Annotated in this window: 49 protein-coding genes and 1 pseudogene (2 of these 50 only partly in view); 32 read left to right on the top strand and 18 right to left on the bottom strand. The window is 72.2% G+C overall.

The features are described from left to right. The 6 genes in view from ACFFXY_RS24840 to ACFFXY_RS24815 are tightly spaced (at most 25 nt apart) and all read left to right on the top strand, a layout consistent with a single transcriptional unit that may run on beyond the window. Nucleotides 1–558: the 3' portion of a branched-chain amino acid ABC transporter permease gene (locus tag ACFFXY_RS24840; protein WP_382356934.1), read on the top strand. It extends 321 nt beyond the left edge of the window; the window shows 558 of its 879 coding nt (coding positions 322–879); its start codon lies beyond the left edge, outside the window; the stop codon is at nt 556–558. Continuing rightward, complete coding sequence (locus ACFFXY_RS24835) at nt 555–1,559, top strand: branched-chain amino acid ABC transporter permease (RefSeq protein WP_382356932.1); 1,005 nt, start codon at nt 555–557, stop codon at nt 1,557–1,559. The genes ACFFXY_RS24840 and ACFFXY_RS24835 overlap by 4 nt, the downstream gene beginning before the upstream one ends. A gap of 5 nt (nt 1,560–1,564) precedes the next feature. Then, nucleotides 1,565–2,827, top strand: a complete 1,263-nt coding sequence (locus ACFFXY_RS24830) for an ABC transporter substrate-binding protein (RefSeq protein WP_382356930.1) — start codon at nt 1,565–1,567, stop codon at nt 2,825–2,827. 25 nt (nt 2,828–2,852) lie between these two features. Further along, nucleotides 2,853–3,911 (top strand): phosphotransferase family protein, encoded by a 1,059-nt coding sequence (locus ACFFXY_RS24825; RefSeq protein ID WP_382356928.1) that lies wholly within the window; start codon nt 2,853–2,855, stop codon nt 3,909–3,911. Then, entirely contained in the window at nt 3,887–5,128 is a 1,242-nt protein-coding gene (locus ACFFXY_RS24820; protein WP_382356926.1) for an acyl-CoA dehydrogenase family protein, read from the top strand. The genes ACFFXY_RS24825 and ACFFXY_RS24820 overlap by 25 nt, the downstream gene beginning before the upstream one ends. Then, the gene (locus ACFFXY_RS24815) at nt 5,125–6,708 is read left to right on the top strand and encodes an AMP-binding protein (protein WP_382356924.1); all 1,584 of its coding nucleotides are present in this window, start codon (nt 5,125–5,127) and stop codon (nt 6,706–6,708) included. Before ACFFXY_RS24820 ends, ACFFXY_RS24815 begins: the two co-directional genes overlap by 4 nt. Here ACFFXY_RS24815 and ACFFXY_RS24810 read toward each other — a convergent pair. Further along, the gene (locus tag ACFFXY_RS24810; protein WP_382356922.1) at nt 6,705–7,130 is read right to left on the bottom strand and encodes an acyl-CoA thioesterase; all 426 of its coding nucleotides are present in this window, start codon (nt 7,128–7,130) and stop codon (nt 6,705–6,707) included. The two genes, ACFFXY_RS24815 and ACFFXY_RS24810, sit on opposite strands and share 4 nt — an antisense overlap. Before the next feature lie 93 nt (nt 7,131–7,223). Between ACFFXY_RS24810 and ACFFXY_RS24805 the strand changes: the two genes are divergently transcribed. Beyond that, nucleotides 7,224–8,408: an acyl-CoA dehydrogenase family protein gene (locus tag ACFFXY_RS24805; protein ID WP_382356920.1), complete on the top strand. Its 1,185-nt coding sequence runs from the start codon at nt 7,224–7,226 to the stop codon at nt 8,406–8,408. A gap of 64 nt (nt 8,409–8,472) precedes the next feature. Here ACFFXY_RS24805 and ACFFXY_RS24800 read toward each other — a convergent pair whose 3' ends face one another. The 3 genes from ACFFXY_RS24800 to ACFFXY_RS24790 are packed head-to-tail and all read right to left on the bottom strand — an operon-like array spanning nt 8,473 to nt 10,780. Further along, a complete protein-coding gene (locus ACFFXY_RS24800; protein ID WP_382356918.1) occupies nt 8,473–8,928 on the bottom strand; it encodes a MaoC family dehydratase in 456 nt (151 codons plus the stop codon). Further along, the gene (fabG, locus tag ACFFXY_RS24795) at nt 8,925–9,677 is read right to left on the bottom strand and encodes a 3-oxoacyl-ACP reductase FabG (protein WP_382356916.1); all 753 of its coding nucleotides are present in this window, start codon (nt 9,675–9,677) and stop codon (nt 8,925–8,927) included. Before fabG ends, ACFFXY_RS24800 begins: the two co-directional genes overlap by 4 nt. Before the next feature lie 14 nt (nt 9,678–9,691). Continuing rightward, nucleotides 9,692–10,780, bottom strand: a complete 1,089-nt coding sequence (locus tag ACFFXY_RS24790) for an alcohol dehydrogenase catalytic domain-containing protein (protein WP_382356914.1) — start codon at nt 10,778–10,780, stop codon at nt 9,692–9,694. A 142-nt stretch (nt 10,781–10,922) separates the two neighbouring features. Between ACFFXY_RS24790 and ACFFXY_RS24785 the strand changes: the two genes are divergently transcribed. Then, nucleotides 10,923–11,579 (top strand): TetR/AcrR family transcriptional regulator, encoded by a 657-nt coding sequence (locus ACFFXY_RS24785; RefSeq protein WP_382356912.1) that lies wholly within the window; start codon nt 10,923–10,925, stop codon nt 11,577–11,579. 38 nt (nt 11,580–11,617) lie between these two features. Further along, complete coding sequence (locus tag ACFFXY_RS24780) at nt 11,618–14,104, top strand: MMPL family transporter (RefSeq protein ID WP_382356910.1); 2,487 nt, start codon at nt 11,618–11,620, stop codon at nt 14,102–14,104. Here ACFFXY_RS24780 and ACFFXY_RS24775 read toward each other — a convergent pair. Beyond that, nucleotides 14,101–14,724 (bottom strand): TIGR03086 family metal-binding protein, encoded by a 624-nt coding sequence (locus tag ACFFXY_RS24775; RefSeq protein ID WP_382356908.1) that lies wholly within the window; start codon nt 14,722–14,724, stop codon nt 14,101–14,103. The genes ACFFXY_RS24780 and ACFFXY_RS24775 overlap by 4 nt on opposite strands. Between ACFFXY_RS24775 and ACFFXY_RS24770 the strand changes: the two genes are divergently transcribed. Beyond that, entirely contained in the window at nt 14,701–15,288 is a 588-nt protein-coding gene (locus ACFFXY_RS24770; protein ID WP_382356906.1) for a hemerythrin domain-containing protein, read from the top strand. The genes ACFFXY_RS24775 and ACFFXY_RS24770 overlap by 24 nt on opposite strands. Here the strand turns inward: ACFFXY_RS24770 and ACFFXY_RS24765 are convergent. Genes ACFFXY_RS24765 through ACFFXY_RS24750 form a run of 4 tightly spaced genes read right to left on the bottom strand, consistent with a single transcriptional unit; the run spans nt 15,285 to nt 20,342 of the window. After that, a complete protein-coding gene (locus ACFFXY_RS24765; protein ID WP_382356904.1) occupies nt 15,285–16,445 on the bottom strand; it encodes a CHAT domain-containing protein in 1,161 nt (386 codons plus the stop codon). The two genes, ACFFXY_RS24770 and ACFFXY_RS24765, sit on opposite strands and share 4 nt — an antisense overlap. Continuing rightward, a complete protein-coding gene (locus ACFFXY_RS24760; protein ID WP_382356902.1) occupies nt 16,439–18,058 on the bottom strand; it encodes a tetratricopeptide repeat protein in 1,620 nt (539 codons plus the stop codon). The genes ACFFXY_RS24765 and ACFFXY_RS24760 overlap by 7 nt, the downstream gene beginning before the upstream one ends. Further along, entirely contained in the window at nt 18,055–19,083 is a 1,029-nt protein-coding gene (locus ACFFXY_RS24755; protein ID WP_382356900.1) for a hypothetical protein, read from the bottom strand. Before ACFFXY_RS24755 ends, ACFFXY_RS24760 begins: the two co-directional genes overlap by 4 nt. Next, a complete protein-coding gene (locus ACFFXY_RS24750; protein WP_382356898.1) occupies nt 19,080–20,342 on the bottom strand; it encodes a hypothetical protein in 1,263 nt (420 codons plus the stop codon). The genes ACFFXY_RS24755 and ACFFXY_RS24750 overlap by 4 nt, the downstream gene beginning before the upstream one ends. 115 nt (nt 20,343–20,457) lie before the next feature. Here ACFFXY_RS24750 and ACFFXY_RS24745 point away from each other — a divergent pair, with 115 nt between their 5' ends. The 3 genes from ACFFXY_RS24745 (at nt 20,458) to ACFFXY_RS24735 (ending at nt 25,647) form a co-directional block, all read left to right on the top strand. Beyond that, the gene (locus ACFFXY_RS24745) at nt 20,458–21,747 is read left to right on the top strand and encodes a PA2928 family protein (RefSeq protein ID WP_382356896.1); all 1,290 of its coding nucleotides are present in this window, start codon (nt 20,458–20,460) and stop codon (nt 21,745–21,747) included. An 80-nt stretch (nt 21,748–21,827) separates the two neighbouring features. Continuing rightward, the gene (locus ACFFXY_RS24740) at nt 21,828–22,619 is read left to right on the top strand and encodes a hypothetical protein (protein ID WP_382356894.1); all 792 of its coding nucleotides are present in this window, start codon (nt 21,828–21,830) and stop codon (nt 22,617–22,619) included. A 211-nt stretch (nt 22,620–22,830) separates the two neighbouring features. Then, complete coding sequence (locus tag ACFFXY_RS24735) at nt 22,831–25,647, top strand: Hsp70 family protein (protein ID WP_382356892.1); 2,817 nt, start codon at nt 22,831–22,833, stop codon at nt 25,645–25,647. Here ACFFXY_RS24735 and ACFFXY_RS24730 read toward each other — a convergent pair. Beyond that, nucleotides 25,644–26,447 (bottom strand): DeoR/GlpR family DNA-binding transcription regulator, encoded by an 804-nt coding sequence (locus ACFFXY_RS24730; protein ID WP_382356890.1) that lies wholly within the window; start codon nt 26,445–26,447, stop codon nt 25,644–25,646. The two genes, ACFFXY_RS24735 and ACFFXY_RS24730, sit on opposite strands and share 4 nt — an antisense overlap. Before the next feature lie 276 nt (nt 26,448–26,723). On the opposite strand from ACFFXY_RS24730, the gene ACFFXY_RS24725 reads away from it, so the two are divergent. The 9 genes and pseudogenes from ACFFXY_RS24725 to ACFFXY_RS24685 form a co-directional block, all read left to right on the top strand. Then, nucleotides 26,724–27,785, top strand: coding sequence for a substrate-binding domain-containing protein (locus ACFFXY_RS24725; protein ID WP_382356888.1), 1,062 nt, complete (start codon nt 26,724–26,726; stop codon nt 27,783–27,785). 30 nt (nt 27,786–27,815) lie between these two features. After that, nucleotides 27,816–28,628, top strand: a complete 813-nt coding sequence (locus ACFFXY_RS24720) for an ATP-binding cassette domain-containing protein (RefSeq protein WP_382356886.1) — start codon at nt 27,816–27,818, stop codon at nt 28,626–28,628. Further along, nucleotides 28,625–29,863, top strand: a complete 1,239-nt coding sequence (locus ACFFXY_RS24715; protein WP_382356884.1) for a sugar ABC transporter permease — start codon at nt 28,625–28,627, stop codon at nt 29,861–29,863. The genes ACFFXY_RS24720 and ACFFXY_RS24715 overlap by 4 nt, the downstream gene beginning before the upstream one ends. Before the next feature lie 4 nt (nt 29,864–29,867). Beyond that, nucleotides 29,868–31,346 carry an FGGY family carbohydrate kinase gene (locus ACFFXY_RS24710; RefSeq protein ID WP_382356882.1) on the top strand — a complete coding sequence of 493 codons (1,479 nt, stop codon included), beginning with the start codon at nt 29,868–29,870 and terminating at the stop codon, nt 31,344–31,346. Next, on the top strand, nt 31,339–32,805 hold the full coding sequence (locus ACFFXY_RS24705; RefSeq protein ID WP_382356880.1) for an FGGY-family carbohydrate kinase: 1,467 nt from the start codon (nt 31,339–31,341) through the stop codon (nt 32,803–32,805). The genes ACFFXY_RS24710 and ACFFXY_RS24705 overlap by 8 nt, the downstream gene beginning before the upstream one ends. An 11-nt stretch (nt 32,806–32,816) precedes the next feature. Beyond that, nucleotides 32,817–33,428 (top strand): histidine phosphatase family protein, encoded by a 612-nt coding sequence (locus ACFFXY_RS24700; protein ID WP_382356878.1) that lies wholly within the window; start codon nt 32,817–32,819, stop codon nt 33,426–33,428. Beyond that, nucleotides 33,425–34,453, top strand: coding sequence for a 2-hydroxyacid dehydrogenase (locus ACFFXY_RS24695; RefSeq protein WP_382356876.1), 1,029 nt, complete (start codon nt 33,425–33,427; stop codon nt 34,451–34,453). The genes ACFFXY_RS24700 and ACFFXY_RS24695 overlap by 4 nt, the downstream gene beginning before the upstream one ends. 1,019 nt (nt 34,454–35,472) lie before the next feature. Then, nucleotides 35,473–36,057 (top strand): cysteine hydrolase family protein, encoded by a 585-nt coding sequence (locus tag ACFFXY_RS24690; protein ID WP_382356874.1) that lies wholly within the window; start codon nt 35,473–35,475, stop codon nt 36,055–36,057. A 19-nt stretch (nt 36,058–36,076) separates the two neighbouring features. Continuing rightward, nucleotides 36,077–36,979: pseudogene (locus ACFFXY_RS24685) on the top strand (GlxA family transcriptional regulator); the annotation flags it as partial. Nucleotides 36,980–37,033: 54 nt separating this feature from the next. Here ACFFXY_RS24685 and ACFFXY_RS24680 read toward each other — a convergent pair. Both ACFFXY_RS24680 and ACFFXY_RS24675 read right to left on the bottom strand, forming a co-directional pair. Further along, entirely contained in the window at nt 37,034–37,966 is a 933-nt protein-coding gene (locus ACFFXY_RS24680; protein ID WP_382356872.1) for an aldo/keto reductase, read from the bottom strand. A gap of 17 nt (nt 37,967–37,983) precedes the next feature. Then, nucleotides 37,984–38,844 (bottom strand): aldo/keto reductase, encoded by an 861-nt coding sequence (locus tag ACFFXY_RS24675; protein WP_382356871.1) that lies wholly within the window; start codon nt 38,842–38,844, stop codon nt 37,984–37,986. A gap of 133 nt (nt 38,845–38,977) precedes the next feature. Between ACFFXY_RS24675 and ACFFXY_RS24670 the strand changes: the two genes are divergently transcribed. The 5 genes from ACFFXY_RS24670 to ACFFXY_RS24650 all read left to right on the top strand — a co-directional run bounded on the left by ACFFXY_RS24670 (nt 38,978) and on the right by ACFFXY_RS24650 (nt 44,111). Further along, complete coding sequence (locus tag ACFFXY_RS24670) at nt 38,978–39,886, top strand: LysR family transcriptional regulator (RefSeq protein ID WP_382356869.1); 909 nt, start codon at nt 38,978–38,980, stop codon at nt 39,884–39,886. 99 nt (nt 39,887–39,985) lie between these two features. Continuing rightward, nucleotides 39,986–40,378: a YciI family protein gene (locus ACFFXY_RS24665; RefSeq protein ID WP_382356867.1), complete on the top strand. Its 393-nt coding sequence runs from the start codon at nt 39,986–39,988 to the stop codon at nt 40,376–40,378. Beyond that, on the top strand, nt 40,378–41,577 hold the full coding sequence (locus tag ACFFXY_RS24660) for an RNA polymerase sigma factor (RefSeq protein WP_382356865.1): 1,200 nt from the start codon (nt 40,378–40,380) through the stop codon (nt 41,575–41,577). Before ACFFXY_RS24665 ends, ACFFXY_RS24660 begins: the two co-directional genes overlap by 1 nt. Nucleotides 41,578–41,756: 179 nt before the next feature. Next, the gene (locus tag ACFFXY_RS24655; RefSeq protein ID WP_382356863.1) at nt 41,757–42,854 is read left to right on the top strand and encodes a polysaccharide deacetylase family protein; all 1,098 of its coding nucleotides are present in this window, start codon (nt 41,757–41,759) and stop codon (nt 42,852–42,854) included. 114 nt (nt 42,855–42,968) lie between these two features. After that, nucleotides 42,969–44,111: a DUF418 domain-containing protein gene (locus ACFFXY_RS24650; protein WP_382356861.1), complete on the top strand. Its 1,143-nt coding sequence runs from the start codon at nt 42,969–42,971 to the stop codon at nt 44,109–44,111. Nucleotides 44,112–44,143: 32 nt separating this feature from the next. Here the strand turns inward: ACFFXY_RS24650 and ACFFXY_RS24645 are convergent, their stop codons facing one another. Beyond that, complete coding sequence (locus tag ACFFXY_RS24645) at nt 44,144–45,535, bottom strand: MFS transporter (protein ID WP_382356859.1); 1,392 nt, start codon at nt 45,533–45,535, stop codon at nt 44,144–44,146. Nucleotides 45,536–45,650: 115 nt separating this feature from the next. Between ACFFXY_RS24645 and ACFFXY_RS24640 the strand changes: the two genes are divergently transcribed. Further along, a complete protein-coding gene (locus ACFFXY_RS24640) occupies nt 45,651–46,562 on the top strand; it encodes a LysR family transcriptional regulator (RefSeq protein ID WP_382356857.1) in 912 nt (303 codons plus the stop codon). On the opposite strand, the gene ACFFXY_RS24635 is transcribed toward ACFFXY_RS24640, so the two are convergent. Then, nucleotides 46,559–46,987 (bottom strand): MarR family winged helix-turn-helix transcriptional regulator, encoded by a 429-nt coding sequence (locus ACFFXY_RS24635; protein ID WP_382356855.1) that lies wholly within the window; start codon nt 46,985–46,987, stop codon nt 46,559–46,561. The genes ACFFXY_RS24640 and ACFFXY_RS24635 overlap by 4 nt on opposite strands. 67 nt (nt 46,988–47,054) lie before the next feature. Here ACFFXY_RS24635 and ACFFXY_RS24630 point away from each other — a divergent pair, with 67 nt between their 5' ends. The 4 genes from ACFFXY_RS24630 (at nt 47,055) to ACFFXY_RS24615 (ending at nt 53,781) form a co-directional block, all read left to right on the top strand. Continuing rightward, nucleotides 47,055–47,633 (top strand): class I SAM-dependent methyltransferase, encoded by a 579-nt coding sequence (locus ACFFXY_RS24630; RefSeq protein ID WP_382356853.1) that lies wholly within the window; start codon nt 47,055–47,057, stop codon nt 47,631–47,633. A gap of 34 nt (nt 47,634–47,667) precedes the next feature. Beyond that, on the top strand, nt 47,668–48,501 hold the full coding sequence (locus tag ACFFXY_RS24625) for a DUF6585 family protein (protein WP_382356851.1): 834 nt from the start codon (nt 47,668–47,670) through the stop codon (nt 48,499–48,501). 55 nt (nt 48,502–48,556) lie between these two features. Further along, complete coding sequence (locus ACFFXY_RS24620; protein WP_382356849.1) at nt 48,557–53,125, top strand: hypothetical protein; 4,569 nt, start codon at nt 48,557–48,559, stop codon at nt 53,123–53,125. A 413-nt stretch (nt 53,126–53,538) separates the two neighbouring features. Continuing rightward, nucleotides 53,539–53,781, top strand: a complete 243-nt coding sequence (locus ACFFXY_RS24615; protein WP_382356847.1) for a hypothetical protein — start codon at nt 53,539–53,541, stop codon at nt 53,779–53,781. On the opposite strand, the gene ACFFXY_RS24610 is transcribed toward ACFFXY_RS24615, so the two are convergent. The 4 genes in view from ACFFXY_RS24610 to ACFFXY_RS24595 are tightly spaced (at most 10 nt apart) and all read right to left on the bottom strand, a layout consistent with a single transcriptional unit that may run on beyond the window. Then, nucleotides 53,778–54,575, bottom strand: a complete 798-nt coding sequence (locus tag ACFFXY_RS24610) for a hypothetical protein (RefSeq protein ID WP_382356845.1) — start codon at nt 54,573–54,575, stop codon at nt 53,778–53,780. The two genes, ACFFXY_RS24615 and ACFFXY_RS24610, sit on opposite strands and share 4 nt — an antisense overlap. A 10-nt stretch (nt 54,576–54,585) precedes the next feature. Then, complete coding sequence (locus tag ACFFXY_RS24605; protein ID WP_382356843.1) at nt 54,586–55,518, bottom strand: NAD(P)-dependent oxidoreductase; 933 nt, start codon at nt 55,516–55,518, stop codon at nt 54,586–54,588. Next, nucleotides 55,515–56,564, bottom strand: a complete 1,050-nt coding sequence (locus ACFFXY_RS24600; RefSeq protein WP_382356841.1) for a hypothetical protein — start codon at nt 56,562–56,564, stop codon at nt 55,515–55,517. The genes ACFFXY_RS24605 and ACFFXY_RS24600 overlap by 4 nt, the downstream gene beginning before the upstream one ends. Then, nucleotides 56,561–56,800, bottom strand: partial view of a hypothetical protein gene (locus tag ACFFXY_RS24595; protein WP_382356839.1) — the 3' portion only. The gene runs 219 nt beyond the window's last position; only the last 240 of its 459 coding nucleotides appear in the window; the start codon falls outside the window, past its right edge; its stop codon occupies nt 56,561–56,563. Before ACFFXY_RS24595 ends, ACFFXY_RS24600 begins: the two co-directional genes overlap by 4 nt.

Here is a 56,800-nt window from a genome sequence, read left to right as displayed (position 1 = left end):
GGGCTCGCCATCGCGTTCGGGCCCGAGCACCGGCCGATGCACCCGCCGTTCTCGCAGCGGCCCTTCGTGATCGGCGGCGTGCCCGTGCTCTCCCCGTACGACCTGTTCACGCTCGGGGCCGCCGCGGCCGTCATGGCCGGGCTCGCGCTCCTGTTCAACCGCACCTCGCTGGGCCTGCGGCTGCGGGCCGCGGCGTTCGCGCCCGAGACCGCGCGGCTCGCCGGGGTGCGGGTGCCGCGCATGGTCGCGCTCGGGTGGGCCCTGTCGGTCGCCGCCGCGTCCCTCGCCGCACTCCTCCTGGTGCCCACCGAACTCGGGCTCAACCCGCACGCCGCGGACCTCCTGTTCGTGAACGCGTTCGCCGTCGCGGTCATCGGCGGCCTCGACTCCCCGGCCGGGGCGCTGGTCGCCGGGATCGGCACGGGCCTGCTCGTCAGCCTCGTCACCGGGTACGCCTCGGCGTCCGCGGCCCCGCTCGCGGTCCTCGCGCTCATGACCCTCGTGCTCCTGGTCCGCCCCGGCGGCCTGCTCGCCGCGAAGGAGGCCCGCACCGCATGAGGACCCCGCTGCGCGCACTGCTCATCACCGCCCTCGCGATCGGCGGCACGTTCGGGCTCGACCCGTTCCGCAACTACCAGCTCGCCACCGCCGCCGCGTGCTTCGCCGCCGTCGCCGGACTCACGGTCCTCGTCGGCCTCACCGGGCAGCTCTCCCTCGGCCACGCCGTGCTCATGGCCGCGGGCGGGTACGGGTTCGCCTGCGCCGCTTCGGCAGTGGACGGCCCGGCACCGGTGGCCCTGCTCGCCGGGCTGCTCGCGGCGGCCGCCGTCTCAGGCCTGCTCGGACTGCTCCTCGGCGCGGCCGCCGCACGCCTGCGCGGCCCCTACCTCGCCGGGCTCACGCTCGCGCTCGTCATCGCCCTCCCGGCCGCGGCGAGCACCCTGCCGCTCGGCGGCGACCAGGGCGTCCGCGCCCCGTTCTTCCCCGTCCCCGAAGCGCTCGCCTCGCTCATCGCCGTCGAGCAGTGGCACGCGTGGCTCGCGATCGTCATCGCCGCCGTCGCCGTGACGCCCCTGATGATCCTGCGCTCGGGCCGCGCCGGACTGCGCATGCGGGCCGTCCTGGACGACGAGACCGCCTCCCGTCTGTCCGGAGTGGACCCCGGCCGGGTGAAGACCGGCGCGTTCGTCGCGAGCGCGGTCCCCGCCGGGCTCGGCGGCGCGGTCCTCGCCGTCGCCACGCAGCAGGTCACGCCCGGCGGGTACGGCCTGGCGTTCTCGCTGTCGCTCGTCGTCGCGGCCGTCGCCGGGGGCCTCGGCAGCATCGGCGGCGCCGCCATCGGGTCGGTCCTGGTGACCGTCCTCCCTTGGGCCATCGACGAACTCGTGGGCCTCGCGCCCTCGGAGTTCGGGCAGCGGCTCGACGGGAACCTCGCGGTGCTCCTCTTCGGCGCGGGCCTGGTCGCCCTCACGCTCGCGTGGCCCGGCGGCCTCGCCCGCCTGCCGCGACCGGCCCGCCTCCTCCGCTTCGCAACCCCTTCCACGACCACAGAGAGGTGATCGTCATGCGAACCTTCCGACCCTACAGAGGCGCGGCGGCACTGGCCGCGGCCGCGCTCGCGGTGACCGCCTGCTCCACCCCCGGCGGCGACGAGTCCGTCCCCGGCGTCACCGACGACACCGTCACCATCGGCACCCACCAGCCCCTCACCGGCCCGGCCGCCGCCGGGTACTCCGCGATCTCGGCGGCCACCGCCGCCTACTTCGAGTACGTGAACGCGAACGGCGGCATCAACGGCCGCGACATCGAGTACCTCGTCAAGGACGACGCCTACGACCCCGCCGCGACCCAGACCGCCGTGCGCGAGCTCGTCACCGAGGACGAGGTCTTCGCGATCGTCAACGGCCTCGGCACCCCCACCCACACCTCCGTCCTCGACTACCTCGACCAGCAGGGCGTCCCCGACCTGTTCGTGTCCTCCGGCTCCCTCACCTGGAACCAGCCGCGCGTGTACGAGCGCACCTTCGCGTTCAACGCCGACTACGTGACCGAGGGCGCCGCGCTCGCCCAGTACGCGACCGAGCAGGACCCCGACGCCGTGATCTGCGTCCTCGGCCAGGACGACGACTACGGCGCCGGGATCACCGAGGGCGTCGAGGCCGTCGTGGGCTCCAACGAGGTCGCCGAGGTCCAGGACTACTCCGTGTCCAGTGAGGACCTCACCGCGCAGATCGGCGCCATGATGGGCGCCGGATGCGAGGTCAACGTCCTCGGGACCATCAACGGGTTCACCGCGATGGCCGTCGGCACCGCCGCCCAGATGGAGTGGTTCCCCCGCTGGTACGTGTCCTCCTCGGGCGCCGACTACCCGACCCTCGCGGGCTACCTCGGCGAGGACCTCGCCCCGGCCCTGCTCCAGGGCATGGTGAGCGTCAACTACCTGCCCTCCAGCGCGGGCGGCGAATGGGACGCGCTGTTCCGGCAGATCAACGACGAGTACAACGACGGCGCCCCCTACACCGGGAACACGATCTTCGGCATGAGCGTCGGCCACCTCTTCGCCGAGGCCCTCGCCGCCGCCGGGGACGACCCCACCCGCGAGTCCCTCGTGGCCGCCGTCGAATCGGGCGACCTGCTCGGCAACGGCATCGTGCCCCTCTCCTACTCCGCCGACGACCACGCCGCGTACCGGGCCGTGGGCGTCACCGTCGTCGACGAAGGCGTCCAGGACTATGCCGGGCCCGTCTACGAGGTCGCCGCGGGCGGCCAGGTGACCGCGATCGAAGCCTCCCCCGTTCCACTGGAGAACGAGGGCATCCCGGGCTGAGACGCCCGCTGACGGAAGGAGACCGATGACCGACCTACCGGGGCTCGACACGGGCGGGCTCGCCCGCTGGCTGGCCCGGGAGCATCCCGGGCTCGCAGGGGAGGGCCCGCTGCGGGCCGCGCTCATCGACGGCGGACGCTCGAACCTGACGTACCGCGTCGAGGGCGCCGAGATCCCGTTCGTGCTGCGCCGCCCGCCCCTGGGCCACGCGCTCCCCACCGCGCACGACATGCGCCGCGAGCACCGGGTCATCACGGCCCTGCACGGGACGATCCCCGTCCCCGGCACCGTGGGCGTCGCGGACGACACCGAGGCCCGCGAGGTCACCGGCACGGTCTTCTTCGTCATGGCCTACGTCGACGGGACGGTCCTCGACCGCCCCGCCCGCAACGCCGACTGGACCCCCGCGGGCCTCCACGGCCTCGGGATCGAGGTCGCCGAGATCCTCGCCGACCTCCACGCCGCCGAGCCCGAGGCCCTCGGGCTCGGCGGCTTCGGCCGCCCCGGCGGGTACCTCGCACGCCAGATGCGCACGTGGGCGCGGCAGCTCGACGCGTCCCGCTCCCGCGACGTGCCCGCCCTCGACGCGCTCGGCACCCGGCTCGCCGCCGCCGTCCCCGACTCCGGCCGCACCGGCATCGTCCACGGCGACTACCGGCTCGACAACATGATCGTCGCCGGGCCGCCCGACGCCCCGCGCGTCGCCGCCGTCCTCGACTGGGAGATGGCGACCCTCGGCGACCCCCTCGTGGACCTCGGGATGCTCGGCATGTACTGGCACATCAACGAACTCGCCGCGGGCGCGCAGGCCGCGGGCGCGCAGGCCGCGGGCGCCATCGTCCCCGGCGCCGGGTACCCGAGCTTCGACGAGGCGGTCGACGCCTACGCCGCGCGCGCGGGCGCCGCCGTCCCCGACCTGCGCTGGTACCGGGCCTTCGCCTGCTACAAGCTCGCCGTGATCCTCGAAGGGGTTCACTTCCGGTACACGAAGGGCCACACTGTAGGCGAGGGCTTCGACGCGATCGGGGCGCTCGTCGCACCCCTGGCGGAGGAGGGGCTGTGGATTTCCGACCCGACGAGATGACCCGCGTGTTCGCCGACGAGGCCGCCGCATTCATGGACGAGCACGTGCTGCCCGCCGAAGCCGTGCTCGCCGCGCAGATCGCCGCCACCCCGGGCGACTGGAGCACCCGCCCCGTCGTGCGCGACCTCCAGGAGACCGCCCGCGAACGCGGCCTGTGGAACCTGTTCCTCCCGCCCGGCCCCCACGGCTACGGCGGCGGCCTCTCCACCCTCCGGTACGCGCCCGTCGCCGAACTCACCGGCCGCAGCCCCCGGCTCGCCCCGGCCGCCATGAACTGCGCCGCACCCGACACCGGCAACATGGAGCTCCTCGCCCACTTCGGCACCCCCGAGCAGCAGGAGCGCTGGCTCGAACCGCTCCTGGACGCCCGCATCCGCTCCGCGTTCTGCATGACCGAACCCGGCACCGCCTCCTCCGACGCCTCCCAGATCGGGACCCGCGTCCACCGGGACGGCGGCGAGTGGGTTGTCAACGGCCGCAAGTGGTTCGCCACCGGCGCGATGAACCCCGAATGCGAGCTCCTCGTCGTCATGGGCAAGACCGACCCGAACGGGCCCAGGCACCGCCAGCAGTCCATGGTCCTCGTCCCGCGCAGCGCCCCCGGCGTCACGATCGTGCGGCCCCTGACCGTCCTCGGCTACGACGACCGCGACCACGGCGGCCACGCCGAGATCCGCTTCGACGACGTGCGCGTCCCCGCCGCGGACCTCCTCGGCGGCGAAGGCGAGGGCTTCGCCATCGCGCAGGCCCGCCTCGGGCCCGGCCGCGTCCACCACTGCATGCGCGCCCTCGGCATGGCCGAACGCGCCCTCGACCTCGTGCGCGCCAGGGCCAACGAGCGGTTCGCGTTCGGCGCCGCGCTCGCCCGCCAAGGGGTCGTGCGCGAATGGGCCGCCGACGCCCGCGTCGAGGTCGAGGCCCTGCGCCTCCTCGTCCTCAAGACCGCCTGGCACATGGACACCGAGGGCAACCGGGCCGCCATGACCGGCATCCAGGCGATCAAGGCGGCCGTCCCCCGCGCCGTGCAGCGCATCCTCGACCGCTCCATCCAGCTGTTCGGCGCCGCCGGACTCACCGACGACCACCCGCTCGCGGCCATGTTCGCCGCCGCGCGGGCGCTGCGCCTGGCCGACGGACCCGACGAGGTCCACGTCGCCGCGCTCGGCAAGGCCGAACTCCGGCTACCCTCATCCACAATGGAAGGAGTTGTGCAATGACGCACCGACCCGACCCCGCGATGGACGGGCCCGGCCATGGGACCCTCTCGATCGCCGCGATCCTCGCCGACACCGCCCGCCGCACCCCCGACGCGCCCGCCCTGCACTTCATGGGGCGGACCCTCCACTACGGCGAGCTGTGGGACCAGACCCGCGCCTACGCCGGGGCGCTCGCCGCCCGCGGCGTCGGGCGCGGCTCCCGCGTCGCCATGCTCGTGCCGAACGTCCCCGACTTCCCGCGCGTCTACTACGCCGCGCTCGCCCTCGGCGCCGTCATCGTCCCCGTGCACCTCCTGTTCAAGGCCGACGAGATCGCGTTCGTCCTGGAGGACTCCGGCGCCGAACTCCTCGTCGCCGCCGCGCCCCTCCTCGCCGAGGCCGCTCCCGCCGCCGCCCGCGCGGGCGTCCCTCTCGTCTCGGTCCTCGCCCCCGAGGGCCTCGAAGTCGGCGGGCACCCGCTCCCGCGCCTCGAAGCCGAAGCGGCCCAGGCGCAACCGATCGAGCGCTACGCCTCGGTCAACCCGCTCGACGCCGCCACGATCCTCTACACCTCCGGGACCACCGGCACCCCCAAGGGCGCCGTCGGCTCCCACCTGGCGATGGTCGAGCAGGTCAACGTCTCGCTCATCGACTCGTTCCCGCTCACGGTCGAGGACGTCGTCTACGGCGGCCTGCCGTTCTTCCACTCCTTCGGGCAGATGGCCGTCCTCAACGTCGCGTTCCGGCGCGGCTGCTCGATCATCCTGCTCCCGAAGTTCGACCCCGACGACGCGCTGGCGCTGCTGAACCTGCACGGCGGCACGGTGTTCACCGCCGTGCCGACGAACTTCGCGGGGCTCGTCGAGGCGGCCAAGCGCAGTCCCGAGCGGCCGCCGCTGCGGTTCGCGGTGTCGGGCGGCGCGGCCCTGCCGGTGGCGCTGCTGGAGGCGTTCGAGGCGGCCTTCGGCGCGCAGGTCCACGAGGGCTACGGGCTCACCGAGACCGCGCCGTCGGCGACGTTCAACAAGGAGGGCGAGCCGATCCGGCCCGGGACCGTGGGCACCCCGATCTGGGGCGTGGACGTGGCGGTCGCCGACGCCGAGACCGAGGACCGGATCGTGCTGCTCGCGCCCGGCGAGCTGGGGGAGATCGTCATCCGCGGCCACAACCTCATGAAGGGCTACCTCGGGCGCCCCGACGCGACGGACGCGGCGATCGTGGACGGCTGGTTCCGCTCCGGGGACCTCGGCACGGTCACCGCCGAGCACGTGGTGACCATCGTGGACCGCAAGAAGGACATGATCATCCGCAACGGCTACAACGTGTACCCCACGGAGGTCGAGGCGGTGCTCGCGCGCCACCCGGCGGTGTCGATCGCGGCGGTCTTCGGCGTCCCGCACGAGACGCACGGCCAGGAGGTCCACGCCGCGGTCGTCCCGGCCGAGGGCCGCGAGGTCGACGCCGCGGAGGTCGTGGCGTTCATGAAGGAGAAGGTCGCGGCGTACAAGTACCCGCGCGTCGTCCACGTCGTGGAGGCCTTCCCGCTCGGCGCGAGCGGGAAGGTCCTCAAACGCGAACTGGTGCGGACGTACACGCCTTAGCCGGCGGCCCCGCCGATCCGCAGCTCCGCCTCCACGGCGGCGCGGACCGGCGCGGGCACCGGCACCGGGCGGCGGCCGGCGCGGTCCGCGAACACGTGCGTGAACCGCCCCAGCGCGAGCGGCGACCCCCGGTCGGGGGCGCCCTCGCGGAGGATCGCCAGGTCCCACGTGATCGAGGTGGTCCCGAGGCGGGCCACCGCGATGTCCACCTCCAGGACGTCGGGGAACGAGGCGGGCGCGAGGAACTCGCACGACGAGGCCCGCGCGAGCCCGATGACCTCCCCGGCCGGGTCCAGGCCCGCGCGGCGCATCATCCAGGTGTTCACGCCCGAGTCCATCGCCTCGTAGTACACGGTGTTGTTCATGTGTCCGTACTGGTCGTTGTCGTTCCACCGCAAGGGGAACGGGTAGCGGTTGGTCACGGCGGCTCCTTCGGGGGGCGGCATGGGCATCGACACGCTCTAACATACCGACCGGTCGGTCCCAACCGGTCGGCCCGACCGACAGGAGACGCGATGACCGACGCGCCCGCCCGCCTCGACGCCGACTTCTACTCCTTCCAGGACCTCCTCGACCCCGTCGAGCGGGAGGCCGCGCTGCGCCTGCGCGACTTCATGGAGCGGGAGGTCCGGCCCGTCGCCGACGACTACTGGGACCGCGCCGAGTTCCCGCACCACCTCATCCCCGGCATCGCCGCGACCGGCGTCCTCGGCACCGCCTGGCCCGAGTCCCGCCGCTTCCCCAACAGCGCGCTCTTCCGCGGCTGGGCCGCCGTCGAGATCGCCCGCGTGGACGCCTCCTTCGCCACCTTCGTCGGCGTCACCTCCGGACTCGCCATGGGCGCCATCGGGGTCGGCGGCTCGCCCGAGCAGCGCGCGCAGTGGCTGCCGCCCATGGGCCGCGGCGAGGTCATCGGGGCCTTCGGCCTCACCGAGCCGCTCGCCGGGTCCGACACGGCGCGCGGCCTGCGCACCACCGCCGTGCGCCGCGGCGACACGTGGGTCCTCGACGGCGCCAAGCGCTGGATCGGGAACGCCACGTTCGCCGACATCACCCTCATCTGGGCCAAGGACGTGGACGACGGCCGGGTCAAGGGCTTCATCGTCCGCAAGGGCGCCCCCGGCTTCAAGGCCGAGAAGATCGAGCGCAAGCAGTCGCTGCGGAGCGTGCAGAACGCCGACATCACGCTCACCGGCGTGGAGGTCCCCGAAGCCGACCGGCTCCAGCGCATCGACTCCTTCAAGGACCTCGCCGGGGTCCTCGGGCCCACCCGCGTCGGCGTCGCGTGGGAGGCCATGGGGATCGCCGTGGGCGCCCACGAGGCCGCCGTCCGCTACGCCCGCGAGCGCGAGCAGTTCGGCCGCCCCATCGCGTCGTTCCAGCTCGTGCAGCAGAAGCTCGCCGAGAACCTCGCCGACGTCACCGCCGGGCTCGCCGTCTGCGTGCGCGCCGCGCAGCTCGAAGACGCCGGGACGCGCCGCGACGAGCACTCGGCCATGGCGAAGGCGTTCTGCACCGCCCGCATGCGCGCGGTCGTCGCCCGGGCCCGCGCCGTCTTGGGCGGCAACGGCATCCAGCTCGACCACGGAGTGGCGCGGTTCTTCGCCGACGCCGAGGCCGTCTACTCCTACGAGGGGACCTACGACATGAACACGCTCATCGTCGGCCGCGCGATCACGGGCCGCCAGGCGTTCGTCTGACCCGGCCTCCCGACGGCTTCACCCGCACCAGAGCGGCGCGGCCCCACGAGGGCCGCGCCGCTTCCTATGCGGGGACGTAGAGGGTGAGCGTGCGGGCGACGAGCGCGGGCTTCGCGGCGCCCTCGATCTCCACGGCCACGTCGTACGCGGCGCGCACGCCCTTGGGGACCGCGTCGGCGGCGGCGAGCTCCACGGCGGCGCGGACGCGGGAGGCGGCCGGGACCGGCTGGAGGAACCGCAGCCGGTCCAGGCCGTAGTTGACGGACATGGCGAGGCCCTCGATCACGATGAGGCCCTGGAGGAGCCCCGGCAGGAGCGACAGCGTCAGGTAGCCGTGCGCGATCGGCCCGCCGAAGGGCCCGGCGGCGGCGCGGGCGGGGTCGGTGTGGATCCACTGGTGGTCGCCGGTGGCGTCGGCGAAGGCGTCGATGCGGCCCTGGTCGACCTCGACCCACGCGCCGGTCGCCTTGGCGCCCAGGTGGTTGGCGAGGTCGGCGGGGGAGGCGGCGGTGATCGTCATGCCTTCGGGCCCCCGGCGACGTAGAGGACCTGCCCGGAGACGTACCCGGCGTCCTCGGAGCAGAAGAACGCGACGGCCGCGGCGATGTCCTCGGGCTGCCCGACGCGCCCCACCGGGACGTCCTTCGCGGCGTGGGCGAGGAAGTCCGCGAAGGGGACGCCCACGCGCTCGGCGGTGGCCCTGGTCATCTCGGTCTCGATGAACCCGGGCGCGACGGCGTTCGCGGTGATCCCGAACTTCCCCAGCTCGATCGCGAGGGTCTTGGTGAGGCCCTGCATGCCCGCCTTCGCGGCGGCGTAGTTCGCCTGGCCGCGGTTGCCGAGCGCGGAGGTGCTGGAGAGGTTGACGATCCGGCCCCAGCCCGCGTCTACCATGGACGACTGGACGGCGCGGGACATGAGGAACGCGCCGCGCAGGTGGACGCCGAGGACGGCGTCCCAGTCGGCGGCGCTCATCTTGAACAGGAGGTTGTCGCGGAGGATGCCCGCGTTGTTGACGAGGATCTGCGGCGGGCCGAGCTCGGCGGCGCAGCGCTCGACGGCGGCTGCGGCGGCTGCTTCGTCCGCGACGTCGGCGCCGACGGCGACGGCCTTGCCGCCCTTGGCGTTGATGTCGTCGGCGACGGCCTGCGCCTGGTCCTCGGCGAGGTCGAGGACGGCGACGGCGTGCCCGTCGGCGGCGAGGCGGCGGGCCGTGGCGGCCCCGATGCCGCGCGCGGCTCCGGTGACGATGGCGGTCCGTGAGGTCATGGGCGTCCTTTCGGTCAGAACATGATGAGCTGGCGCAGCGCCTCGCCCGCGGCGAGCCGGTCCAGGGCGGCCGGGAGGCCGTCGAGGCCGATCCGGTCGGAGACGAGCCGGTCGAGCGGGAGCCGCCCGGATCGCCACAGGTCCGCGTAGCGCGGGACGTCGTCGCCGGGCACGGCGGAGCCGAGGTAGGAGCCGACCACGGTGCGGGCCTCGGCGGTCAGGAGCAGCGGCGCGATCGTCGCGCGCGAGTCCGGGTGCGGCAGGCCCACGGTGACGGTGGTGCCGCCGGGCGCGGTGAGCGCGAACGCGGTCTCGAACGCGCGGGCCGAGCCGGCGGCCTCCACGACCACGGGGGCCCGGAGTCCTTCCGCCGCTTCGGGAGTGCGGGCCTCGGCCCCGAGCGAGCGGGCCAGGTCCAGTTTCGCGGGCACGGTGTCCACGCCGATCACGGTATGCCCCAGCGCCTGCGCGACGAGGAGCGCGGCCATGCCGACGCCGCCGAGGCCCACGACTGCCACCGGCGCGCCCGCCTCGGGCCGCCCGGCGTTGACGACCGCGCCGCCGCCGGTGAGCACCGCGCACCCGAGCAGGGCCGCGATGTCGGGCGGCACGTCGTGGTCCACGGGGACGACGGAACTGGCGGAGACGACCGCGTGCGTGGCGAAGGCGCTGACGCCGAGGTGGTGGGCGACCGGGGTCCCGTTGCGGCTGAGGCGGACCGACCCGCCGACGAGCGTCCCCTCCGCGTTCGCGGCGGACCCGACGGCGCACGGCAGGCGCCCGAGCGTGCCGCACTCCTCGCAGCGGCCGCAGCGGGGCAGGAACGTCATCACGACCCGCCGCCCGACCGCGACGCACGCGTCCGGTCCGGCCCGCTCCACGATCCCGGCGGCCTCGTGGCCCAGGAGCATCGGGACCGGCCGGACCCGGCTGCCGTCGACCACCGACAGGTCCGAGTGGCACAGCCCCGCGGCCTCGACGCGCACGAGCAGCTCGCCCGGTCCCGGGTCGTCGAGCTCCAAGGGCCCCACGGTGACCGGCCGCGACTGGGCGTACGGCGCGGGCGCGCCGCAGCGCTCCAGCACGGCTCCGGTGATCTCCACGCCGACCTCCTCGTCGTCGTCCGCCCGACACCGCTGAGCATACCGACTGGACGGTTTGCCGCGCTACCCCGGCCCGCGGAATCCTGTGGCGATCCGCACAAGCGGATGCACTCAGTGCATCGTTGCATCTAGTGTAGGCGGCATGGCCGCACCCACCGGACCAGCCGAGCCGACCCCCGCCGCGCCGGTCGACCGCCGCGCCGCGCTCAAAGCCAAGAGCCGCAAGGCGATCCTCGACGCCGCCGCCGACCTCATGCGCGAGCGCCGCGGCACCGGCTTCTCCGTGGACGAGCTCGCCGCCGCCGCCGACGTCTCCCGCCGCACCGTCTTCAACCACTTCGCGACCCTCGCCGACGTCGCCACCGAGGTCGCCGGGCAGATGCTCGTCGAGGTCGTGGACCGCATGTCCGAGCAGGCCGCCAGCGCCGAGCGCGAACCGGAGACCGTCCTCGCCGACCTCGTCGCGACCGCCTCCGGCGACCACCTCGTGCCCGTCGTGGTCGAGCTGTTCGAGATCCTCGGCGGCGGGACCGCCCAGCCCGGCGACCGCGAGGCCCTGCTCATGCAGCGCGCCTTCAACCTCTTCACCGAGCGGATGACCGCCGCGATGACCCGCCGCCACCCCGGCACCGACCCCCTCGCCGTCGGCCTCCTCGTCGCCGCGTTCTGCGGCGGCCTCATCGGATTCGTCCACCGGTGGATCGAGGAGACCGGCGCCGCGGACACCCCCGCGTCCCGCCGCGCCTGGGACGGCCTCGTCGCCCGCGTCACCGGCGTCCTGCGAGAACCAGGCACCTGAGCACCAGGAACACCCGAAACCACTACCAGGAGAGCACCTTGGCAGAATTCCTGTACCGCGTCGGGCGCTGGTGCGCCCGCCGCGCCAAGACCGTCATCGCCGCATGGGCGCTGATCCTCGCGGCCGCCGCGGCCGCGTTCCTCCTCTTCGGCGGCGCGTTCGCCACCACGCTCTCGATTCCCGGCACGCCGACCGAGGAGGTCACCGACCACCTCGCCGAGGCGCTCCCGGAGGCCTCGGGCGGCACCGGCTCGATCGTCCTCTCCACCGAGAACGGCGACGCGTTCACCGACGAGCAGCAGGCCGCGATCTCGGCCCTCATCGCCGAGGCCGCCGACGTCGACGGCGTCGAGACGGTGGTCGACCCGTTCGCCACCGAGGCGCAGCGCGAGGAGCAGCAGACCCAGATCGACGAGGGGTTCGCCGAACTGGAGGCCGGGCGTGCCGGGATCGAGCAGGGCCGCAACGAGATCGAGTCCGCACGTGCCGACCTCGCCGCGTCCCAGGAGCAGCTCGACGCCGCCCGCGAGCAGTTCGGCGACTCCGCCGAGCTCGACGCCCAGCAGGCCCAGATCGACGCCGGGGCAGCCGAGCTCGACGCCAGGGAGGCCGAACTCGAAGCGGGCGCAGCCGAGGCCGAGGCCGGGGCGATCCCGCTCGAAGAAGCCGCGACACTCCTCGAACTCGCCGCCGACGCGGGGGTCGTCTCTTCGGACGGCAGTGCCGCGGTCGTGACCGTGGCGTTCACCGAGCCGCAGATGGACGTCACGCCCGAGACGAAGGAAGCCGTCACCGCGGTCTTCGACGACTCCCCTGTGGACGGCGTCGCGTTCGACTACTCCTCCGAGATGCAGGACGCCGTCCCCGCCATCGCGGGCGTCAGCGAGGTCATCGGCCTCGTCGTCGCAGGGATCGTCCTGGTCCTCATGCTCGGCACGTTCGTCGGCGCGGTCCTGCCGCTCGTGACCGCCCTGGTGGCCGTGGGCATCGGCGCACTCGCCAGCATGTCGCTCTCCGGCGCCGTCGAGATGACCTCGGTGACCCCGATCCTCGGCGTCATGCTCGGCCTCGCCGTGGGCATCGACTACTCGCTGTTCATCGTCAACCGCCACCGCCGCCAGCTCAAAGAGGGCTACGACGTCGACGAGTCGATCGCGCTGTCGACCGGGACCTCCGGGAACGCGGTCGTGTTCGCGGGCGCCACCGTGCTCATCGCCCTGGTGGCGTTGAACATCACGGGCATCCCGTTCCTCGGCCTGATGGGCTCGATCGGCGCGTTCAGCATCGCGGTCGCGGTGCTCGTCGCCATCACGTTCATCCCGGCGCTCCTGCGCCTCGCGGGCCTGAAGATCCTCAGCAGGCGCGAGCGCAAGGCCCGCGAATCGCACGGTTCGGCCGAGCGCAAGCCCGACCCGCAGCCGATGCACACCGGCCGCGCCGTGCTCCGCGTCCTCGTCGGCCTCGGCGCGCTCGTCGCCGTCGCGCTCCCGGCGATGGACCTGCGGCTCAACCTGCCCGACGGCTCGTCGGAGCAGCACGACACCACGCAGTACCAGGCGTACGAGACGATCGCCGAGCGCTTCGGCGAGGGCCAGAACGGCTCGCTCCTCGTCGTCGCGGACCTCGCCGAGGCCCCCGACGACCCGGACTCGCTAACAGGCCAGGTTGCGGTCGCCGAGGCCGTCGCCGCCGTGGACGATGTGGTCGCCGTGGCGCCCATCGGGACCTCCGAGGACGGCACGACCATCGCGTTCCGGGTGATCCCCGAGGAGGGCCCGACCTCGGAGTCCACTCAGGAACTCGTGCACGCCCTGCGGGACCTCCAGGTCGAGGGCGTCGCGGACATCGGCGTCGCCGGGTCCGCGAGCGGCAACATCGACATCTCCGAGATCCTCGCCGACGCGCTCCCGGTATACCTCGCGGTCGTGGTGGGCCTGTCGCTCATCATCCTCATCCTGGTGTTCCGCTCGATCGTGGTGCCGGTGCTCGCGACGCTCGGGTTCATCCTCAGCTACTTCGCGGCCCTCGGCGGCGTCGTCGCGATCTACCAGTGGGGCTGGCTCGCCGACGTGTTCGGCGTGGACACGCCCGGCCCGATCCTGAACTTCCTGCCGACGCTCCTGGTCGGCATCCTGTTCGGGCTCGCCATGGACTACATGCTGTTCATCGGCTCGGGGATGCGCGAGGCGTACGCCCACGGCGCCCCGGCGCGGCAGTCCGTGGTCCTCGGCGTGCGCGCCGGGCGGTCGGTCGTCACGGCCGCCGCGATCATCATGATGGCGGTCTTCGGCGGGTTCATCTTCTCCCACTCGACGATGATCCGGCCGATCGGCTTCGCGCTCGCCTTCGGCGTGCTCGTGGACGCGTTCCTGGTCCGGATGCTCATCATCCCGGCGCTCATGCACCTGGTGGGCGACAAGGCGTGGTGGCTGCCGAAGTGGCTCGACCGCATCCTGCCCGACGTGGACGTCGAGGGCGCGGCGCTGGAGCGCCGCCACCCGCACGTGGAGAAGGCCGAGTCCTAGTCGGTCTTCACCCGGGCCCCTTCGCCTTCGGGCGAGGGGGCCTTCCATTTCGGGTCGCGCCCGAGGTAGGCGAGGATTTCGTCCATCGTGGACGCGTCGGCCGCGGCGGTCACCGCCGGGGCGAACGGCGCGTAGGGGCCCGTGCGGGAGGGGCCGGTCGCCGGGACCGCGAGGACCAGCGGCAGCACGGCGTCGAGCAGCGGCTGCGCGAACACCGGCGGGCGGCCGAGCGCGGCGCCGACGTCCCACGCGTGCGCCACGTAGTCGATGAAGTGGAACCCCATCGCGGTCTCCCCGGCCACCTTCACCTCCTGGTCGGCCCCGGCGAGGATCGACCACTCCCGCCCGGCCGCCCCGTCGGAGGCGAACGCCGCGAGCACTTCCGCGGCGGAGGCCCGGAACGCCGCCGGGGTCGAGGGCACCTCGGCCCAGGTGCGCACCGAGAATTCGTCGCCGCGGGCCGCCGCCGCGAACCCGAGGTTCTGGCCCGTCATGTGCGCGACCAGCCGCCCGAGGTCCCAACCGGCGCAAGGCGTGGGCACGTCGAGTCGCTCGGCCCCGTCCACGAGGTCGACGGTGGCGTTCAGGGCGACGGCGTGGAATTCGAGGAGTCCTGTCATGACCGGGATCATAGGCCCCCGCCGCCCGAGCGGATACGATGCCGGACGGCGCCCCCGCCCCCGGGGCCGGGCCGCCGATCACCGAAGGAGCACGACATCAGTTCAGAGACCGACCGCCTGGTCGCGTTCAGCACCCAGCTCCGCGGCGTCCACCAGCGCCTGCGCCAAGCCCTCGACCTGGCCCGCCGCCAGATCGACGACGAGTTCGACGACCGCGCGGGCGAGGACCTCCTCGTCTACTGCCGCGGCTTCTGCGCCGCCCTCAGCGGCCACCACCAGAGCGAGGACCGGGGCCTGTTCCCCGAGATCACCGCCGCGCACCCCGAACTCGGGCCCGTGATCGCCAACCTCATGCGCGACCACAACATGCTCGAACACCTCCTCGGCGGCTTCGCCGCCGCCATCGACGCCAAAGCCGACGACGACACCCTCCACCGCCACCTCGACGGCATCGGCGCGGTCATGGAGACCCACTTCGGCTACGAGGAGCGGCAGCTGCTGACCGTCCTCGACGCGCTCGCGCTCGACGCCGACCCGAAGGACCTCCTCGGGGACCTCGCCTAAGCGAACGCGGTGGCGAAGGCCGCCCAGACCACGGGGCAGTCCTCAAGGCGCCCTTCGGCTTCCCACCGGTCGGCCTTGGCGCGCTGCCAGGCGTTCAGTGCCGCGACCGGGTCGGGCGCGCCGTGGGCCGCGTCCACCGCGCGGACCGCCTCGGGCAGGACCGTCGTCGCCGCCGTCGCGCCCGGGGCGAAGTGGCGCAGGCCCTCGTCGGTGGGGAGCGTCCAGCGGGTGGCGGTGACGTACGAGGCGCCGGTGTGGATCGCGGCCGCGACCAGGCCCACCGGTTCGGCGAAGCGCACCTCGCCGCCGCTCTCGCACGCGATGAGCGCCACCCGGTTCGGCATCCGCCACGGGGACGCGGGGCCGGGCCGGTGGCCCAGGAGGAGGTCGGCCGCGGTGAGGGGGCGGTGGCCGTTCACGACCGCGGCCCGGCCGGTCGTGCCGGGGCCGCAGCTCAGGTGCAGGCGCGCGTCGAGGCCGTGCTTGGAGGTGGTCACGTGGCCCACGTAGAGGAAGCGCGCGGCCTCGGCGAGGCGCGGTTCCAGGGCCTCCCGGTCGACCTCCTCGCGCACGCTCCCCAGATCCGCGAGCCCTGAGCCCGCGCCGAGGACCGAGCCGAGGCCGCGGCCGGCCCCCGGAACCTTCGGGTCCAGGACCGCCACGACCGCGCCGTCCGGCTCCCAGGCCGTGCGGCGCCGCTCGGGCGCGTTGCGGACCGTCGCGGGCGGCAGGACCGACACGTCGGCGTTCGTCACGAACCGCTCGCCCTCGTCCACTCGCAATGCCTCCCAAGGGACCTGCGCGGTCGAGAGGGACGGCTGGATGCGCACGTGCGGGCGCAGGCCCTGCTCCAGCAGCGCGTTCATCTCCATGGCGAGCTGGTACGGGATGAGCGACGCGGCGAGGGCCGTCGCCAGGCCCGCCTCGCGGCCGCGGTCGGCCAGCGGGCCGGTCAGCGAGCGCCGGAGGGCCTGGTCCACGGTCTCGTCGGGGAGCGGGGTCGGGAGGGCCTCGGCGAGCGCGTCGAGCGCGGGCCGCACCCGGGCGGTCTCGACCATGATGTTCTGGATCGCGCCGAGGTCGTGCTCCCACCGCCACGAGTAGAACAGGCCGTCGGCGTCGATCAGCTTGAGCTGCACGGTCGGTCGGTTCACCATGTGTCGATCACCTCGCCGGAGCGGATCGGGAACCCGTAGCGGCGCTCGGTCTCCCGAATCCACGGCTCCAATTGGGACTCTCGCCACGGGTTGACGCGCAGGCGCGGCGGCAGCGCGAAGCGCGTCGCGGGGAAGTCCGGCGAGTCGCCCGTGACGAGGGCCGACGCGGTGAACGACAATCGCTCCCCTTGCGCGGGTTCGAGGGTCGGGAAGTCGGGGACCTCGTCCACCGGCCCCGACTCGACCGGCGCGGAGGCGTGGAGCGACACCGTGGCGCTCATGTGCTCCAGAAGCTCGGACACGAGCGCGCCGTCCCGCAGGGCCGCGGCGAGGCTCAGCGCGTGGGCCATCGCCGGGATCGCGACGGTCGCGGCCCAGCGCTCGCGGGCGCGTCCGGGCGCGAAGCCGTGCCGGATCGCGTCCGTCGCGAGGGCCGAGGTGAGGGACAGGTCGAAGGCCCGGCGGAGCAGGCGCGTGCGCCGGCGCTCGGTGCGGGCGGCGGCGGCCTGGTCGGCGACCGCGAACGAGCGGCGCATGTCGAGGCGGGCGAGGTGGTAGCGGGCGCCGGACTGCTCGCAGACCTGCCAGGCCGCGAGGTAGGACTCCTCGGCCTTGTCGTAGTCGCCTGCGGCGGCGAGGATGTCGCCCTGGACCGCAAGGGCCTCGGTGAGCATCGCCGCGTGGCCGGCCTGGCGCAGGACCTCGATCGCCGGTCCGAGGAGCTCGGCGGCCAGGGCGGTGTCGCCCGCCTGGAACGCGGCGTGCGCGCGGCTGTAGCGCAGCTCGGCGGCGCGGAGCGGCTGCTGGCCGTCGCTGAACGCCTGCTCGGCGGCGGCGAGGAGCCGCTGCCCGGTCGCGGCGTCCCCGGCGCGCATCGCGGCCCGGCCCTGGTTCGCGACCGCGAGCGCCGCCGCGAGGGCGTCCCCGGCCGCGGTGTGGACCTGCTCGGCGAGCCGCAGGTAGCCCATGGCGGCCTCGTGGTCGTTGAGCGCCTGGGCGATCGCGGCGAGGTTCGAGTACGGGTATCCGGTCAGGCGCGGGTCGCGGGCGGCGGCGAGCCGGAGCGTGAGCTGCGCGGCGGCCTCGGCCTCTTCGAGCCGTTCGAGTCCGATGAGGAGCACGGTCCGGGTGTTGTTGGCCGACACCGCGAGGTAGGCGTCGTCGCCCTCCTCGCCCTCGCCGACGATGTCGAGCGCGCCGTTGACGTCGGCGAGCGCCTCGTCCAGGCGGCCGAGGAGCTGGAGGGTCTGGCATCGGTTGACCAGGACCGAGGCGCGCACGGCCACGGTGCCGTACCGGTCGCCCGCTCGGGCTTCGGCGGCGTAGCACGCTTCGAGGGCCTGTTCGGCGAGGCGCAGGGCCGCGTCGGTGTCGCCCTGGCCTTCGGCGAGGCCCGCGAGGTTGCCGAGCGCGCGGGCGCGGCCGTCGAGGCCCGCCGCGTCCACGTCCTCGACGTAGGTGAGTTCGAGGGCCTGGTGGAGCAGGGCGATGGCCTCGGCGGCCTGTCCCTTGCCCGCGAGGACGGCGGCCTTGTTGTTCAGCTCGCGGAACGCGGCCCAGCGGGGGCCGCTGGTCTCCTTGCCGCGCAGGCCGATCACGTCGTCGTCGGTCATGCGGCGGACCGTTCCGTGAGCGTCGCGGCGGGGGAGGCGAGGCGTTCGCGCGCGAAGGCGACGAGGGCGGCGCGGCGCTCGGCCCGGTCGGGGTCGGAGGAGGCGCGGTCGGGGCCGTCCGCGACGTAGCCGGGGGAGCGGACCTCGATCGGGCGGCCGCCGCCGAGGCGCATCGCGAACTCGGGCGGCGCGGGCGCCTCGCCGCCGAACGTGTTGGTGTCCGGGTCGTAGTGGAGCGGGACCTCGACGGCGCCGACGACGGCGGTGAGCGCGGTCGGCACGGCGCCGGGCGCGGCGGGGGCGGTGACCGCGAGCATCCATGCGCCGGAGCGGTTCTCGAACCGCCAGGTCGCCTCCCCGGCGGCGTCGAGTGCGCGGGCCGGGACCAGCGACCAGTCGATCGGGGCGCTGCCCGAGGCGACCGCGAGACCGGGTTCCGCGCCGCCTGCCGCCAGCGCCCAGTCCTCCCGCCGCATTGCGGCGCTGCGGAGTTCGACGCCGAACGCGTCGGCGAGATCGGCGAGGTCGGCCGCGAGGGCCGCGGTCTCGTGGTCGGTGCGCCCGGTCAGCGCGGTGAGGTCGACGTCGGCGAGGGCGCGCTCCACCGCGGCCTCGTCGTCCAGGAGGTGGTCGAGTCCGGCGGTGTACCAGGCGGTCTCGGCCCGCAGCAGGTCCGCGGGCAGCGCGGGGACCGCGGCGGCATGCGAGGCGGGCCACCAGGCGCCCGCCCAGTGCAGGAGCGCGAGGTTCCGGGCGGCGGCGAGGACTGGCGAGTCCCATTCGGTCGCGACCGACGCGGCCCCGTCGAGGACGTCCGCAGCCGTTTCCGGGCCGTAGACCTCCCACAGCCACTCGCCCGCGGCCCGCGCGTCGAAGACCTCCGCGGCCGGGTGGGGCCGCAGGTCGAGGGCGTCCCAGTACAGGAGCGCGCCACGGGCCTCCACGAGCATGGTCCGCTCGGGGTGCGGGGGGCGGTCGCCGACGCGGATCGCGTGGGGGTCCCACCGGACCGTGAACGCCGTCATGACCGGTCCTCTTCGCGCTCAAGGGAACGCTTGAGCCGGTCGCGCTGGTCCATGACGACCGAGCGGAGCGCGCCGTCGAGGAGGTCCCACACCTCGTCGGCCGCGGTGGCCTCGCCGCGCAGTTCGCGGCCGTGGAGGCGCACCCACAGCCGCCGCAGGTACGCGCGGCGGGTCCCGCGCACCTCGACGCCCATCGCGGACGGCTCGGGAAGGCGCAGCACGCGGTGCACATAGGACTCGCGGCGCCACCGGTTGAGCAGGCGCGCGTTGGCGTCCGAGGCCGCCGCGGGCTGCCCGTCGGTCCCGAGCCCGGCGCTGGCGTCGCGGCCCAGGGCCATGGCGACGCGGCTGGGCTCCTCGGCGAGCTGCCAGGGGGCGGCCGAGCGCTGGATCTCGCCGGTGACCAGGGACGGGATGTCGGACATGGACTCGCGCTGGAACCAGGTGGTGAGCGCCGCGAACAGACGCTCCATGATGGACCTGTCGAAGGGCCTGGGGAGCTTGCGCTTCGAGGCGCGCTCGCCGAGTTCGGGGGCCGAGGGCAGGTCGCGGTCGGTGAGGCCGAATTCCCGGGCCACCCCGGTCCCGGCGAGGCCCGCGGCCTCGGCGGTGCCCACCGAGGCGTCGGCGAGGGCCTTCCACAGGCGCGGGTCGGGGGCGGTCGCGCAGTCGTCGAGGAACGCGGCCACCCCAGGGTGCGCCTCGGCGGCGGCGGGCGCGGGCCGGTGCGACCAGGCGTCGCGCAGGAGCCCGGCGAGTTCGGCGCTGCGGGCGGGGTCGGTGAGGAAGCGGCGCAGGCCGTCCACCGACACCTCGCCGCGCTCGGCGTGGACCTCGGCGACGGCCTCGGCCGCGATCTCGGCGGCCCCGGGGAGCGCGGCCGGGTCGCCGTGGACGTGCGCGAGCTCGTAGCAGCGCTGGAAGTACAGGTCCTGCGGGTGGCCGTCGGTGACGCCCGCGCGGCGGCGGGCCCGCTTGAGGAGCTGGAACCAGGCGGCGGTCGCGGCGAGCGCCGGGCCCGCGTCGAGGATCGCGGCCCGGAGCGCGTCCACGTGCTCGATGGCGACGACGCCGCCGGAGAACCGCGGGTTCTGCGCGGGCCGGAGCACCAGCGGGTCGAGCAGGAGCTTCACGGTGCGCGCCAGGGGCCGGCCCGAGGCGTTGCTCAAGGGCGCCACGGCATCGCCGAGCTGGGACCAGGCGTCGGCGACGAGCATGCCCCGCGGCACGGCCGCCGAGGCCGCGAGGCCATGGACCATGCGCGAAGTGTAGCCGGGCCGTACGAATTCCGCGGAAACCTGTGATCGGTAGAGGCGGGCGCGGGGCGACGCTGACGGCGTCGCCCCCACCGCACGCCCCCACAAGGAGGCCCCGATGTTCCAAGACTTCCGCGCGGCCGGTCCGCTCCCGCCGCACTCGCAGCTCGTGCGCTCCCCGTACGGCACCCCCGAGCACCCGCTCGAACCGAAGCGGCGGCCCCGCGGCGCCGGCGGCGCGATCTTCGGGTTCGCGCTGCTCATGACGGCCGGGACGTTCGTCGCCGCGGTCGGCGGCGAGTACCTGACCGCGCCCCAGCCGGACGTCATGCTGCGCACCGGGATCGCGTTCTCGGCCGACGGGCTCGCGCTCGTCCCCTACGACCGCGCCGGGGCCGGCGGGCTCCTCTCCGAGCTCGCCACCGACGTCAACGCGGTCCGCCTCGCGGCCGTGGACCTCGCCACGGGCGAGACCCGCTGGGACGTGCAGCTCGCCGACGAGCTCGACCGGGACGCCGCCGCGGTCGCCGCGGGGGAGCAGTACGCCTACATCGCGACCGCCGACGGCCTGGAGATCCGCGACCTCGACGACGGCGCCCTCGTCACCGAAGCGGGGGACGTGCCCGGCCTGGAAGGGGCCGGGACCGGCACGGCCGCATACGGACTCGATCCCGAAGCGGGCGTCGTCGCGTTCGGCTTCGACGGCGGCCTGCGGACCCTCGCCCTCGACGCGCTCGAAGCGGCCCCCGCCGACCCCGCGACCGCCGAGGCCTGGGCCGGCCGCCTCGCCGCCGAAGGCGCCGCGCCCCAGCTCGGCGGCATGACCACCACTGAGGCGTCCATCGGCGAGGACGCGACGATCCGCGTCGAGCCGACCGCAGACGGGGCCGTCACCTCCGGCCTCGCCGTCGTCGAAGGCGGCGACCGCCGCGCCCTCGGCACCCGCGCCTACACCGGGGCCGCGATCGTCCTCGACCAGACCGCCACCACCACGACCTGGGACCTCGACGTCGACGTGGACGGCCTCATCGACGGCCTCCTGAACGACCCGGACGCCGCCGAGGAGCTCATGGACGACCCCACCGGCGCCGTCGACCTCACCGTCCCCGCCGGGACCGCCGCGGGCGCCGCCTCCGGCCACGCCCTCATCGAGCACCAGCGCGCCCCAGGCGGCGACGGCTACGCGCTCACCGTCCTCGACCTCGCCGACGGCGGCGTCACCGCCTCCATCGACACCGCCGACCACGTCGGCCGCAGCATGACCGCGCCCGGCGGCCAGACCATCGCCATCGTCGCCCCCGCCGACGGCCTCTACCAGAGCGACCTGCTCATCATCGCCGCCGACGGCTCCGTCGACCGCGCCGCCTTCGGGGCGTTCGACCTGCTCGGCGAGCCCGACACCGACTGACCCGCACCGAAACCTGTGACCGGTAGCCGCCGGTCCGGCCCGAGACTCAGTACCACAGCCACCGAGAAGGGAACACCCCGATGTTCAAGCTCATCAACACCGTCACGCTCATCGCCGGCCTCGCCTGCACCGCCATGTTCGTCTACACCGGCCTCACCGGCGACGGCCCCGTCCCGTGGGCCAACGGCTGGATGGCCGGCCCGATCATCCTCCTCACCGTCCTCCCCGTCACCGGCATGATCGGCCGCCTCGCCGACGGCCCCCTGCGCGAGCTCAGGGGCCACGTCGCCAAGGGCTTCGAGAACACCCCGATCGCCATCGGCACCGTCGTCTCCGTCTCCCGCACCGGCCTCACCGTCAACGACCAGCCGCAGCTGGAGATCCTCTTCGACGTCGACACCGCCGACGGCCAGTCGTTCCGCGCCGTCTCCCGCAGCCTCGTCGACCTCACCGAGCTCGCCGCGGTCGTCCCCGGCGCGGTGCTCCCCGTCCGCTACCGGCCCGGCAGCACCGACGGCCGCGTCGTCATCGCCGTGGACGCCCCCCAGGCCGAGATGCAGGCCGCGTTCGACCGCGTCCGCGTCGCCAAGGGCCTCGTCACCCCCCGCCAGCTCCACATCGCCGAACAGGGCCTCGACGGCCGCGCCGTCGTCCTCGCGCTCGCCCCCACCGGCGAGATCCAGGGCGACCGGGCCGTCATGGACCTCGACCTGCGCATCACCCGCTTCGACGGCACCACCTTCGACCTGAAGCAGCGCAAGCCCGTCGACGGCAGCGCCGTCGCCCAGATCCAGCCCGGCATGGTCGTGCGCGTCAAGTACCTCCCGCACGACGAGTCCGAGGTCGTGATCCTCACCGCCCTCAACCCCTGAACCACCCGCACCGGGCCCTCCCCGCAGGAGGGTCCGGTACGGGCGGAAACGCCCGGAACCCGCAGTTCAGGACCGCCCGCGGGCCCGGACCTGTCACCCCCGCCGGGTATCCTCGCGGAGGTCCACCGGCCCCCCAGTCCCTGTCCTTGAGAGGCCCAACGGGCCCATCGCGGACCCCCCGTCCCTTAGCAGCCCCGAGTGAGTAGGACCCGTGAACGCTCCCGTTTGGCTCGCCGTCGACCTCGGCACCACCCACACCGTCGCCGTCATCGGCCGCGGCGGGGCCGAGCCCCGCTCCCTGCTCTTCGACGGCTCCCCGCTCCTCGCCTCCGGCGTGTTCCTCGACGCCGCGGGCGAACTCCACACCGGCCGCGACGCCCAGCGCCTCGCCGCCGCCGACCCCGGCCGGTTCGAGCCGCACCCCAAGCGCCGCATCGACGACGGCACCGTCCTCCTCGGCGACCGCGAGATCCCCGTCGAGGAACTCCTCGCCACCGGCCTGCGCCGCGTCGCCGACGAGGCCGCCGCCTCCGGCATGAAGCCCACCGACACCGTCCTCACCTGCCCCGCCGACTGGGGCCCCGTGCGCCGCGCCACACTCGAAGCCGCCGCGGCCCTCGCCGGGCTCGGCGAGGTGCGGCTCCTGCCCGAGCCCATCGCCGCCGCCACCTACTGCGCCGAGGTCCTCGGCCAGGAGATCCCGGTCGGCGGCACCGTCGCCATCTTCGACTTCGGCGGCGGCACCTTCGACGTCGCCGTCGTCCGCCGCGACGACCAGGGCCTGCGCACCCTCGCGTTCGGCGGCCTCGACGACCTCGGCGGCCTCGACGTCGACATGGCCCTCGCCGCGCACCTCGGCCGCGTCATCGCCGGACGCGACCCCGAACTGTGGCAACGCCTCAGCGAACCGGAGACCACCGCCGACCTCCGCGACCGCCTCGCGTTCTGGGGCGAGGTGCGCGCCGCCAAGGAGATGCTCTCGCGCACCTCCACCGCGCCCGTCGCCCTCCCCGGCCACAACCCCATGGGCCTGCACCTCACCCGCGACGAGCTCACCAGCCTCGCCGACCCCCTCGTCGCCCGCGCCGTGGACGAGACCCGCCGCACCGTCGAACGCGCCGGGGTCGCGCCCGCGCAGCTCACCGCCGTGCTCCTCGTCGGCGGCTCCAGCCGCATGCCGCTGGTCGCCACCCGCCTCCACTCCCGGCTCGGCGTCGCCCCGTCCGTCCCCGAGCAGCCCGAACTGCCCGTCGCGTTCGGCGCCTTCAAGCACGCGCTGGCCGAACCGACCTCGCCCGCCCCGAGCCCGCCCGTGACGCCGGTCGGCTACGCGCCCTACCCGGTCGGCAGCCCGCCGCAGTACTCGCCGCAGGGCGGCCTCCCGCCCCACGGCCCGGGGTTCGCGCCCTCGCAGCCGCCGCCGTCCCAGACGCCGCCCGCCGGGTCCCCCCAGGCGGCCCCGAGCGGGCCCTCCCAGCCGCCCCCCACCGGGCAGTTCCAGACGCCGCACCACATCCCGTTCCGGCCGAACGTCCACACCGGACCGCTGCCGACCGGCCTGAAGCCGTCCAAGAGGTGGGTCGCCATGTCGGTGGCCTCCTCGGTCCTCACCGTCATCGTCGTCCTCATCGTGATCGCCGCGAACAACAGCAACCTCGGCGGCGTGTTCGAGGACTTCTCCGGCGGCGACCTCCTCGACGGGATCGGCGACCTCGGCGGCGACGGCGCCACCGACGGCACCGGCCTCGACCTGGTCTACGAGCACACGCTCGCCGGCACGGGCGCCGCCTCGGTGGCCGCCGCCGACGGCGTCGCCGTCATCGCCGAGGTCAACGGCGGCATGACGAAGGTCGACGCGTTCGACGCCGCAGGAACTTCACTGTGGACGAACGAGTACGAGCTGGAGCCGACCGAGCTGCACCTGTTCACCGTCGGGGGCGTCCTCGTCATCGACGCGGTCGCCTCCGCCACCGACGAGGGCCAGAACATGCGCGCCGCCGTCTCGCTCGACAGCGGCGAGTTCCTGTGGAAGCGGCCGTGGACCGACCGCAACGACGTCGCGTTCTACGGCACCGACGCGATCGTGGAGCAGCGCACCGGCTTCGACGACAACGCCGTCGTCCGCATCGACCTCACCACCGGCGAGGAGGTGTGGAAGAAGCAGGGCCCGGAAGACCTGTTCATCATCGACGAGTACCGCATCCGCGCCGAGACCGTCTGGGACGACGGCGAGGAGCACCCCGGCACGGTCCCGCCGAACTCCTACTCCCTCTACGACAACCTCGCCGCCACCGACCGGCTCGTGGACCTCGCCCCCTACGAGGGCACCGCGACCGTGCGCAGCGCCGCCGACGGCGGCTCCCTCGCCAGCGGCGACCTGCCGCTGGACTCCGAGATGTGGACCGTGTTCGACGGCCTCGCGATCGGGCAGCTCTCCGACGAGGCCTCGCCGGGCCGCGCCGCCCTCGCCGGGTACTCCCTCGACGACCTCGGCCAGGCGTGGCAGCACGACTTCGACGCGGGCTACGGCATCACCGCCGTCAAGTCCTGCGGCGAGCACCTCGTCTGCGCCGCAGTGGAGAACAGCACCGCCGAGCAGTACCAGACCGTCGCGGTGAGCACCGAGACCGGCGACCTCGTGTGGGAGCTCAACTCGATCGACTGGGCCGTGGACGAGAGCTGGTACTCCACGCCCGCCGCGGTCCTCCACGGCGACCAGGTCTTCGACACCCTCGACGACGTGCGCACCGTCGACTTCGCCGGGCAGATCCTCCAAGGCGGGGAAGGGGAGGAGCCGTACATGTCGGTCCTCGCCGTCAGGGACGGCCTCGCCGTGGTCGACCAGGTCAGCTCCGGCATGAGCACCACGTGGCAGGTGTTCGTCCTCGACCCGGCCACCGGCGACCGCACCCCCGTGCAGGACACCGGGGCCGACCTGCCCGAGCACGTCTCGGTCGCGGGCGGCCTCGTGGCCGTCCACACCGGGGACGGGCGGGCCCAGATCCTCGCGGCCTCCGGGCTCGGCTAGGGCTCCGGCGCCACCAGGACCTTCGCGGCCGTCGACTGGAGCTCCTCCAGGCGCGGCGCGGGGATGCCGGGGTCGACCACGACCAGGTCGAACCCGGCGACCGGCGCGAGCCGGTACAGCCCGCGGCGCTCGAACTTGGTGTGGTCCACCAGGAGCACGCGGCGGTCGCACGCGTCCATGAGCGCCCGCTTCACCGCCACCGTCTCGGGCGACTGGTGGTAGCACGAGCCGCGCGTGATCGCCGTCGTGGACGCGAACAGCAGGTCCGCGTGCAGGCTCGACACCGAGTCCACAGTGCGCAGTCCGAGAAATGCGTCGTACGCCGGGTAGTACGTGCCGCCCAGGGAGATCAGCTCGATCCCCGGGCTCCCGGCGAGCGTCTGGATCACCGGCCCGAAGTACGTGATCACCGTCAGCGGCGCGCGCTCGGGGAGCAGCTCGGCGAGCGCGAGCGCCGTCGTGGACTCGTCGAGCAGCACCGACTGCCCCGGCTTGACCAGGCGCAGCGCCGCCCTCGCGATGGCCTCCTTGGCTTCGGCCATGGCGCCCATGCGGTGGCGCACGTCCCCGTGGAACGCCGTCGAGGGCTGCGCGGTCGCGCCGCCGCGCACCTTCCGCAGCCAGCCCTCCCGCTGGAGGTAGTCGAGGTCGCGGCGGATCGTCATGGTCGTGACGCCGAGGTCGGCGGCGAGCTGCTCGATGCGCACGAACCCCTCGTCCACCACGCGGGCCCTGATCAGTTCGCGGCGGGCGCGCGGGGCGCGGCCCCCTTCGCCTGCGGGATCGGGTTCGGGCGCCATCGTGGACCTCTGTTCGTTCCGTGTGAAGTGAACAACCCCCGGCGGCGCTGCGGGCCCCGGGCCCGGGGCTCCTGAGCGGCGTCTCCCTCGGTTCGGTGCAACGAGAGGCGATCGCCGCGGTGTGCGTCCCCGGACCTTCTTAACACAATTCCGCGGTCGCTTACAACACCGAGGCTGTTCGTTTCGCGCGCGGTAGTGACATCCGGGCCGGTGCGGGTCTACGGTCGCAGTCACGACACAACCCCTCCCGTCAGGGAACCGACAAAGGAGTCGTCGATGAGCAGACTTGCAGCCGGTGCGCTCACCGGTGTGCTGGCCCTGGCCGCCCTCGCGGCCTGCGCCGAGGAGCCCGGTGCCGAAGGCGGCGGGGACGGCGCCGGCACGGTCGCCTTCCTCATGCCCGACCTGGCCTCGACCCGCTACGAGCAGCACGACGCGCCCCTCTTCGAGGAGCGCATGGCAGAGCTGTGCGCCGACTGCGAGGTGATCTACCAGAACTCCGACTCGGACGCGGCCCTCCAGCAGCAGCAGGCCAACTCGGCCATCGCGCAGGGCGCGTCGGTCCTGGTGATCGACCCGGTCGACTCGACCGCCGCGGCCACGATCGTGCAGACCGCGCAGTCCCAGGGCGTCAAGGTCGTCGCCTACGACCGGCCCATCCCCGACAAGCCCGCGGACTTCTACATCTCCTTCGACAACGAGGCGATCGGCGAGGCCATCGGCCAGTCCCTCGTGGACCACCTCGACGAGGAAGGCGCGCAAGGGGGCCTGCTCCAGGTCAACGGCTCGCCGACCGACGCCGCGGCCGGACTCATCAAGCAGGGCATCCACAACGCGGTCGACGACTCGGGCTACGAGCTCCTCGCCGAGTACGACACCCCCGACTGGTCGCCCGAGGACGCGCAGCAGTGGGTCAGCGGCCAGATCGCCCAATTCGACGGGCAGATCGCCGGAGTCGTGGCGGCGAACGACGGCACCGGCGGCGGCGCGATCGCCGCGTTCAAGGCCGCCGACGCCGCCGTCCCGCCGATCACCGGGAACGACGCCGAACTGGCCGCGATCCAGCGGATCGTCGCGGGGGACCAGTACAACACCATCTCCAAGCCGATCCGCATCGTCGCCGAGGCCGCCGCCGACGCCGCGTACGCGCTCATGCAGGGCGAGGAGCCCGAGGCCACGCACGACCTGTTCGACACCCCGTCGCAGCTGTTCGAGCCGACCGTGGTCACGCAGGAGAACCTCGCCGAGGTGATCTTCGGCCCCGACGGCGTGCTCGTCGTCGAGGACGTCTGCACGCCCGAGTACGCCGACGCCTGCGCCGCGCTCGGCATCGCGTAACCCCTTCGCACGTAAGGAAAAGACCAGACCATGACGAAGACAGGAGCGGCGACGGTGCTGTCGCTGCGCGGGATCTCCAAGAGCTTCGGCGCGGTCGCCGCCCTCGCCGACGTCGACCTCGACGTCGGCGAGGGGGAGGTCGTCGCGATCGTCGGCGACAACGGCGCCGGGAAGTCCACGCTCGTGAAGGTGCTCGCGGGCGTCCACCCGCCCGACTCGGGCGTCATCGAGTTCGAGGGCCGCGAAGTGCGGCTCGAATCGCCCACGCAGGTCCACGCCCTCGGGATCGCCACCGTGTTCCAGGACCTCGCGCTGTGCGAGAACCTCGACGTGAAGGCGAACCTGTTCCTGGGCAGGGAGATCCGGCCGTTCCTCCTCGACGACGTCGCCATGGAGAAGCGCTCCTGGGAGCTGCTGCGCCAGCTCTCGGCGAAGATCCCGACGCTGAGCGTCCCCGTCGCGGCCCTCTCGGGCGGCCAGCGCCAGACCGTCGCCATCGCCCGGTCGCTCCTGGGCGACCCGAAGGTGATCCTCCTCGACGAGCCGACCGCCGCGCTCGGCGTCGCCCAGACCGCCGAGGTCCTCAACCTCGTAGAGCGCCTGCGGGACAAGGGGCTCGGCGTGGTCATGATCTCCCACAACATGGAGGACGTGCGCGCCGTCGCCGACCGGGTGGCCGTGCTCCGCCTGGGCCGCAACAACGGCGTCTTCGACGCCCGCACCGTCTCCACCGAGGACATCATCGCGGCGATCACGGGCGCCGCCGACAACGCCGTGTCGCGGCGGGCCTCCCGCGCCGCCGACTCCGAGCCCCGCACCGCTGAAGGAAGCGAAGCCCGATGAGCCCCGAGACCCCGACCCTCGACCTCCAGGACGAGCGCCTGGTCGCCCCGCAGACCTTCGCCGACTCCGTGCGCGCCGCCGTGCGCCGCGTGCGGGACGGCGACCTGGGGATGCTCCCGGTGGCCGCCGGGATCGTCGTCATCTGGACGGTGTTCCAGCTCCTCAACCGCACGTTCCTGTCGAGCACGAACCTGGTGAACCTCTCGTTCGACATCGTGCCCGTCGGGTTCCTCGCTCTCGGGATCGTGTGCGTGCTCCTCGTCGGCCAGATCGACCTGTCGGTCGGCTCGGTCAGCGGCGTCGCCGCGGCCGTCACCGCCCTCGTCATGGTCCGGTACGAGCAGCCGATCTGGCTCGCGATCCTCGCCGCGATCGCCACCGGGTGCCTCATCGGGTACGTGTACGCGCAGGGCTTCAACCGGTTCGCCGTGCCCTCCTTCGTGATGACGCTCGCCGGGCTCCTCGCGTTCCTCGGCGTGCAGCTGTGGCTGCTGCGCGGCCAGAACGCCGTCAACCTGCCGTACGACTCCGACCTGGTGCAGTTCGCGCAGCTGTGGTTCGTGCCCGAGTGGATGTCGTACCTCTTCGCCGTCCTCGCGGCGGCGGGGTTCCTCGGCACGGGCCTCGCGGGGGCGCGCACGCGCAAGGCCGCCGGGCTGTCGGCGCCCTCGCTGCGGCTGCTGGTGCTCCGCGCGGCCCTGGTGCTCGCCGCGCTCGGGTTCACCGCGTTCTACCTCAACCGGACCCGCGGCGTCGCCTGGATGTTCGTGCTGTTCCTCGTCGTGGTCCTCGCCATGCACTACGTGCTCTCCCGCACGAAGTTCGGTCGCTCGATCTACGCGGTCGGCGGCAACCCCGAGGCCGCGCGCCGCGCGGGCATCAACGTCAAGTCCGTGTACGCGTGGACGTTCGTCATGTGCTCGACCCTCGCGGCCGTCGGCGGCGTGCTCGCCGCCGCCCGCCTCGCGGCCGCCACCCAGTCCACCGGCACCGGCGACGTCAACCTGAACGCCATCGCCGCGGCCGTCATCGGCGGCACCAGCCTCTTCGGCGGGCGCGGCTCGGCGTTCTCGGCGCTCCTGGGCATCCTGGTGATCCAGTCGATCTCCAGCGGCCTGACGCTCCTCAACCTCGACTCGTCGTACCGGTTCATGATCACCGGCGCGGTCCTCGTCCTCGCCGTCGCGCTCGACTCGTTCGCCCGCCGCTCGCGCCAGGCCCACGGGAGAGGATGAGGCCATGACCTCCATCTCGATCGACGCGGGCACCACCGCGATCAAGGCCGTGGCCCACGCCGACGACGGCACGGAGCTGTTCGTCGCCCGGGGCGCGGTCGGCGTGCGGCGACCCCGCACCGGCTGGGCCGAGCAGGACATGGCCGAGGTCTGGCGCGCGACCGCCGCGGCCGTCCGCGAAGCGGCCCAGCACCTCCCGGGCCCGCCCGACATGATCGCCCTGACCGCCCAGGGCGACGGCTGCTGGCTCGTCGACGCCGAAGGCGAGCCGACCGGACCGGCCGTCCTGTGGTCCGACGGGCGCGCGGCGTCCCTCGTGGACCGGTGGCGCGACGCGGGCGTCCTCGACGAGGCGTTCCGCGCCAACGGATCGCTCACGTTCCCGGGCCTGCCGAACGCCGTCCTCGCCTGGCTCGCCGAGCGCGACCCCGACCGCCTCGACCGGTCCCACGCCGCACTCACCTGCGGCGGATGGGTGTTCCACAACCTGACGGGACTGTTCGCGGCCGACGAGTCGGATGCGTCCGCGCCGTTCCTCGACCCCGCGACCCGCGACTACTCGCCGCGGCTCGTCGAGCTGTTCGGCCTCTCCCGGGCCGCCCGCCTCCTTCCGCAGGTCCTCGGCGACGGCGATCGCGCCGCCCCGCTGCGCCCCGAGGCCGCCGCGGCGCTCGGACTCCCGGCCGGAGTACCGGTCGTCATGGCGCCCTACGACGTCGCGTCCACCGCGATCGGCGCCGGAGCCGCCGCCGCGGGCACCGGGTGCGCGATCCTCGGGACCACCCTGTGCACCGAGATCGTACGCGCGGAGACCGACACGACCGGTGAACCCGCAGGTCTCACCGTCGCCCTCGACTCCACCGGCCAGTGGCTCCGCGTCTACCCGACCCTCGCCGGGACCGAGGTCATCGACTGGGCCACATCGATGCTCGGCCTCCCCTCGCCCGAAGCGCTCGGGGACCTCGCCGCCGCCGCGCCCCCCGGGGCCGGGGGCCTGGTGTTCCTCCCGTACCTGTCCCCGGCGGGCGAGCGGGCCCCGTTCCTCGACACCGCCGCCCGCGGCACCTTCTGGGGCCTCACCCTCGAACACGGCCGCGAGCACCTCGCCCGCGCCGTCTTCGAGGGCCTGAGCCTCACCATCAAGGACTGCCTCGCCGCCTCCGGCGCGGCCGTGGGCGAACTGCGCGTCTGCGGCGGCGGCGCGGGCAGCGACCTGTGGTGCCGCATGATCGCCGACGCCACCGGCGTCCCCGTCGTGCGCACCGCCGACACCGAGATCGGCGCGAAGGGCGCGTTCCTCTCCGGCCTCGTCGCCACCGGCGCCGAACCCGACCTCGCCACGGCCGCAGCGAAGTACGTGCGCCCCGGCGACCGGTTCGCGCCCGAGGACGCGGCCGTCTACGAGCGGCTGTACCAGCAGTTCCTGGCCCTGCGCGACATCGCCCGCGCGGGCTGGCGGGACCAGGCGGGCCGCCGTGGCTGACCGCATCTGGATCGGCGCCGACCTCGGCACGCAGAGCGTCCGCGTCCTCGCCGCCGACGACGCCGGACGCGTCCTCGGCCGCGGCGCCGCCCCGCTCGCCGGCACCCGCGACGGCGCTAGCCACGAGCAGGACCCCGAGCAGTGGTGGACCGCGTTCTGCGCCGCCGCCCGCGCCGCCACCGGGGCCCTCGACGCGACCCGCATCGCCGGGATCGCCGTGGACGGCACCTCCGGGACCGTGCTCCTCGCCGACGACGCGGGCCGCCCGACCACCCCCGGCCTCATGTACGACGACGCCCGCGCCGAAGCGGATGCCAAGCGCGTCAACGAGACCGGTGCCGAAGTCTGGGACCGGCTCGGCTACCGGCGCATGCAGCCGGGCTGGGCGCTCCCCAAGATCCTCCGGCTGGTCGAGCGGTCCACGGGCGGAACCCGCCTGCTCCACCAGCCGGACCTCGTCACCTGGCGGCTCGCGGGCAGGCAGCTCGCCGCCGACGCCAGCCACGCGCTCAAGACCGGGTACGACCTCGTCGCGGAGCGCTGGCCCGCCGACGTCCTCGACGCGCTCGGCATCCCCCTGTCGCTCATGCCGGACGTGGTGCGGCCCGGCACCGTCATCGGCGACGTCGGCCCCGACGGCGCGGCGGCCACCGGCATCCCCGCCGGGACGCCGATCGTCGCGGGCATGACCGACGGCTGCGCGGCACAGCTCGCGGGCGGCGCGCTCGCCGCCGGCTCCTGGAACGCGGTCCTCGGCACCACACTCGTCCTCAAAGGAGTGTCCGAGCACCTGGTGCGCGACCCCGGCGGCGTCGTCTACTGCCACCGCGGCCCCGGCGGCACGTGGCTGCCCGGCGGCGCGTCCTCCAGCGGCGCGGGGGCCCTCGCGCGGCTCCTCCCGGGCGCCGACCTCGACGCGCTCACCGCCGTCGCCGCGCGGCGCGGCCCCGGGCCCGTCGTCTACCCGCTCGCCGGGACGAGCGGCGAGCGGTTCCCGTTCGCCGCAGCCGACCTCGAACCGTTCACGCTCGGGCGGACCCGCGACGACGCCGACGTCCTCAGCGGCGTCCTCACCGGCCTCGCCTGCGTCGAGCGCCTCTGCTTCGACTACCTCGACCACATCGGCGCGCCGACCGGCGGCGACCTCGCCTTCACCGGCGGCGGCAGCGCCAACCGCCACTGGTCCCAGCTGCGCGCCGACCTCCTCGGCCGCCCCGCGCGCCTGCCCGAGCACGCCGAGTCCGCGGCCGGGATGGCCGTCCTCGCCGCCACCTCCACCGGGCGTTCCCTGGCCGAGGTGTCGGCGTGGATGACCGCCACCGGCGACACCGTCGAGCCGGACGCGTCCCGGCACCGCGCGCTCACCGACCTGTACCTGCGCTTCACCGACCATCTCCATGAGCGGGGCCGGATCGACCGGTCCTTCAACGCCCATGTCCACCGGAGGGCCGAACACTGACCGACATCGTGATGGTGCGCCACGGCGAGACCGTCTGGCACGCCGAGAACCGGTACACCGGGGCCACCGACGTCCCGCTCACCGACCGCGGCCGCGACCAGGCCCGCAGCCTCGGCGCGTGGGCCGCGGGCGCTGGACTCGCCGCCGTCTGGTCCTCGGACCTGACGCGCGCCGTCGAGACCCTCGCGCCCGCCGCCGCCTCGACCGCCCTGCGGCCCTCCAGCGACGGCCGCCTCCGGGAGGTCGCGTTCGGCGACGGCGAGGGCCTCACCGGCGCGGAGATGCGCGAGCGGTTCCCGGACCGGTACGCCGCCTTCGAGAAGGACCCCGTCGGCGACCATCTGCCCGGCGGCGAGGACCCCGTCGCCGCCGTCGCGCGCGCGAGCGCCTGCCTCGACGAGATCGCCGCCGCCCACGAGGGCGGGCGCGTGCTCGTCGTGTGGCACTCGACGCTCATGCGGCTCGTGCTGTGCGACTGGCTCGGCATCCCGCTCTCGGAGTACCGTCGCCGCCTCCCCATGGTGCGCAACGTGGGGCTCACGGAGGTGCGGGTCGCCGCGGGGCGGCGCTCGCTGCTCCAGTTCAACACCCCCGTCTGGACCGATGAGGAGGACCACCGATGACCCGAGTGCTCGCCGCGGGCGACGCCTTCGTCCTGCCCGGCCTGCTCGCCGCCGCGCTCCGCGAGCGCGTCGCGGGTCTGGAGATCGCCGAGCTCGCCCTGGACTGGCCGGACACGCCGTTCGGGCCCGTCGCCGAGGTCGTGGAGGCCTCGGGCACCGAGGACGCGATCATCGAGGCGCTGCAAGGCGTCCGGGTGTGCGTCACGCAGATGGCGCCGATCACCGCGCGGGTCCTGGAGTCCTGCCCGGACCTCGAATTCGTCGCGGTGGGCCGCGGCGGGCCGGTGAACGTCAACCTCGACGCGGCCACGAAGCACGGCGTCGCCGTCTCCAGCGCGCCGGGCCGGAACGCGACGGCGACCGCGGAGCACACGATCGCGCTCATGCTCGCGGCCATGCGCCGCATCCCGCAGGTCCACGGCGACCTCGCGGCGGGCACCTGGCGCGGCGACTACTACCGGTACGACTCGGTGGGCCTGGAGCTGGAGGGCCGCACGGTCGGCCTGATCGGCTACGGCGCCATCGGGAACCGGGTGGCGCGCATCGCGAACGGCTTCGGCGCGCGCGTCGTCGTCCACGACCCGTACGTCGACCCGGCGCTCCTCGCCGGAGTCGCGGAGCCGCTCGGCCTGCCCGAGCTCCTGGCGCAGGCCGACGTCCTGTCCCTCCACGCCCGGCTCACCCCGGACACGCGCGGCATGGTCGGCGCGGCCCAGATCGCCGCGCTCAAGCCCGGCTCGGTCCTCGTCAACTGCGCCCGCGGCGCGCTCGTCGACTACGACGCGGTCTGCGACGCCCTCGACTCCGGCCACCTCTTCGCCGCCGCCTTCGACGTCTACCCGGTCGAACCGATCCCCGCGGCCTCGCGCCTCCTGCGCACCGACGGGATCGTCATGACCCCGCACCTCGCGGGCGCCAGCCGCGAGACCGCCCACAACGCCGCCGCGATCACCGCCGCCGAGACCGCCCGCTTCCTCGCGGGCGAACCCCTCCTGCACTGCCGGAACCCGGAGGTCTTCGGCTGACGGCGCGGAATGTCAGTCTTCCGAGGCGGTAGTTTCTTGGTCGCTCAATGCTTGAGCAAGCAGGAGCCTGATCCAGCGCTGGAGATCCTCACGGGTTCCCATGTGGCCGCAGCTGACACAGCAGACTTGGTCGAGCCCCGGCCAGCGAGCGAGGGTCACGTGATCGCATTCGGGACAAGGGACGGCCTGGACTAGTTCAGCCATCGGCCATCCGCCCCCGTTGAGGGTAGACAATCTTCCTGCGAGAATGCGAATCGCAGCTACATGCGCTACCACGAGTTCCGGAAGGTGTTCGACGGCGCTATCAACCCGATGCCATAGCCATCGGCACAACTCGGCGGTTCGCCGAACCGGTCGGCGCTCGCGGATTCCTCTTGCGGATCGGTCTGCGTACCACGTGACCATGATCCGCTCCAGCACAACTACGGCCGGGATCGCTCCGGCTTGATCGCCGAAAGGATCGAAGACCTCCCCCATATGAAGGGGTCCCGGGGACATTTGATCGAGGATGTCGATTCGCACTCCAATGGGAATGTCCTTGGTCCCGCTCACCCACTCCCTGCCTGAGGCTGAGTGAGGCGTAGCGTCGAGCGACACGAACTCTTCCGCGATTGTGGCCAGGTTGTTGCGGACTCGCCGCCGACATGGTTCGCAGGCGTAAGGATGTTCAAATATCGACGGCGATTGACGGCCGTTGAGGCCGTCGCGCCAGTAGATGGGACACAAGATGCAATTGCGATTACTGCAGGTATCCACGTTGCTCTCTCGGGGTCGGTGACAAGCCGTTTCGACTTGCCGGTGGAGGTCGTCAGTTGCTTGATGCGAATGACATTGCCGCGCCGGATTCCAGGAGGGATTCTTCTGCAACATCTGCCAAGCCGGACGGACTGCGTGTGTGAGTCGGTCAGAAACCTGATTCGAGCACCAGCATGCGACCGTCGTACTGTTGACCGGATCGTTCCGGTCCCGGCCGGGATCGTGCCTGTCGCCGAAGCCGCCACGGCGGCAGGATTGGGGGCATGAACCGAGCGCTGATCGTCATCGACGTCCAAGAGTCCTTCCGGCAGCGGCCCAACTGGGCCGCCACGTCCGACCAGAACGTGGCGGAGAAGGTCGCCCGCCTGGTCGACCACGCCCGCGCCAGGGGCGACCTGGTCGTGTGGGTGCTCCACCACGAGCCCGGCACCGGCAACGTGTTCGACCCCGCCCGCGGGTTCTGCACCTACATCGAGGGCCTCAAGCCCGAAGGGGGCGAGCCGGAACTCGCGAAGACCTCGCACAACGCGTTCACCACCACGAACCTCCAGCAGCTCCTCACCGAGCGCGGCGTCCGCGAGGTCGCCGTCTGCGGCATCCGCACCGAGCAGTGCTGCGAGACGACCGCGCGCGTCGCCTCCGACCTCGGGTACGCGGTCGACTTCGTCGTGGACGCCACCGCGACCCACCCCATCCCGCACCGCGACTCCGACTACGACCGGCCGATCGAGGAGATCCTCGCCGACCCGCTGACGCTCCAGACCGCCGAGGTCATCGAGCGCACGGTCTATGCGCTCGCGGGCCGGTTCGCGACGGTCAGTACCGTTGACGAAGTGACCGCGCGCTGACCGGATCGGGAGGGCCCGCATGACCCGCGTCGTCTTCCTGCTGGTGCCGCAGCTGCACCTGCTCGACCTGGCCGGCCCGGCCCAGGTGTTCTCGACCGCGGCCGACCTCGGGCTGGACTACCGGACCGGGTTCGTCGCCGAGCACGAGGACGTGGGGACCGCGCAGGGCCTCCCGCTGCGCGCGGGCACCGAATGGCCCGAGCTGGGCCCGGAGGACCTGGTGCTCGTGCCGGGCTGGCGGTCCCCGAAGACCGCGGGCGGGCCACGCCTCACCGAGGCCCAGGCGGCGCGGCTGCGCGCGCACCACGGGCGGGGCGGCACCGTCGGGTCCGTGTGCTCGGGGGCGTTCGCGCTCGGGCAGGCCGGGCTGCTCGACGGGCGCCGCTGCACCACGCACCACTCGCTCCAGGACGAGCTCGCGTCCCGCTTCCCGCGCGCCGTCGTGGAGCGCGACCGGCTGTTCACCACCGACGGCCGGGTCGTCACGTCAGCGGGGATCGCCAGCGGCATCGACCTGGCGCTGCACCTGGTCGCCGTGCGGCACGGCCCCGCCGCGGCCGCGCAGATCGCCCGCGAGATGGTCGTCTACGCGCGGCGCGGCGGCGACGCCGCGCAGGACTCGGCGATGCTGCGGCACCGCTCGCACCTCTCCGACGCCGTGCACCGCGTCCAGGACCTCATCGACGTGCGGTACGCCGAGCCGCTGCGCCTGGCCGACCTCGCCGCGGCCGCGGGCGTCTCCGAGCGGACCCTCACGCGCCGGTTCACCGAGGCCACCGGCATGACCCCGCTGCGCTACCAGTCGGTGCTCCGCCTCGAACGCGCCGAGCACCTCATCTCCCAAGGGGCCCAAGTGGAGTCCGCGGCCCGCGCGGTCGGCTTCGGCGACGCCCGGATGCTGCGGCGCCTGCGGACAGCGGCAGGGGCCCGGACGTCCGCCCGGGCCCCTGCCGCCCCCTCAGTGAATCGAGTCTCGTTACGGCACCGTGTATCCGGCGGTGCGCAGCAGCTCGTACCACTCGGCGCGCGTGAGCGGCACCTCCGAGCCCTGCGCCGAGCCGGTGATCCGCTCGATGTTCGTGGTGCCGATGACCACCTGCATGTTCGCCGGGTGGCGGGTGATCCACGCGACGGCGATCGCGATCGGCGGGACGCCGTACTTCGCGGCGAGCCGGTCGACGGTCTCGTTCAGCTCGGGGTACCGCTCCGAGCCGAGGAACGGCCCGTCGAAGAACCCGGCCTGGAACGGCGACCACGCCTGGACCGTGATGTCGTTGAGGCGGCAGTAGTCCACGATGCCGTCGTCGCGGGACACGGACTGGTCGAGGCCCTGCATGTTCGCGGCCACGCCCTGCGCGATGAGCGGCGCGTGCGTGATCGACAGCTGCACCTGGTTGGCGACGATCGGCTGGTTCACGTACTTGCGCAGCAGGTCCATCTGGCGCGCGGTGTGGTTCGAGACGCCGAACGCCCGCACCTTGCCCGAGGCGGCGAGGTCGTCGAACGCGCGGGCGACCTCCTCGGGCTCCACGAGCGCGTCGGGCCGGTGCAGCAGCAGGATGTCGAGGTAGTCGGTCTCCAGCGCCGCGAGCGACTCGTCCACCGACGTCGTGATGTGCTCGTACGAGAAGTCGAAGTGCGGGCCGGGGTGGCGGATGCCGGTCTTGGTCTGGATGACCAGGCGCTCGCGCTCGGACGGCGTCAGCTTCATGGCCTCGGCGAAGCGGCGCTCGCAGCCGTGGCGGGAGCTGCCGTAGATGTCGGCGTGGTCGACGAACGTGATCCCGGCGTCGAGCGCAGCGCCGACGATGGCCCGCACCTCCTCGTCGGTCTTCTCCTGGATGCGCATGAGCCCGAGCACCACGTTCGGTGCGGTGATGTCGGTGCCGGGCATGGTGAAGGTCTTCATCTGCAATCCCTCGTGTCTCAGGCGGCGGACAGGCGCGCGACCTGGTCCTCGGTCAAGGCGAGCTCGGCCGCGCCGGCCGAGTCGCGGATGCTCTCGGGCCGCGAGGCGCCCGGGATCGGCACGACCACCGGCGCCAGCGCCAGCTCCCACGCCAGGGTCACCTGGTAGACCGAGACGCCGAGCTCCGCGGCGACCTCGTTGAACGCGGCGTGGCGCGAACCGAGTTCGGGCGCGCTCTTGATGCCGCCCAGCGGGCTCCACGGCAGGAACGCCACGCCGAGCTTCGCGCAGTGCCCCAGCTCCCCTTCGCTGGAGCGGAACCGCGGCGAGAACTGGTTCTGCACGGAGGCGAGGCGCCCGCCGAGGATCGCGTTCGCCTCGTCGATCTGCGCGACCGACGCGTTCGAGATCCCGGCGAGTTCGATGACGCCCTCGTCGAGGAGGTCGCGGATCGCGCCGACCGAGTCCGCGTACGGGACCTTCGGGTCGGGGCGGTGGAACTGGTAGAGGCCGATCGCCTCGACGCCGAGGCGCTTCGCGGAGGCCTTGACGGCCTCCTTCAGGTACTCGGGGCGCCCGTCCTGGGTCCACGAGCCGTCGCCGGGGCGCAGGTGGCCGCCCTTGGTGGCGACCAGGACGCCGTCGGCGCCGGGGCCGTAGGACTTCAGGGCCCGAGCGATGAGGGTCTCGTTGTGGCCGACCTCGTTCGCGTCGCGGTGGTAGGCGTCGGCGGTGTCGATGAGCGTGACGCCCGCGTCGAGCGCGGCGTGGACCGCGGCGACCGACCGCTCCTCGTCCGGGCGGCCCTCGATCGACATCGGCATCCCGCCGAGCCCGATGGCCGACACCTGCCGGTTCCCGATGGTGCGCTGCTGCATTCGTGCACTCCTTGCGGCCGGGCGGGGGACGGGCCCCGCCTGCTTGGCGGATGACCAGCATGATGCTAGGCAGGACTAATCTAGAAGTCCAACAACTGACGCTTCTGATATTGAGAATCCAGGGGAATGATTCATGGACCTGCGGCAGATGGAGTACCTGGTCGCGCTCGCGGATGAGAGGCACTTCACACGAGCGGCGGAGCTGATGGGGATCTCGCAGTCCGGCCTGTCGGCGGCGATCCGCAGCCTGGAGGACGAGCTGGGCACCGCCCTGTTCGTGCGCACCACCCGCCGGGTCGAGCCCACCGAGGCCGGGTTCGCGCTGCTCCCGTACGCGCGGATGATGCTGGAGCAGGCCGCGGGCGCCCGCGACGCCGTCGTCAAGGCCAGCCGCGCCGTCTCCGGGTCGCTCTCGATCGGCGCGGAGCAGTGCCTCGGCCTCGTGGACGTCAACTCCCTGCTCGACCGGTTCCACCGCCGCCACCCGCGCGTCGAGACCATGTTCACGCAGTGCGGCTCCCACGACCTCCTCGGGATGCTCCGCGCCGGTGAGCTCGACGTCGCGTTCGTCGCCACCGACCGGCACTTGAGCGCCCTCCCGCACCGCGAGCTCGGCCGCGAGCCCCTCGTCGTCGTCACCCCGCCCGACCACCCGCTCGCCGCCCGCGCCTCCGTCCCCTGGGCCGCGCTCGACGACCTCGACTTCGTCGACTTCGGGCCCGCCTGGGGCGTGCGCACCCTCAACGAGTCGGTGTTCGCCGCGCGCGGCTCCCGGCGGCGCGTGCGCTGCACCGTCAACGACGTCCACACCCTCCTCGACCTGGTCTGCCGCGGCCTCGGCATCGCCGTCGTCCCCCGCCACGTCGCCGCGAAGCCCCAGGCCGCGGCCCTGCGGGTGCTCCCGCTCGCCGACGAGGACGTGCCGCAGTGGACCGTCTCGGTCGTCTCCACCGCCTGGGACCAGGCCGACTCGCCCGCCGCCCACCTCCTCGAACTCCTCAAGGACGGCCAGGTCCCCGACCCCGTCCCCGCCGCCGCGTAAAAAAACCCTGGAAAAGATCCGCCGCGGATGTCGAAAACCGCAGACCGGCCCCGTCGTCCCGGGAAAGGTAAGGAACCGATCCGCGACCAGGAGGCCGCCATGAAGTACGTCATCCTCATCCACTCCAACCCGCAGCCGTGGGGCCACCCGACCAGCGACTACGTCGCCGAGCACCAGGCGCTCCCCGCCGAGCAGCGCGAACGCCTGAACGCCGAGTTCGAGCGGCTCCTCACCGAGATGAGCGCCAACGGCGAGCTCATCACCGGCGAGGCGCTCGCCGACCCCTCGACGTCCACGCTCTACCGCTGGAGCGGCGGCGAGCCGCTCGCCACGGACGGCCCGTACTCCGAGACCAAGGAGCACCTCGCCGGGTTCTTCCTCATCGACGTGTCCGGACCCGAACGCGCCCAGGAGGTCGCGCTGGCGTTCTCCGGCCCCGGCGAGACCGTCGAGCTGCGCCCGGCGATGTGGCCCGGCGGCGAGGAGCACTGATGGACTCCGGTGTCGAGGACGTGTGGCGGCGCGAGTCGCCGCACGTCCTCGGCGCGCTCGTGCGCCGCTACGGGCATTTCGACGCCTGCGAGGACGCCGTCCAGGAAGCCCTCCTCTCTGCCGCACTGCACTGGCCCCGCGAGGGCCTTCCGGCCAACCCCCGCGGCTGGCTGATCCGCGCCGCCTCCCGCCGCCTGGTCGACGCCCTCCGCTCCGACCGCGCCCGCCAGGGCCGCGAGGACGCCGCGAACCGCCTCGAACCAAGTGAAGCACCGGCCACCGACAGCGACGACTCGCTGCACGTGCTCCTGCTGTGCTGCCACCCGGCCCTGACCCCCGCCTCCCAAGTGGCCCTGACCCTCCGGGCCGTCGGCGGCCTCACCACCGAGCAGATCGCCGCCGCGTTCCTCGTCCCGCCCGCGACCATGGGCCAGCGCGTCAGCCGCGCCAAGGCCAAGCTCGCCGCCGCGGGCGCCCGCCTCGGCGACGTCACCCGCGCCGACCTGCCCGCCCGCGTCCAGTCCGCCAGGCAGGTCCTCTACCTGGTGTTCAACGAGGGCTACACGGCCTCCGGGGGCGCCGACCTCCTCGACGTGTCCCTCACCGCCGAGGCGATCCGCCTCGCCCGCGAACTGGCCCGGCGCCTGCCGAGCGACACCGAGACCGCCGGGCTCCTCGCGCTCATGCTCCTCACCGAGGCCCGCGCCCCCGCCCGCACCGACGCCGCCGGGGACCTCGTCCCGCTCGCCGACCAGGACCGCGCCCGATGGGACGCGGCGCTCATCGCCGAAGGCGTGTCGCTTCTGGAGCAGGCGCTCCCGTCGGGCCCGGTCGGCCCGTTCCAGCTCCAGGCCGCCATCGCCGCCGTCCACGACGAGGCCGCGACCTACGCCGACACCGACTGGCCGCAGATCGCCGAGCTGTACCGGATGCTCGACGCCCTCGCGCCGAGTCCGGTCGTGACCATGAACCGCGCCGTCGCCGTCGCCATGACCGACGGCCCCGAGGCCGCCCTCGCCATGCTCGACCCCCTCCTCGGCGACCCCGCGCTCGACCAGCGCCACCGCCTCCACGCCGCCCGCGCCCACCTCCTCGACCTGGCCGGCCGCCAAGCCGAAGCGCGCCAAGCCTTCCGCGAAGCCGCCCGCCTCACCACCAGCACCCCCGAACAGCGCTACCTCCTGCGCCGCGCCGGATGACCGCTCGGCGCACGTTCGTCGCACCGTTCGCGCCGTCCGGCGCAGCGGGCTTGCCGCCGCACCGTCGTAAATCGATAATTCTCAATGTCTATGTTCACCGGCATCGCTCCAACGTCCCCCTCATGACGACACCCTCGCGTCGACGCCGACTGATGCGCCCGTACTCCCAAGGAGGGCACATGCACGGCATCAGCCGCCGCATCAGACCGCTCATCGCCACCCTGTCCGCACTCGCGTTCGCCGCCGCGACCGCCGTCGCCATCCTCATCGCCAGCCCCGCGCAGGCCCAGACCTGCAACGGCTACGTCGGCCTCACCTTCGACGACGGCCCCAACCCGGGCACCACGTCGAGCCTGCTCAACGCGCTCACCGCGAACGGCCTGCGCGCCACCATGTTCAACACCGGCCAGCGCGCCGCGAGCAACCCCGGCCTCGTCGCCGCCCAGGTCAGCGCCGGGATGTGGGTCGGCAACCACTCCTACACCCACGGCCACATGACGCAGATGTCCTCCTCCCAGATGGCCCAGGAGATCTCCAGCACCCAGTCGGCGATCCAGCAGGGCGGCGGCGGCACCCCCGTCCTGTTCCGCCCGCCCTACGGCGAGACCAACGCCACCCTCAAGTCCGTCGAGGCCCAGTACGGCCTCACCGAGGTCCTGTGGACCGTCGACTCCCAGGACTGGAACGGCGCCAGCACCGCCGCGATCGTCTCGGCCGCGAACAGCCTCCAGAACGGCGGCGTCATCCTCATGCACGACGCCTACCAGAACACCATCAACGCCATCCCGCAGATCGCCTCCAACCTCCGCTCCAAGGGCCTGTGCGCGGGGATGATCTCCCCGTCCACCGGCCGCGCCGTCGCCCCCACCGGCGGCGGCGGTGGCGGCGGCGGGGGAGGGGGCACCGGCACCGACCTGCTCCGCTCCACTTCCGCCGGCAAGTGCATCGACGTGCCGAGCGGCAACACCGCAAACGGCACCCGTGTCCAGCTCTACTCCTGCTACGAGGGCGCGAACCAGCAGTTCACCGTGACCTCCGCGCAGGAGCTGCGCGTCCTCGGCAAGTGCCTCGAACCCTCCGGGACCGCCAACGGCGCACTCGCGCAGATCAACACGTGCTCCGGCGCGGCCAACCAGAAGTGGACGTTCGGCTCCGACTCCACGATCCGCAACACCGGCACGGGCCTGTGCCTCGACGTCTACAGCTCCTCCGACGGCGCCCCCGTCCAGCTCTACTCCTGCTGGACCGGCGCCAACCAGAAGTGGACCCGCGTGTAACCCCTGAACCCGGTCCCGCGGCCCGCCCGCGGGACCGGCACCCGATACTTCCGTCACCCCGGTCCGATACCGCCGACCGATCCGCCCGACCTCCGTTTTCCCTACGTTCAGGGCATGACCGCCACCGCGACCGCGCGCCCCGCCGCTGCGACCACCGCCGAACGCACCCTCGCGCCCGACCTCGGCCGCGGCCTGATGCTCCTGGCGATCGCCCTCGCCCACGCCCACCTGGTCCTCTACGTCGCCGACTACCGGCCCGCCCCCGCCGACCAGATCGCGGTGCTCCTGCGCGAACTCCTCGTCGACGACCGCGCCCGCCCGATGTTCTTCTTCCTCTTCGGGTACGGCCTCGTGCAGCTCACCTCCCGCCTCGCCGCCCGCGGCGCCGACCCGGCGAGCGTCAGGTCGCTGCTGCGCCGCCGCGGCTGGTGGCTGCTGCTCTTCGGGTTCGTGCACGCCGCGGTCATCGGCGTCGACATCGTCTCGGTCTACGGCTTCGCGCTGCTGTGCTTCGCGGGGCTCCTCGCCCGCGGCGACCGCGCGCTCCTGCACATCGCGGCGTGGACGACGGCGGCGCTGGCGGCGTTCTTCTTCTTGATGTCGTGGAGCGAGGCGACCTCGAACGGGCTCATGGGCTTCGACCTCGCCGCGGGCGCGACCGGCCTCGGCGAGATGCTGTCGTGGCGGTACACGGGCTGGGCGTTCGTGGTGATCGCGTTCGGCTGGCAGGTGCTCCCGGCGATGCTCCTGGGGGTCTGGGCCGCGCGCCGCCGCATCCTGGAGGAGCCGCACCTGCACCTCCCGGCCCTGCGCCGGACCGCGGTGTGCGGCATCGGGACCGCAGTCCTCGGCGGCCTCCCGTGGGCCCTGGTGTCGAGCCGCCTCATCGACGTCGACCCGCTCCCGGCCGCCGTCCTCGGCGCGCTCCACGCCGTCACCGGCCTCGCCGGAGGCGTCGGCGTGATCGCCGCGATCGGCCTGGCCGCCAACCGGATCGGCCCGAACCGCGGCCCGCTCGCCACCGCCGTCGCGGCGCTGGGGCAGCGGAGCCTGACGTTCTACATGTTCCAGTCGGTGGTGTTCCTGCTGGTCTTCGCACCGTTCACCACCGGCCTCGGCGCGCGCACCGGCTTCACCGGGGCCGCCCTCGCGGCCGTCGCGACCTGGCTCCTGTCGCTGGCCCTCGCCGAGGCGATGCGCCGCCGCGGCTCCCGCGGCCCGGCCGAGGTCCTGCTGCGGCGTTTGACGTACCGGTGAGGCGGCGGGCTGCACGGCCCGCCGCCTCACCGTCAGGCGCTCACGAGCTCGGGCTCCGCGGCGACCGGCTTCCTGCCGAGGTTGAACACCCCGACGCCCACCGCGACGACGGCCGCCGCGAGCGGCACCAGCAGCGCCGCGCGGTACCCGTCCAGGAGCGCCCCGGGCTCGCCCGAAGCCGTGGCGGCGACGTTCACCGCGGCCACCCCGGCGAGCCCGAGGGCCGCCCCGAACTGGAACGAGGTGTACAGCAGGCCGCCCGCGAGCCCCTGCTCGTCCTCGGGGACGCCGTTCGTGGCGATGATCGTCATGGGGCCGTAGGCGAGCGTGAACGCCAGGCCCACGAACAGCAGGCTCGGCAGCAGCTCCCAGTACGTGGAGTCGTGCCCGGCGGTCAGGAACAGCGCGAACGCGATCGCGGCCGACGCGAGCCCGGCCAGCAGCACCGGGGCGTTCCCGAAGCGGCGCACCAGCTTCGGCGTCAGCGTCGGGGCCAGCGCCACGTCGATGCCCATGACGAGCATCGCGAGGCTCGCCTCGATCGTCGTCCAGCCGCGCAGCTCCTGGAGGTACAGCACCGCGAGGAACTGGAACCCGAAGAACCCGGCCATGAACAGCATCCCGATCACGTTGGCGCGCAGCAGCGACCCGGACTTGAAGATCCCGAGGCGCACGAGCGGCGCGGCGTGGCGGCGCTCGACCGCGACGAACGCGGCGAGCAGCACGGCGCTCAAGGCGACCGTCCCGGCCGTCCACCCGATGCCGACGTGCGCGGCGCGCTCGACGCCGAGCACGAGCACCACGACCGCCGCGGTGACGGTGAGGCCGCCGAGCAGGTCGAACCGCTGCCCGGTCCGCTCCGGCGGGGCCTGCCGGGGGATGAGCACGGCCGCGGCGGCCAGCAGCACCAGCGACAGGCCCACGGGCATGAAGAACACCCACCGCCAGTCGAGGGCCGTCAGCAGCCCGCCGATGACCATCCCGAGCGTGAAGCCCCCGGCGCCGATGGCGCCGTAGATCATCAGGGCCCGGTCGCGCTTGGGGCCCTCCTCGAACCCGGTCGTGATGATCGAGAGCCCGGCGGGCGTCATGAACGCCGCGGCCAGGCCGGTCACGAACCGCGCGGCCACGAGCACGGCCCCGTCCTCGGCGAGCCCGCCGAGGCCGGAGAACAGCAGGAACACCAGCAGCGCGGCCAGGAACACGCGGCGGCGCCCCAGGATGTCGGCGGCCCGCCCGCCCAGCAGCATGAAGCCGCCGTAGCCGAGGACGTAGGCGCTCACGACCCACTGGAGCGACCCGGTGGACAGCCCCAGGTCGTCGCGGATCGAGGGCAGGGCGATGTTGAGCATGGCGATGTCGATGCCCTCCAGGAAGATCGCTCCTGAGAGGACGAGCAGCACACCCCATTCACGGGCTTTCACGGGTTTCTCCTCTTGACGGGTTTCCCTTGCCCGCCAATCGTCGATCCGGACCGGCCCGGGAACAACGGCGAAGACCGCAACGTTCATTCAGTCAGGCTTACCGATGGAGGACCCCGTGGAACGCGACGAACTCGAATGCTTCCTGATCCTGGCCGAGGAACTGCACTTCGGACGCACCGCCGCCCGGATGCGGCTCTCACGCGCCCGCGTCTCCCAGCTCGTCCAGCGCCTCGAACGCCGCGTCGGCGCGCCCCTGTTCGAGCGCACCAGCCGCTCGGTCGTCCTCACCGACCTCGGCGCGCGCTTCCGCGACGACGTCGAACCCCACCACCGCGCCATCGAGCAGGCCCTCGCCCGCACCGCGGCCGCCGCCAGCGGCTTCGGCGGGACCCTCCGCGTCGGCTTCTCCGCGTCCCTCACCGGCGAGATCGCCCTGAACGCGGTCGACGCCCTCCGCGCCGCCCACCCCGAACTCGCCGTCGAGATCTGCGAGATGTCCTTCACCGACCCGTTCTCGCAGCTGCGCGACCGCTACTACGACGTCCTGCTCATGGAGCTCCCCGTCCGCGAGGACGACCTCGCGAAGGGCCCCACCCTGCTCACCGAGGGCCGCATGCTCGCCGTCGCCGCCGACCACCCGCTCGCCGAGCGGCCCTGGATCACCATGGACGACCTCGCCGCGGTCGCCCTCATCGCCACCGACGGCGACCTCCCCGCCTACCGCCGCGCGCTCCAGTCCCCGCAGCGGACCCCCTCGGGCCTCGCGATCCCGCAGGGCCCGACCGTCACCAGCCTCCAAGAAGCCCTCGTCTTCGTCGCCGCGGGCAAGGGCGCCCTCCTCATCGGCGCCCACGCCGCGTCCTACCAGGCCCGGCCCGGCATCGCCCACGTCCAGGTCGTCGACGCCGAACCCGTCCGCTACGGCCTCGCCTGGCGCGCGGGGGAGGGCACCGCCGCCCTCGACGCCTTCACCGCGCACGTCGCCGACGCGATCCCGGCGGCGCACCGCTCGCTGGCGGCGGCCTAGCCCTTCATCACCCGCAGGAGGGCGGGAAGCCCGGTCGCGAGCCCTTCCCGCTCTTCGGCGCTCATGCCCGCGGCCCAGCCCTCATACCGGGCATGCAGGACTTCGGCGGCCGTGCGGTGCAGTTTCCGCCCAGCCGCGGTGATCGCCAACCGGTAGAACCGCCGGTTCTCGGAGTCCCTCTCCCGCGACACCAGCCCGTCCGCCTCCAAGTCGGCGACCAGTCGGCTGACGCTGCTCTTCTCCAGGCCCAGCCGCTCCGCGAGCTCCCGCTGCGACATCCCCGCGTAATGGTCCAGCTCATGCAGTGCGAACAACTGCGACATCGACAGCGCCCGCCCGGGCACCACGTCCTCCATGAGGGCGAACTCCGCGGTGCGCACGACCTCCATCAGGAGGTGGTGCAGGTGATGCGCATCGGAACTCATAGTTGCATCCTACAACCAAGCGGCGTACGCTCAAAGTTGTAGAGCACAACTATGAAGGAGATGAAAGATGCCGCACGACCACGAAGCCCACCGTCACGGGGAAGCGATCGAGGGAGGCCACAGCCGCCGCTACAACCGCCTCGCCCGCCTCCTCTTGAAATCCCAGTACCGGCGCATCGCCGCCGACATCGCGGCCGCCGCCCCGCACGGCGCCGCCGTCCTCGACATCGGCACCGGCCCCGGCCTCCTCCTCCGCGCCCTCGCCACCACCCGCCCCGACCTCCGCCTCACCGGCATCGACCTCGCCCAGGACATGATCGACCACGCCACCGAGAACCTCGCCGACCTCCGCGTCGACCTCCAAGCAGCCGACGTCGCGAACCTCCCTTTCGACAACGCCACCTTCGACCTCATCGTCACCACCTACAGCTCCCACCACTGGTCCAACCCCGAATCGGCTGCGGAGGAAATCAAGCGAGTTCTCCGTCCTGGGGGCCGCCTCCTCGACTACGACTTCGAAAGGGCCCCCTTCACCACCCTCGAAACCGCCCTCCCCGCAACCTCCCGCACGAAGTTCCGCGCCCCGTGGTCCCTGGTCATGAAGACGATCCGCTTCGAGGCGCGCCGGCCGATGACCGAACAGTGACGGCGCGATGCCGGCCGCCCCTACCGTCCCGGACATGAACCCGAACCCGCTGCCGCCCGAACTCCACCAGCTCGCCGACCAGACCGAGCTCGGCGCCCACCGCGCGGTGTACCGCCCGCGCGCGACGCCCGTCGCGGTCCCGCTCGCGGTCGCGCTCACGATCTACGTGCTCGCCGCCGCCTGCCTCGCCGGGAGCAACATGCTGGAGAACAGCTTCGGCGTGATCATGCTGGTCGTCTTCACCCTGTTCATCGGCCTCGGCGTCCTCAACGTCCTCCACGCGAGGCGCCGATCGGGTGCCGCCGACGAGCTCCACCTCTTCGACCACGGCCTGATCGTCAAGGGCCCCAAGACCCTCGTCTCCCTCCACCACTGGGACGACGCCACCGTCTACCAGCGCCTCTTCCACTACCCCCAGACCGGCCTGACGACTTACAACTACCTCCTCGTCGCCCCCGACGGCGCCGCCATCAGCATCGGCGACCCCAAGGGCGCCACCGGCTCCGCCCTCATGAACCTCCCCGACCTCGACCACTTCACCCTCGGCGCCGCCTTCGACCGCCCCGACGAATGGGGTCCCGCCGTCCAGTCCCAGATCACCCGCGCCCAACTCCCCGCCGTCCTCGCCCGCCTCCAGCACAACGACCCCGTCACCTTCGGCCCCCTCACCCTCGACCGCGACACCCTCACCGTCGACGGCACCGCCATCCCCCTCACCGGCCTCCAAGACGCCGCCGTCCACGACGGCACCGCCGTCTTCAAGTCCTACAACCGCTACTTCAAAACCCGCGAACCTATCCACACCATCCCCAACTTCTTCCTCTTCAAAGAAGCCCTCCAAGCCCAGACCAACCGCCCCTGGTCCTAACCGGAACCGAAGCGCGAGCACCGACCGAAGAGTGCAGGGTCGATACAGTGGGGCGATGAAGGCCGTCGACTGGCTCACCCCTGCTGCGACCGTCCTTGCGGCGCTGATCATGATCACGCCCTTGGTCTTCGGCTCGCAGCGCCCGGACCCCGAAGAACCCGATCGGCGGACCTCGCATCCCGGTAGGTGGTGGGCGCTCTCAGCGGTGTCCGCCGTCATCGCGGCCGTCATCGGGGGACTCGCCCTGCCGCCCTGGGGATGGCTCGTTCCGACGGGGGTCTCCCTCACGACCGCAGCCGCTATCATCGTGATCACTTCGGTGCTCAAGAGACTTCGCACGCCGCCGATCGACCCAGCCACACAGCAGTTCCTTCAGCACCGGGACGCGGCGTTCGGCGGCTTCGTCTATGACCGCGACGCGCTACCAGATCTCGTGGTCGTGTACACGGAGCACGACCTCTCCGACACCAACCGCTTCAGCGGACAGGACCCCACCGGACAGCAGGCCAAGGAATCGGTCTCTCAGCACCGCAGAACCTTTGCAGAGGTGGCCGTCGATCCCGCGTACCTCCATCTCGCCATCACCGGCGACGCAGGGATCGGCAAGACGAGCCTGCTGGAGTTCTGGAACCACGAACTCGCCTGGCGCCCGGGCGCCGTGAAACGCGACACGCCGCTGAAGCGGATGGTTCCGCTCCTGACCTCGGCGCGGAACCTCGTGGGGAAGAAGCACGTGGCCGAGGCGTTCGGAGACCAAGGCGAATCGCTCCTCTCCACTCCTCCGGGCCCGGGGCTGCAATGGCTCGTCATGATCGACGCCTTCGACGAGATCACCGGGGCCGACGAGCGCGCCGCAGTCGAACGAGTTGTGTTCGCAGCGATCGACGAAGCTTCCAGCGCCGGAGGCCCGGTCAAGTACGTCATCACCACGCGGGGTCTCACCGACGATCGCTGGCGGAGCTTCGACAGCCGCGGCGTCACCGAGTTCCGCTTGCAGCCGTTCACGACCGAACAGCTCCGCGCATTCCTGGTCCGCCGGGAGACCAGCACCCGCGACCGCGGCGACGACTCCGCGGCCCGGGAGGCCGCCGAGCGGAAAGCCGACCGGTTCCTCAACCGGTGGAAGGCCGCGGACAACCTGCTCGAACTGCTGCGCCTGCCGCTGCTCGCGCGGGTGGCCGCGTCCATCTACTTCGACGACGAGCAGGCCGCAGGCATCCCCGCCCGGCGCGTCGACATCTACCGAGACGCCGTCGAGCACTGGATCTCCCAGTTCTCGAAGCGTCTGAGCCATGGCCGGGACGGCAGCACCTCGCTCCGCCTCCTCACCGCATGGGGAGGCGACAACGGGCTCCCCGATGCGGAAAGCGCCGTCCGGGCCCTGCTCGAACGGCTGGCTGTCCTCCACCTCGAAGACCCCGACCGGTCGATCGCGAAGGCCGCTTGCGAAATCCTGGAGGTGTCACTGCACCCCCGGCAGCCGAGGCATTGGGACGCGGTGAAGACCCTACTGGAGGCCACCGGACTCATTCATGACGTCAATACTGAGCGGCCTCGGTTCCTGCACAAGACCTTCGCGGAGTTTCTCGCCGCAGCGACGAACGCGTCCCGCCTCCAGGACGTCGGCGATTGGACTGCGGGGCTCACCGACCCGGAACGCCGCGTCGCCACGGTCTTCGCGTTCGACAGGCTCGCTGCCGAACGGCGGCAAGGGCTGATCGGGGCGATCCTCGCCGATCCTGCGCAGGCTGTCACCTGCGGATGGATTGCTGCCGAGGGACTTTGCATCACCAGTGATCACGGACAAGTGGACGATGCGCTTCGCGCGCGGCTGATCGACCGCTGTGTGGACGCGATCCCCCGAAGCGCCCACGGCCCATGGTGGCCGGTGATCGCGATGCTTGCAGGAGTCGATGCCGCCCGAACTCGATTGGAGGGCTTCATCACTGAGCGGAGAGCCGAGGACACGACACTCGCGAGGATCGCCGCAGAAGTCGCCAAGCACCATCCAGGGGCGGTCGTCCTGCTCCAGGTGCTCGCGGCCGACCGGGCCGTCGACCCGTTCGCCCGAGTCACTGCCGCCTATGAGCTTGCCGAGCACCACAAGGGTGTCGGCATCGGGATGCTGAACGGCTTCGCAATCTCCACGAGTCTGCCACAGTTTCTCCGTGTCCTGGCCGCCGAAAGACTAGTGCGGCATGACAGGCAGTCTGGACTCGCTCTCTTGCGGGAGTATGCCTGTGGGGCCAAGTTCGGACTTTGGCAGCGCATCAACGCCGCAGGGTTCCTGGCGGAGCACGACCGTGAAGCGGGGCTCCTGCTACTCACGGAGTTCGTCACCAATCCGGTGTACACGGGATACGAGCGCATTGCGGCAGCACGCGAATACCTCAAGTACCACCGTGAGGACGGCATCAGACTCATCCGCCGATCTGCCACTGACCCGTTCTTGGACGACGGCGTACGTGTCAATGCGGCAGGGGCCCTGGTCACTTTCGACCGAGAGTCCGGTCTTCGACTGCTCGTCGAACTCATCGAGAACGAAGCCGCCTCAGGCTACTCCAGGATCAACGCCGCCGGCTCCCTTTGTGAACACGACCAGGCGTCGGGGACAATCTGGCTCACACAGTTCGTCGACGAGCGTTCCTTCCAGCCCTCGGCACGTGCCTATGCCGCCCATGTCCTCGAACTCCGGAGCCCAGGCAAGGGACTGCCACGCCTGCGCGAGTTCGTCAACGATCCGACTCTGAACGATCATGAGCGCATCCAGGTGGCGCAATATCTCGCCAACCATGATCGGCGGGTCGGGATCGACCTGTGCCTTCGCTACTTGGTCGAGGATGGTCTCGATCCGTACGCTCGAATTACTCTCCTTGACATGCTCGCGGCGGAGACTTCCGACGAGGGAATCCCGAAGCTCCATGAGATGGCACTCGACAGCGACATCGACTACCACAGCCGAATCCGTGCGGCAGAGCGTTTGGTCGAGTACGAATTCGACGCAGGCACTCAAGTGCTGCGGTCCATCGCAGCGGACCCGTCACTTCCACCCTGGGAGCGAACCGACGCACTGACCTACCTGGCAAAGTACGACCGGGAAGGTACCCGAGCGGCGCTCAACCGGATCTCCATGGACTCGTCGAGCCGCTGGCTCGACCGGACTCGTGCCATCGAAGCCCTCGCCGCCGTCGATCTCGAAACGGCGCTAACCCGGTTGCGCGCAATCAGCACTGAGCAACATGCCCCCGGATCTGTCCGCTTGATCGCGATCCGGCGGCTCGCGCAGTTCGACCGCACCGGTGTGCTGGAGATCCTGGGGGCGTTGGCGACATCCCCCGCCGAGAGTGGGTACACCCGAGCCGGCGCGGCATCACAGATGGCAGAGTTCGGCGCCGCGGAGGGAGTCGAGCTGCTTCGTGGTCTCCTCTCAGACCCCTCCCTACCCGATTCATGCGGTGTCCAGGCAGCTTGGCATCTTCTCAGTCACGATGCCGAGACTGCAGCAGCGTCATTGCGGAAACGGATCGCGGACCCTGCCACGGATGACTCTGACCGGTGTGAGGCCGCCGCCCACCTCGCATCCCACGACCGCGAAGTCGGACTGTCCGCGCTCAACTCCCTTGCGACCGATACGCGCGTAGATGAAGACGACCGAGTGAGAGCAGTGCAGAGGCTGTCGAGATTCGATCGCCGCAAGGCGATTGAACTCGCCGGACTACTGGCCGCTGAGGCGTCGCTCAATCTTTCGGCCCGGATAGAAGCAGCTCGTGTTCTGGCGAGTGTCGACAGGGGAACGGGACTGCCCTTGCTGCGGTCGCTCGCCTCGGCGGAGGGCTTGAACGACACTGAGCGGTTCGACGTTGCGGCGGCCTTGACCGGCTTCGACCGCAACTTGGCATGTCGACTTCTGCGTGAACTTGCCAAGGACCTGGACGCCAAGGACACGACGAGGGTCGATGCCGCGGGTCGGCTGGAGGATCTCGACTGGCCCGAGTGCTTCGGCCTTCTGTGCGATTTCGCTCTCGACAAAGGGATCGACGATCAGGCCCGAGTCGCCGCTGTATCGAGGATCATCGATTTCGATCCAAGCCGGTTGCCCGATCTGCGGATCCTCGCCACGGACTCGGAGATCGAGGTGTTCGCCCGAATCGGCGCGGCCGCGCAACTCGCCGCCTTCGACCGGGTCGAGGGCCTGGAATTGCTCCGCTGCTACGCTGTCGCACCGGAACTGGGCAGTGCAGCACGCGCCCGGGCGGCGAGTCAGCTCGCATGGCATGAGCGTCTCGAAGGCGTGCAGCTGCTTTCCGAACTGGCTCAGGACACCTCGGTGGACTCGCTCCAGCGGGTCAACATCATGCGCTGGTTGACCTGGCACGACCGGAAGGGCGGTCTCTCCCTGCTCCGCAGCGCGACCTCCGACGAAACCGGACCGACGGCCACTGCATGGGCCGCTTTCGCCTTGGCGGAGTGGTCGGAGGACGAGGCGGTCGAGATCATGGACGCGCAGAAGTCTGATCCGGACCTCGATCTGGAGGCCCTGGCGTCGGCGGCCGCGGATCTGAGGGAGCACCACCCGTCCGCGGCTGACCGCGCCGAGCAGTGGATTGACCGGCTGCGGCCGTGATCCAGCCTGCGATTGATTGACGGGTATCACTGTGATGCAGGCGGATTGAAGCTTCGCTGAAACTCAACACAACGCTTTGTCAGGTTACGCTTGCTGAGTGCAGGCGCAGGGTCGACAATGAACCCTACCGCCTACAGTGATTGAGGGAGACCATGGCAACAGCCGCCGATCAGGCGTCCGGTGTATCAGAGCTCATCGGCGAACTGCGGCTGGCTGCGCTACCGGGATCGGTCGGGTCGGCACGCGACATGGTCCGCAGCGTCCTAGGCGCCTGGGACCTCAGCAGACCGCCGCAGCTTGTGGAGAACGCGCAACTGGTCGCCTCGGAACTAGTGGCACACGCGGTCGGATCGCAGTCGGCGGCACCGCGGCAGTTGCAGACGTTCGTCGATTTTCACGGCCGACGCGTGGGGATGATCGTCCTCCGGATGCGGATGGAGCAGCGGAGCCTCCTGGTCGAGGTGTGGGACGACCGCACCGAGCCCCCCGCGATCCCTGAGCCTCCGTCCGAGGAAGGCGGCCAGGTCGAGGGCCTCGCGGTCGGCTCGGTCAGCAAGGCCTGGGACTACTACCTCCCCGGATCGGGCGGACGGGTCGTGTGGGCCGAGCTCCACCTTCCCCATTCGCTCGGGGCTGCGACCATGGGCGAGTCCTAGAACAACTCCGCGGCAGCCGCCGCTCGCCGTACCGCTACCCGCCCGCCGGGGCGGCCGTCCTCCGGCCGCCGCTGCAACGGCTGCGAGTGGCTGCGGATGAGCCGTGCCAGTTCTGCGGAGCGATCCGCCGCAGCGCCCTCCTTGCTCCAGGTCGCGCCGACCAGGAGGTACGAGTCCTCGGTCACGAACGACCTCCCTGTCGCCGCCATCTCGTCGATGTGCCTGCGCACCTTCGGTTCGCTGGAGTAGTCGCCGAACTCGATCGGCCGCGCCACCCAGTGGACCAGTGCGTAGCCGTGGGCTCGGGCCCAGCGGAGCAGTCCGAGGGGGTTCGCGAACGACGAGAGCATCAGCAGCACGCGCGGAAAGCCCATGGCGATTGCCTTGCGGCTGATGTGGTCGCCGTGCTCGCCGCCCCAGAGGTGCGGCAGCCGGATCTGCGGATCCGGTGAGGGAAGGTACGGAGGATTGCTGATGAGGCAGCCCTGCGCGGGAACACCCTCCATCGCCTCGAAGAAGTCCCCGTGGGTGAGGCGGTACCGGTCCTCCAGCGCGTGGTCCACCACGTTGGTGCGGGCGCTGTGGAACGAGGCCCCGTCGATCTCAAAGCCGTGCACTTGGATCGAGGAGCCGACGCGCCTGAGGACGCCGCAGATCGTCTTGGCGGTGCCCGCGCCCAGCTCTACAAGTTTGAAAGCGCTCCCATTCGCGCGTTCATGCCTCCGGATCAGATCTTCGACGCACATGCCGTAGAACTCGGATTCCTCTTCGTCGTAGAAGGGGGTCGCCGACAAGGGGCTGCTCCTAATGCGCGTTGCCGTGGGACGCTGCCACGGGCTGCTCGATGAGGTCGATGAGCTTGTCCATGGTCTGGTCCGCGAGACGGGCGTCCGCCTCGACCGAGTTCCAGCCGATGTGCGGGGTCACCACCGCGTTCGCGACGCCCCGGTAGTCGCTGTTCCTCGGCATCGGCTCGGTGTCCAGCACGTCCAGGAACGCCGTCGCATTCGGATGCACGCGCAGGAACTCGACCAGATCGCGGTCGTGGATCAGGCCGCCGCGGGCGGTGTTCACGATGATGACGTCGTCTTTGAGGAGATCGAGCGTCTCGGCCCGCAGGTACTGTTCGGTCGCAGGGTTCAGCGCCAGGTGGAGGGTCACTATGTCGGCCCGCGTGAGAATCCGCCGGATGTCGTAGCCCGAGGTGCGGGAGTTGACGGTCTCGACCATGAACCCCAGCGCCTCGCACAATTGGCGCACGATCCTGCCCGTCGCGCCGTACCCGAGCACGGCGACTACGCGCCGCGGCGCCTCCCTGCCCTGGAACGCGAAGTAGTCCCATTCACCGGTCCGCACACTCTGCACCGCGGGCAGGATCCTGTTCAGCCCCATCAGGATGAACGCCAGCGTCTTCTCGGCGAGCGTCCGCGCCGAGTAGCCGGGGAACCAGTGGACGCGGATGCCCGCCTCCTTGCAGGCGTCCACGTCCACGTGGTCGATGCCCGCCGAGCACGAGACGACCGCACGCAGCTCGGGAAGGGATTCCACTGCGCGCCTGTCCATCGGGGTGAAGGCGTTGATCAGGACGATCTCCGCTCCGGCGGCACGCCGGATCACCTCGTCGATGGAACGATTCAACACGTTCGATTCGTGCACTTCAAGGTCGCATATCGATGCCAAGCGATCGATCTGGGGTTGCCGCAGGTTCGTCCTGCCCAGGATCTTCACCGATTTCATATGGACCTCCATTGGGTGACGAACTCGTCGAGGACGGCGTGCTTCATGGTCAGCGGGTAGGGATTGAACCGGTCGATGAGGCGTTTTGCCTTGAGCGCCCTGCGTCGCCAGGCGCCCTTATCCGGCTTGGGGATGATCTGCTGGAACCGCACCATGAACGACTCGACGGAGTCGTGGACGCACAGGAGCCCGAGCAGTTCCGCCTGGCCTGCGGTGATCGAGTCGGCGACCGAGACGTTGTCGCTGTAGCAGAGCTCGTCGCCGATCTTGAGGAACGAGTACGCGCCGGCCCGGGAGAAGATCCTGAATCCGGACAGACCGCTGTCCTCGGTGAACTGGGAGAAGTCGTCCTCGTAGATCAATTTGACGTCAATGCCCAATATCTCGAACACGAACAGCAGCTTCACGAATTCATCGGACTTGAGGTCTCTCAGTGAGAACCCGACTATGCGCCTCGATCTGGTCCGGTAGACCCGATTGCAGAGCGCTTGGTGTGCCAGGTACATGAAGCCTTCAGGCGAATACCAGAACCCCATTTCCGAACCGCGGGTCATGGCGTCGAACCGGTCGTACGGATCCACGTAATTGACGTTGCTCCTGCTGTACCAGAGGTCGGAGTTCTCCACTGCTCCGAACGGCGTCGCCAATGCCTCCAGACTGGCGAGGTTCCCAATGGTGAAGGGCAGGTAATCGGCGATCGGCAGAATGCGCAGGCTGCCTCCGCTGATCGCGAACGTCTGCGTGCAGAACAGTATCTCGCCCGGCCCCCGGTGCCCCGACATGGCGAATTCGCAGTAAAGATCGAAGAACTCGGGACGCGGGATCGCGTTGAAACTGCCGATGGTGAGGATGAACCGGTACCGCGGGTTCGACCGGATGAGCTCCCGGATCTGCGGCAGCGACGAGAGATAGCTGTCGACAGTGCAGCAAACGAGGCTGCCCTTCGGCAGCGGCAGGACGTCTCCGCCGGTCAGATGCTGCGCCTGTACGACCAGCGGGTTCCGATCGGTCTCTCCGATGATGCCTATGCAGCCGAGCGCCGTCATTCGTTCACGCCTCCGGGATCGCGCCAGCCGTCGACGATGCCGTCGAGCCGTTCGAGCACGCCCCGCCGGTGCGCGGCCTCCCGTGCGCCGAGTTCTCTGGAGATCTCCATTCGGGCCAGCTGTTTCGTCAGTGAATCACTGCCCAGCAGAGAAGTCTCGCGTTCCTGGAGATATTCGATCGAACCGTGGAGATGATCGAGCGTCTCTGAGATCTTCAGTGACTTGATCACCACTAT

Source organism: Glycomyces mayteni, assembly GCF_042428885.1.
Lineage (GTDB): Bacteria > Actinomycetota > Actinomycetes > Mycobacteriales > Micromonosporaceae > Glycomyces > Glycomyces mayteni.
This window is presented reverse-complemented; position numbering and strand designations above follow the sequence as displayed.

Bases quoted from the DNA above. Each gene is read 5' to 3' on its own strand.
- ACFFXY_RS24835 (WP_382356932.1), top strand. From the start codon at position 555: ATGAGGACCCCGCTGCGCGCACTGCTCATCACCGCCCTCGCGATCGGC.
- ACFFXY_RS24830 (WP_382356930.1), top strand. From the start codon at position 1,565: ATGCGAACCTTCCGACCCTACAGAGGCGCGGCGGCACTGGCCGCGGCC.
- ACFFXY_RS24825 (WP_382356928.1), top strand. From the start codon at position 2,853: ATGACCGACCTACCGGGGCTCGACACGGGCGGGCTCGCCCGCTGGCTG.
- ACFFXY_RS24815 (WP_382356924.1), top strand. From the start codon at position 5,125: ATGACGCACCGACCCGACCCCGCGATGGACGGGCCCGGCCATGGGACC.
- ACFFXY_RS24805 (WP_382356920.1), top strand. From the start codon at position 7,224: ATGACCGACGCGCCCGCCCGCCTCGACGCCGACTTCTACTCCTTCCAG.
- ACFFXY_RS24800 (WP_382356918.1), bottom strand. From the start codon at position 8,928: ATGACGATCACCGCCGCCTCCCCCGCCGACCTCGCCAACCACCTGGGC.
- fabG (WP_382356916.1), bottom strand. From the start codon at position 9,677: ATGACCTCACGGACCGCCATCGTCACCGGAGCCGCGCGCGGCATCGGG.
- ACFFXY_RS24785 (WP_382356912.1), top strand. From the start codon at position 10,923: ATGGCCGCACCCACCGGACCAGCCGAGCCGACCCCCGCCGCGCCGGTC.
- ACFFXY_RS24775 (WP_382356908.1), bottom strand. From the start codon at position 14,724: ATGACAGGACTCCTCGAATTCCACGCCGTCGCCCTGAACGCCACCGTC.
- ACFFXY_RS24765 (WP_382356904.1), bottom strand. From the start codon at position 16,445: ATGGTGAACCGACCGACCGTGCAGCTCAAGCTGATCGACGCCGACGGC.
- ACFFXY_RS24760 (WP_382356902.1), bottom strand. From the start codon at position 18,058: ATGACCGACGACGACGTGATCGGCCTGCGCGGCAAGGAGACCAGCGGC.
- ACFFXY_RS24755 (WP_382356900.1), bottom strand. From the start codon at position 19,083: ATGACGGCGTTCACGGTCCGGTGGGACCCCCACGCGATCCGCGTCGGC.
- ACFFXY_RS24750 (WP_382356898.1), bottom strand. From the start codon at position 20,342: ATGGTCCATGGCCTCGCGGCCTCGGCGGCCGTGCCGCGGGGCATGCTC.
- ACFFXY_RS24745 (WP_382356896.1), top strand. From the start codon at position 20,458: ATGTTCCAAGACTTCCGCGCGGCCGGTCCGCTCCCGCCGCACTCGCAG.
- ACFFXY_RS24740 (WP_382356894.1), top strand. From the start codon at position 21,828: ATGTTCAAGCTCATCAACACCGTCACGCTCATCGCCGGCCTCGCCTGC.
- ACFFXY_RS24730 (WP_382356890.1), bottom strand. From the start codon at position 26,447: ATGGCGCCCGAACCCGATCCCGCAGGCGAAGGGGGCCGCGCCCCGCGC.
- ACFFXY_RS24725 (WP_382356888.1), top strand. From the start codon at position 26,724: ATGAGCAGACTTGCAGCCGGTGCGCTCACCGGTGTGCTGGCCCTGGCC.
- ACFFXY_RS24720 (WP_382356886.1), top strand. From the start codon at position 27,816: ATGACGAAGACAGGAGCGGCGACGGTGCTGTCGCTGCGCGGGATCTCC.
- ACFFXY_RS24715 (WP_382356884.1), top strand. From the start codon at position 28,625: ATGAGCCCCGAGACCCCGACCCTCGACCTCCAGGACGAGCGCCTGGTC.
- ACFFXY_RS24710 (WP_382356882.1), top strand. From the start codon at position 29,868: ATGACCTCCATCTCGATCGACGCGGGCACCACCGCGATCAAGGCCGTG.
- ACFFXY_RS24700 (WP_382356878.1), top strand. From the start codon at position 32,817: ATGGTGCGCCACGGCGAGACCGTCTGGCACGCCGAGAACCGGTACACC.
- ACFFXY_RS24695 (WP_382356876.1), top strand. From the start codon at position 33,425: ATGACCCGAGTGCTCGCCGCGGGCGACGCCTTCGTCCTGCCCGGCCTG.
- ACFFXY_RS24690 (WP_382356874.1), top strand. From the start codon at position 35,473: ATGAACCGAGCGCTGATCGTCATCGACGTCCAAGAGTCCTTCCGGCAG.
- ACFFXY_RS24680 (WP_382356872.1), bottom strand. From the start codon at position 37,966: ATGAAGACCTTCACCATGCCCGGCACCGACATCACCGCACCGAACGTG.
- ACFFXY_RS24675 (WP_382356871.1), bottom strand. From the start codon at position 38,844: ATGCAGCAGCGCACCATCGGGAACCGGCAGGTGTCGGCCATCGGGCTC.
- ACFFXY_RS24670 (WP_382356869.1), top strand. From the start codon at position 38,978: ATGGACCTGCGGCAGATGGAGTACCTGGTCGCGCTCGCGGATGAGAGG.
- ACFFXY_RS24665 (WP_382356867.1), top strand. From the start codon at position 39,986: ATGAAGTACGTCATCCTCATCCACTCCAACCCGCAGCCGTGGGGCCAC.
- ACFFXY_RS24660 (WP_382356865.1), top strand. From the start codon at position 40,378: ATGGACTCCGGTGTCGAGGACGTGTGGCGGCGCGAGTCGCCGCACGTC.
- ACFFXY_RS24655 (WP_382356863.1), top strand. From the start codon at position 41,757: ATGCACGGCATCAGCCGCCGCATCAGACCGCTCATCGCCACCCTGTCC.
- ACFFXY_RS24650 (WP_382356861.1), top strand. From the start codon at position 42,969: ATGACCGCCACCGCGACCGCGCGCCCCGCCGCTGCGACCACCGCCGAA.
- ACFFXY_RS24635 (WP_382356855.1), bottom strand. From the start codon at position 46,987: ATGAGTTCCGATGCGCATCACCTGCACCACCTCCTGATGGAGGTCGTG.
- ACFFXY_RS24630 (WP_382356853.1), top strand. From the start codon at position 47,055: ATGCCGCACGACCACGAAGCCCACCGTCACGGGGAAGCGATCGAGGGA.
- ACFFXY_RS24625 (WP_382356851.1), top strand. From the start codon at position 47,668: ATGAACCCGAACCCGCTGCCGCCCGAACTCCACCAGCTCGCCGACCAG.
- ACFFXY_RS24620 (WP_382356849.1), top strand. From the start codon at position 48,557: ATGAAGGCCGTCGACTGGCTCACCCCTGCTGCGACCGTCCTTGCGGCG.
- ACFFXY_RS24615 (WP_382356847.1), top strand. From the start codon at position 53,539: ATGATCGTCCTCCGGATGCGGATGGAGCAGCGGAGCCTCCTGGTCGAG.
- ACFFXY_RS24605 (WP_382356843.1), bottom strand. From the start codon at position 55,518: ATGAAATCGGTGAAGATCCTGGGCAGGACGAACCTGCGGCAACCCCAG.
- ACFFXY_RS24600 (WP_382356841.1), bottom strand. From the start codon at position 56,564: ATGACGGCGCTCGGCTGCATAGGCATCATCGGAGAGACCGATCGGAAC.